Source organism: uncultured Actinomyces sp. (assembly GCA_900541895.1).
In the GTDB taxonomy this organism is placed as follows: Bacteria; Actinomycetota; Actinomycetes; order Actinomycetales; family Actinomycetaceae; genus Pauljensenia.
In genome coordinates, this window is sequence record UWSI01000010.1 from 1 (window position 1) to 57,671 (window position 57,671).

At 56.1% G+C, this 57,671-nt stretch carries 51 protein-coding genes and 1 tRNA gene (1 of these 52 running past the window's edge); 33 read left to right on the plus strand and 19 right to left on the minus strand.

Features of this window, described 5'->3' with window-relative positions; translation table 11 throughout:
• A partial coding sequence (locus tag QZR18_RS03970) for an RNA-binding S4 domain-containing protein (RefSeq protein ID WP_295910399.1) occupies nucleotides 1–196 on the minus strand: 196 nt, incomplete at its 3' end.
• 160 nt (nucleotides 197–356) lie between these two features.
• Between QZR18_RS03970 and QZR18_RS03975 the strand changes: the two genes are divergently transcribed.
• From QZR18_RS03975 to QZR18_RS04010, 8 genes are all read left to right on the plus strand, one after another.
• Nucleotides 357–965 carry a hypothetical protein gene (locus QZR18_RS03975; protein WP_178707098.1) on the plus strand — a complete coding sequence of 203 codons (609 nt, stop codon included), beginning with the start codon at nucleotides 357–359 and terminating at the stop codon, nucleotides 963–965.
• Complete coding sequence (locus tag QZR18_RS03980; protein ID WP_178707032.1) at nucleotides 965–1,729, plus strand: SseB family protein; 765 nt, start codon at nucleotides 965–967, stop codon at nucleotides 1,727–1,729. The genes QZR18_RS03975 and QZR18_RS03980 overlap by 1 nt, the downstream gene beginning before the upstream one ends.
• Nucleotides 1,730–1,970: 241 nt before the next feature.
• Nucleotides 1,971–2,645 (plus strand): translation initiation factor IF-3, encoded by a 675-nt coding sequence (infC, locus tag QZR18_RS03985; protein WP_009747982.1) that lies wholly within the window; start codon nucleotides 1,971–1,973, stop codon nucleotides 2,643–2,645.
• 43 nt (nucleotides 2,646–2,688) lie between these two features.
• Complete coding sequence (rpmI, locus tag QZR18_RS03990) at nucleotides 2,689–2,883, plus strand: 50S ribosomal protein L35 (RefSeq protein ID WP_009747983.1); 195 nt, start codon at nucleotides 2,689–2,691, stop codon at nucleotides 2,881–2,883.
• 29 nt (nucleotides 2,884–2,912) lie between these two features.
• Complete coding sequence (gene rplT / locus QZR18_RS03995; protein WP_009747984.1) at nucleotides 2,913–3,293, plus strand: 50S ribosomal protein L20; 381 nt, start codon at nucleotides 2,913–2,915, stop codon at nucleotides 3,291–3,293.
• 7 nt (nucleotides 3,294–3,300) lie between these two features.
• Nucleotides 3,301–4,155, plus strand: coding sequence for an RNA methyltransferase (locus QZR18_RS04000; RefSeq protein ID WP_178707030.1), 855 nt, complete (start codon nucleotides 3,301–3,303; stop codon nucleotides 4,153–4,155).
• 188 nt (nucleotides 4,156–4,343) lie between these two features.
• Nucleotides 4,344–5,399 carry a thiamine-phosphate kinase gene (thiL, locus tag QZR18_RS04005; protein ID WP_178707028.1) on the plus strand — a complete coding sequence of 352 codons (1,056 nt, stop codon included), beginning with the start codon at nucleotides 4,344–4,346 and terminating at the stop codon, nucleotides 5,397–5,399.
• Nucleotides 5,359–5,775 carry an RNA methyltransferase gene (locus QZR18_RS04010; protein ID WP_295910403.1) on the plus strand — a complete coding sequence of 139 codons (417 nt, stop codon included), beginning with the start codon at nucleotides 5,359–5,361 and terminating at the stop codon, nucleotides 5,773–5,775. The genes thiL and QZR18_RS04010 overlap by 41 nt, the downstream gene beginning before the upstream one ends.
• A gap of 91 nt (nucleotides 5,776–5,866) precedes the next feature.
• Here QZR18_RS04010 and QZR18_RS04015 read toward each other — a convergent pair whose 3' ends face one another.
• From QZR18_RS04015 to rpmB, 3 genes are all read right to left on the minus strand, one after another.
• Complete coding sequence (locus QZR18_RS04015) at nucleotides 5,867–7,168, minus strand: MFS transporter (protein ID WP_178707026.1); 1,302 nt, start codon at nucleotides 7,166–7,168, stop codon at nucleotides 5,867–5,869.
• Nucleotides 7,169–7,187: 19 nt separating this feature from the next.
• Entirely contained in the window at nucleotides 7,188–8,693 is a 1,506-nt protein-coding gene (gene gtfA / locus QZR18_RS04020; protein ID WP_178707024.1) for a sucrose phosphorylase, read from the minus strand.
• A 293-nt stretch (nucleotides 8,694–8,986) separates the two neighbouring features.
• The gene (rpmB, locus tag QZR18_RS04025) at nucleotides 8,987–9,178 is read right to left on the minus strand and encodes a 50S ribosomal protein L28 (RefSeq protein ID WP_019127135.1); all 192 of its coding nucleotides are present in this window, start codon (nucleotides 9,176–9,178) and stop codon (nucleotides 8,987–8,989) included.
• A gap of 240 nt (nucleotides 9,179–9,418) precedes the next feature.
• On the opposite strand from rpmB, the gene QZR18_RS04030 reads away from it, so the two are divergent.
• From QZR18_RS04030 to QZR18_RS04065, 8 genes are read left to right on the plus strand one after another with little or no spacing between them, the layout of a single operon-like run.
• Nucleotides 9,419–11,026, plus strand: a complete 1,608-nt coding sequence (locus QZR18_RS04030; RefSeq protein WP_178707022.1) for a hypothetical protein — start codon at nucleotides 9,419–9,421, stop codon at nucleotides 11,024–11,026.
• Nucleotides 11,023–13,179, plus strand: coding sequence for an ATP-dependent DNA helicase RecG (locus tag QZR18_RS04035; protein ID WP_178707020.1), 2,157 nt, complete (start codon nucleotides 11,023–11,025; stop codon nucleotides 13,177–13,179). The genes QZR18_RS04030 and QZR18_RS04035 overlap by 4 nt, the downstream gene beginning before the upstream one ends.
• A 14-nt stretch (nucleotides 13,180–13,193) precedes the next feature.
• Nucleotides 13,194–13,766 (plus strand): 16S rRNA (guanine(966)-N(2))-methyltransferase RsmD, encoded by a 573-nt coding sequence (gene rsmD, locus QZR18_RS04040; protein WP_178707017.1) that lies wholly within the window; start codon nucleotides 13,194–13,196, stop codon nucleotides 13,764–13,766.
• Entirely contained in the window at nucleotides 13,763–14,272 is a 510-nt protein-coding gene (gene coaD / locus QZR18_RS04045; protein ID WP_178707015.1) for a pantetheine-phosphate adenylyltransferase, read from the plus strand. Before rsmD ends, coaD begins: the two co-directional genes overlap by 4 nt.
• Nucleotides 14,265–14,981 (plus strand): hypothetical protein, encoded by a 717-nt coding sequence (locus QZR18_RS04050; protein WP_178707012.1) that lies wholly within the window; start codon nucleotides 14,265–14,267, stop codon nucleotides 14,979–14,981. The genes coaD and QZR18_RS04050 overlap by 8 nt, the downstream gene beginning before the upstream one ends.
• A complete protein-coding gene (locus QZR18_RS04055) occupies nucleotides 14,974–15,537 on the plus strand; it encodes a DUF177 domain-containing protein (protein WP_178707009.1) in 564 nt (187 codons plus the stop codon). The genes QZR18_RS04050 and QZR18_RS04055 overlap by 8 nt, the downstream gene beginning before the upstream one ends.
• Complete coding sequence (gene rnc, locus QZR18_RS04060) at nucleotides 15,537–16,289, plus strand: ribonuclease III (RefSeq protein ID WP_178707006.1); 753 nt, start codon at nucleotides 15,537–15,539, stop codon at nucleotides 16,287–16,289. Before QZR18_RS04055 ends, rnc begins: the two co-directional genes overlap by 1 nt.
• Before the next feature lie 34 nt (nucleotides 16,290–16,323).
• Nucleotides 16,324–16,938, plus strand: a complete 615-nt coding sequence (locus tag QZR18_RS04065) for a response regulator transcription factor (RefSeq protein WP_034234131.1) — start codon at nucleotides 16,324–16,326, stop codon at nucleotides 16,936–16,938.
• Nucleotide 16,939: 1 nt separating this feature from the next.
• Here QZR18_RS04065 and QZR18_RS04070 read toward each other — a convergent pair whose 3' ends face one another.
• The 5 genes from QZR18_RS04070 to QZR18_RS04090 all read right to left on the minus strand — a co-directional run bounded on the left by QZR18_RS04070 (nucleotide 16,940) and on the right by QZR18_RS04090 (nucleotide 24,850).
• Nucleotides 16,940–18,580, minus strand: coding sequence for a GAF domain-containing sensor histidine kinase (locus QZR18_RS04070; RefSeq protein WP_178707002.1), 1,641 nt, complete (start codon nucleotides 18,578–18,580; stop codon nucleotides 16,940–16,942).
• The gene (gene cydC / locus QZR18_RS04075; protein ID WP_178706999.1) at nucleotides 18,577–20,370 is read right to left on the minus strand and encodes a thiol reductant ABC exporter subunit CydC; all 1,794 of its coding nucleotides are present in this window, start codon (nucleotides 20,368–20,370) and stop codon (nucleotides 18,577–18,579) included. Before cydC ends, QZR18_RS04070 begins: the two co-directional genes overlap by 4 nt.
• On the minus strand, nucleotides 20,367–22,076 hold the full coding sequence (cydD, locus tag QZR18_RS04080; RefSeq protein WP_178706996.1) for a thiol reductant ABC exporter subunit CydD: 1,710 nt from the start codon (nucleotides 22,074–22,076) through the stop codon (nucleotides 20,367–20,369). The genes cydC and cydD overlap by 4 nt, the downstream gene beginning before the upstream one ends.
• 87 nt (nucleotides 22,077–22,163) lie before the next feature.
• Complete coding sequence (cydB, locus tag QZR18_RS04085; protein ID WP_178706994.1) at nucleotides 22,164–23,285, minus strand: cytochrome d ubiquinol oxidase subunit II; 1,122 nt, start codon at nucleotides 23,283–23,285, stop codon at nucleotides 22,164–22,166.
• 14 nt (nucleotides 23,286–23,299) lie between these two features.
• Nucleotides 23,300–24,850, minus strand: a complete 1,551-nt coding sequence (locus tag QZR18_RS04090; protein ID WP_178706991.1) for a cytochrome ubiquinol oxidase subunit I — start codon at nucleotides 24,848–24,850, stop codon at nucleotides 23,300–23,302.
• 417 nt (nucleotides 24,851–25,267) lie between these two features.
• On the opposite strand from QZR18_RS04090, the gene QZR18_RS04095 reads away from it, so the two are divergent.
• The 10 genes from QZR18_RS04095 (at nucleotide 25,268) to QZR18_RS04140 (ending at nucleotide 34,608) form a co-directional block, all read left to right on the plus strand.
• Nucleotides 25,268–27,715, plus strand: a complete 2,448-nt coding sequence (locus QZR18_RS04095; protein WP_295910409.1) for an Rne/Rng family ribonuclease — start codon at nucleotides 25,268–25,270, stop codon at nucleotides 27,713–27,715.
• 174 nt (nucleotides 27,716–27,889) lie between these two features.
• Nucleotides 27,890–28,210 (plus strand): 50S ribosomal protein L21, encoded by a 321-nt coding sequence (gene rplU, locus QZR18_RS04100; protein ID WP_034251010.1) that lies wholly within the window; start codon nucleotides 27,890–27,892, stop codon nucleotides 28,208–28,210.
• 29 nt (nucleotides 28,211–28,239) lie between these two features.
• Entirely contained in the window at nucleotides 28,240–28,500 is a 261-nt protein-coding gene (gene rpmA / locus QZR18_RS04105) for a 50S ribosomal protein L27 (protein ID WP_009748005.1), read from the plus strand.
• Between the two features lie 98 nt (nucleotides 28,501–28,598).
• Nucleotides 28,599–30,122, plus strand: a complete 1,524-nt coding sequence (gene obgE / locus QZR18_RS04110) for a GTPase ObgE (protein WP_178706985.1) — start codon at nucleotides 28,599–28,601, stop codon at nucleotides 30,120–30,122.
• Entirely contained in the window at nucleotides 30,123–31,232 is a 1,110-nt protein-coding gene (proB, locus tag QZR18_RS04115; protein ID WP_178706982.1) for a glutamate 5-kinase, read from the plus strand. It abuts the gene before it with no gap.
• Nucleotides 31,233–31,235: 3 nt separating this feature from the next.
• Nucleotides 31,236–32,516, plus strand: a complete 1,281-nt coding sequence (locus QZR18_RS04120; RefSeq protein ID WP_178706979.1) for a glutamate-5-semialdehyde dehydrogenase — start codon at nucleotides 31,236–31,238, stop codon at nucleotides 32,514–32,516.
• An 11-nt stretch (nucleotides 32,517–32,527) separates the two neighbouring features.
• Nucleotides 32,528–33,139, plus strand: coding sequence for a nicotinate-nucleotide adenylyltransferase (gene nadD, locus QZR18_RS04125; RefSeq protein WP_019127116.1), 612 nt, complete (start codon nucleotides 32,528–32,530; stop codon nucleotides 33,137–33,139).
• A 93-nt stretch (nucleotides 33,140–33,232) separates the two neighbouring features.
• The gene (rsfS, locus tag QZR18_RS04130; RefSeq protein WP_178706976.1) at nucleotides 33,233–33,658 is read left to right on the plus strand and encodes a ribosome silencing factor; all 426 of its coding nucleotides are present in this window, start codon (nucleotides 33,233–33,235) and stop codon (nucleotides 33,656–33,658) included.
• Nucleotides 33,655–34,434: a histidine phosphatase family protein gene (locus tag QZR18_RS04135; protein ID WP_178706973.1), complete on the plus strand. Its 780-nt coding sequence runs from the start codon at nucleotides 33,655–33,657 to the stop codon at nucleotides 34,432–34,434. Before rsfS ends, QZR18_RS04135 begins: the two co-directional genes overlap by 4 nt.
• A 101-nt stretch (nucleotides 34,435–34,535) precedes the next feature.
• Nucleotides 34,536–34,608: transfer RNA gene (locus tag QZR18_RS04140), tRNA-Ala, on the plus strand.
• A gap of 165 nt (nucleotides 34,609–34,773) precedes the next feature.
• Here QZR18_RS04140 and QZR18_RS04145 read toward each other — a convergent pair.
• Nucleotides 34,774–36,795 (minus strand): OPT family oligopeptide transporter, encoded by a 2,022-nt coding sequence (locus tag QZR18_RS04145; RefSeq protein WP_178706970.1) that lies wholly within the window; start codon nucleotides 36,793–36,795, stop codon nucleotides 34,774–34,776.
• Between the two features lie 173 nt (nucleotides 36,796–36,968).
• Between QZR18_RS04145 and QZR18_RS04150 the strand changes: the two genes are divergently transcribed.
• A complete protein-coding gene (locus tag QZR18_RS04150; RefSeq protein WP_295910414.1) occupies nucleotides 36,969–38,249 on the plus strand; it encodes an MFS transporter in 1,281 nt (426 codons plus the stop codon).
• 63 nt (nucleotides 38,250–38,312) lie between these two features.
• On the opposite strand, the gene pepN is transcribed toward QZR18_RS04150, so the two are convergent.
• Both pepN and QZR18_RS04160 read right to left on the minus strand, forming a co-directional pair.
• Complete coding sequence (gene pepN, locus QZR18_RS04155) at nucleotides 38,313–40,871, minus strand: aminopeptidase N (protein WP_178706964.1); 2,559 nt, start codon at nucleotides 40,869–40,871, stop codon at nucleotides 38,313–38,315.
• A gap of 144 nt (nucleotides 40,872–41,015) precedes the next feature.
• Entirely contained in the window at nucleotides 41,016–42,980 is a 1,965-nt protein-coding gene (locus QZR18_RS04160; RefSeq protein ID WP_178706961.1) for a M13 family metallopeptidase, read from the minus strand.
• Between the two features lie 200 nt (nucleotides 42,981–43,180).
• On the opposite strand from QZR18_RS04160, the gene glpA reads away from it, so the two are divergent.
• From glpA to QZR18_RS04180, 4 genes are all read left to right on the plus strand, one after another.
• Nucleotides 43,181–44,848, plus strand: coding sequence for an anaerobic glycerol-3-phosphate dehydrogenase subunit GlpA (glpA, locus tag QZR18_RS04165; RefSeq protein WP_178706958.1), 1,668 nt, complete (start codon nucleotides 43,181–43,183; stop codon nucleotides 44,846–44,848).
• Nucleotides 44,841–46,088 carry a glycerol-3-phosphate dehydrogenase subunit GlpB gene (glpB, locus tag QZR18_RS04170; RefSeq protein ID WP_178706955.1) on the plus strand — a complete coding sequence of 416 codons (1,248 nt, stop codon included), beginning with the start codon at nucleotides 44,841–44,843 and terminating at the stop codon, nucleotides 46,086–46,088. The genes glpA and glpB overlap by 8 nt, the downstream gene beginning before the upstream one ends.
• On the plus strand, nucleotides 46,085–47,359 hold the full coding sequence (locus QZR18_RS04175; protein WP_178706952.1) for an anaerobic glycerol-3-phosphate dehydrogenase subunit C: 1,275 nt from the start codon (nucleotides 46,085–46,087) through the stop codon (nucleotides 47,357–47,359). Before glpB ends, QZR18_RS04175 begins: the two co-directional genes overlap by 4 nt.
• 64 nt (nucleotides 47,360–47,423) lie before the next feature.
• Nucleotides 47,424–48,179 carry an SDR family NAD(P)-dependent oxidoreductase gene (locus QZR18_RS04180; RefSeq protein ID WP_178706949.1) on the plus strand — a complete coding sequence of 252 codons (756 nt, stop codon included), beginning with the start codon at nucleotides 47,424–47,426 and terminating at the stop codon, nucleotides 48,177–48,179.
• A 44-nt stretch (nucleotides 48,180–48,223) separates the two neighbouring features.
• On the opposite strand, the gene QZR18_RS04185 is transcribed toward QZR18_RS04180, so the two are convergent.
• From QZR18_RS04185 to QZR18_RS04205, 5 genes are all read right to left on the minus strand, one after another.
• The gene (locus QZR18_RS04185) at nucleotides 48,224–49,039 is read right to left on the minus strand and encodes a sulfite exporter TauE/SafE family protein (RefSeq protein ID WP_178706946.1); all 816 of its coding nucleotides are present in this window, start codon (nucleotides 49,037–49,039) and stop codon (nucleotides 48,224–48,226) included.
• On the minus strand, nucleotides 49,029–50,312 hold the full coding sequence (locus tag QZR18_RS04190) for an anaerobic sulfatase maturase (RefSeq protein WP_178706943.1): 1,284 nt from the start codon (nucleotides 50,310–50,312) through the stop codon (nucleotides 49,029–49,031). The genes QZR18_RS04185 and QZR18_RS04190 overlap by 11 nt, the downstream gene beginning before the upstream one ends.
• Nucleotides 50,309–51,466, minus strand: coding sequence for an ROK family transcriptional regulator (locus QZR18_RS04195; RefSeq protein WP_178706940.1), 1,158 nt, complete (start codon nucleotides 51,464–51,466; stop codon nucleotides 50,309–50,311). Before QZR18_RS04195 ends, QZR18_RS04190 begins: the two co-directional genes overlap by 4 nt.
• A 68-nt stretch (nucleotides 51,467–51,534) precedes the next feature.
• The gene (locus QZR18_RS04200; protein ID WP_009748030.1) at nucleotides 51,535–53,064 is read right to left on the minus strand and encodes a sulfatase-like hydrolase/transferase; all 1,530 of its coding nucleotides are present in this window, start codon (nucleotides 53,062–53,064) and stop codon (nucleotides 51,535–51,537) included.
• Between the two features lie 10 nt (nucleotides 53,065–53,074).
• Entirely contained in the window at nucleotides 53,075–54,535 is a 1,461-nt protein-coding gene (locus QZR18_RS04205; protein WP_178706937.1) for a sugar porter family MFS transporter, read from the minus strand.
• Between the two features lie 256 nt (nucleotides 54,536–54,791).
• On the opposite strand from QZR18_RS04205, the gene QZR18_RS04210 reads away from it, so the two are divergent.
• Nucleotides 54,792–55,412, plus strand: coding sequence for a hypothetical protein (locus QZR18_RS04210; RefSeq protein WP_178706934.1), 621 nt, complete (start codon nucleotides 54,792–54,794; stop codon nucleotides 55,410–55,412).
• 51 nt (nucleotides 55,413–55,463) lie between these two features.
• Here the strand turns inward: QZR18_RS04210 and QZR18_RS04215 are convergent, their stop codons facing one another.
• Together QZR18_RS04215 and QZR18_RS04220 are read right to left on the minus strand one after the other, a co-directional pair.
• On the minus strand, nucleotides 55,464–56,195 hold the full coding sequence (locus QZR18_RS04215; protein ID WP_178706931.1) for a TIGR03943 family putative permease subunit: 732 nt from the start codon (nucleotides 56,193–56,195) through the stop codon (nucleotides 55,464–55,466).
• Nucleotides 56,192–57,205, minus strand: a complete 1,014-nt coding sequence (locus tag QZR18_RS04220; RefSeq protein WP_178706928.1) for a permease — start codon at nucleotides 57,203–57,205, stop codon at nucleotides 56,192–56,194. Before QZR18_RS04220 ends, QZR18_RS04215 begins: the two co-directional genes overlap by 4 nt.
• A 331-nt stretch (nucleotides 57,206–57,536) precedes the next feature.
• Between QZR18_RS04220 and ileS the strand changes: the two genes are divergently transcribed.
• A protein-coding gene (gene ileS, locus QZR18_RS04225) for an isoleucine--tRNA ligase (RefSeq protein WP_295910424.1) crosses the window boundary here: on the plus strand, nucleotides 57,537–57,671 show its 5' end (the start). It continues 3,141 nt past the right edge of the window; the window shows 135 of its 3,276 coding nt (coding positions 1–135); the start codon lies at nucleotides 57,537–57,539; the stop codon falls past the right edge of the window.

Below are 57,671 nucleotides of genomic sequence, written 5' to 3' on the forward strand. Positions count from 1 at the left end.
GTGGCGTACGAAGCTCGACGAGCTCGCCATCTTCTAGGGCGTGCCCGCGGCGGGTTTCAACTTCGCCGTTGACACTCACGTCACCGCTTTGGATCAAGTCGCGTGCTTCTGCACCGTCCTCAACCAGACCAGCGCGCTTGAGGAATTGGCCTAGTCGGATTGAGCCGCGGACCTCGATAGTGGGGATGGAAGGCATGTGCGCTCCTGTGCTTGAGGGCGTGTTTTTCGCTTTGTATTATCACACGCCTCTATGTCGCGATACGATAAACGCTGTTACCCAACACGAAGTGGAGGCCCTTGTGTCTGAAGACAACAATCGGGATCTGGATGCGCAGTTTCGTGATCTAGTCGCAGACATGGAGTCCGATCTTGAGGGGGATCTGCCACAAGACGCGGGGGAGGATGCGTCGTCGACACGAGATGCGCTGGATACCCCCGTTGATGAGTCGCTTCACCTTGAGGGTGGCAAGCTTTCCGTTGCCCTAGTACTCGCTCCCATCCCTTCCGCCGAAGCCCTCCATTCTCTGCTCGCTCTTTCCGGTATTCACGAGGCCGTGGTGCGGTTGAAGCCTTGGACTGGGGTGTGGTTGCGAGTGCAGACCCAGACAACCCAAGAAGAAGAACTCAATGTGCTTCTGACAGGGCGTCGTCCAATGCCGCCGGAAGTTGATCGGATTGCCTCGGTGATTTCGCGACTGTCGAAGTATGGTGCCGTTGCGATTATGTCCTGGCTGGTTGAGGGCGATGGCGTGGAGCCCGGTGTGTCAGGTCAGATCACTGCGCAGCGCTACGTCAATGGAAGTAGCGAGGATGATATTCCTGCAGGGCTGCTGTTGGGGGCAATGCCTCAGGCGACCGAGGATCTATTGCTTGGCCGAACTCTTCCCTCCGACTATCCCGATTCCATTCAAGCGGATGGAAAGGGAGGCCGCCGCGGTCCCTTCTCGTGGTTGAGGAAGCGCTGATGGCTGAGGTAATTGGCGAAGAACAGAAGAACCGTTTGGCGCAGCGTCTTTCGATGGCTACGCACAACCGAGATGATCACGGACAGGTACTGAGTAAAACTCAGCATGCACTTGAGCGCCCTAAGGATAGTGCGCAACAACTCGAAGAGCTGGTCTATGCCCTTGAGGATGAGCGTGTAATTGTCCCAATCCGTGTTGAAGAGGATCCTCGAGTAACTGGAGTCCATGCGGGGGAGTTGGGGCACGATCCGGCTGGGTTTCTCGTGATTGAAACCTCCGCCGGTCCAGCAATTGCTGCGTTTAGCTCTTCTGCATCACTCTCGGTTTTTGATCCGAGCTCGCGTCCCATGGGGCTTCCTTTCAAGCGAGTTGCACTGGTTGCTTTGGTTGAAAGCGCAGGGCGCGTTGTCTTTGACCCCCACAGCGCAGATATTGTGGTCCCTCGAAGTGCAACCGTGGCTCTGGCCCAGGGAGATCATTGGCTTCCTGCGTGGAAAGATCGGGACCTCAAGAATCTGCTACTTGGGCAGGCAAGCCAGGAATTCTCGCCAGTGAGCGATCTCCACGTGGAATATGCCGGCCAGGAACTCTGTCGCATCATTCTTGAAATTGATGCGTCGAAGGTGCGTAGGAATGAGGGTGACCTTACGCGCTCTGAGCTGCGAGAAAAAGTCCAGGGCGTCATTGAAGGGCTCAGTGCTTTTCCTCGGCTGCGCGCCGTTACAGACCAGATTCAATGGGTTCCTCGATGGGTGGGGATGTGAGTCATTCCATCGCATTGCCATCAATCGAATATCGCCCTTGGCGCATGAATTTGCTAAGATATTAGCGACCAATCGGGGATTTCGCCCCGATCGTGCAAGCGGAGTTTCTCCCACCTTGATTCCCGCCCGAGTTTTCGGGTTGCCCACGTAGAGCCAGGGGATCGGGTTAAACGGTAGCAGCCGGACGGATGTTGTTGCCGGGATAAGCCTTCGTGCGCACAGTGGCACGAAGGCCTTTTTCGTGTCACGGATACGACTGTGGAAGGAGCCACTCATTAGCGAGCCTCGCATCAATGAGCGGATTCGAGTTCCCGAGGTACGTCTCGTGGGACCCGGAGGAGAACAGGTTGGTGTTGTCCGCGTGGAAGACGCACTGCGTCTTGCCGAAGAAGCGGGCCTCGACCTGGTTGAGGTTGCACCCGACGCTAAGCCGCCGGTTGCAAAACTCATGGACTACGGAAAATACAAGTATGAAGCGGCCCAGAAGGCTCGCGATGCTCGCCGTAATCAGGCGAACACGCAGCTCAAGGAGATTCGCTTCCGCCTGAAGATTGATGACCACGACTTCTCGGTGAAGAAGGGACACGTTGAACGTTTCCTTTCCGCCGGTGACAAAGTCAAGGTCATGATTATGTTCCGCGGTCGTGAACAGTCACGACCTGAAGCGGGCGTCCGACTCCTGCAGCGTCTTGCTGAGGAAGTTGGAGAACTCGCCACTGTCGAATCGATGCCTCGCCAAGATGGCCGCAATATGACCATGGTTCTTGCGCCCACGAAGCGCAAGTCCGATGCGGTCAACGAGCAGCGCAAGCGTCGCGAAGCTGAACGTGAAGAACGTCGCGGTAAGCGCGCAGAACGCGCCAGTAAGGACCAAGCTCGTGTGGCCTCGCAAGAGGCAGATGCACAGAAGAAGTGAAGGTTGGGGTTAAACCCCGTCCGGAAGAAGAAGGATCAAAATAATGCCGAAGAATAAGACGCATTCCGGTTCCAAGAAGCGTTTCCGCCTCACTGGAAAGGGCAAGATCATGCGCGAGCAGGCTGGTGCACGCCACCTCCTCGAGCACAAGTCCTCCCGCAAGACCCGTCGTCTGGCCTCGGATCAGGTTCTGGCCACCGCCGACGTCAAGCGCGTCCGTACCCTGCTGGGCAAGTGACCGGCACCTTCGACAAGGAGATTTAGAAAATGGCACGTGTTAAGCGTTCTGTTAACGCCAAGAAGAAGCGTCGCACCGTACTCGAGCAGGCATCCGGCTACCGTGGCCAGCGTTCGCGCATGTACCGCAAGGCCAAGGAACAGGTCACGCACTCATTCGTGTACTCCTACCGTGATCGCAAGGCGAAGAAGGGCGATTTCCGTCGCCTGTGGATCCAGCGCATCAACGCTGCTTCCCGCGCACAGGGCATGACTTACAACCGTTTCATCCAGGGCCTGAACCTGGCCGGTGTTGAGGTCGATCGCCGCATGCTCGCCGAGCTGGCCGTCAACGATATCGCCACCTTCAACGCTCTTGTTGAGGTTGCGAAGAAGGCTCTGCCCGCCGACGTGAACGCGCCCAAGGCCTGAGCATTCAGTGAGCAGCTTTTCCGAACGCCCGTCCATCCTCGATAATCCTCGCGCTGATCGCGTGAAGAAAGTCGCGGCATTGGCCGGGCGTTCGGCGCGCTCACGCGCCGCTCTGATCCTGGTTGAAGGGCCGCAGGCGGTGCGCGAGCTGGTTCGCCATCGCGCAGGTAGCGTGCGCGATGTGTACCTGACCGAGGCGGCTGCGCTCCTGCATCCGGATGTTGTTACCGATGCTCGGAAAGCAACGCGCTGGGTGCATACGGTGACGCCGGAGGTCGCCTCCGCAATGAGTGGAGATGCTCAGGGGATCCTCGCAGTTGCCGACGCCGAGGCGATCCACACCTCGTGGGATCCGCAGGCGGGGCAGTGGCCCGCGACCACGGTTATCCTCGCCCAGGGGCGTGACCCCGGGAACGTGGGGACGATCATCCGCACGGCCGATGCGATGGGTGCTCAGGCGGTTGTGGCCGTCGCGGGAACCGTTGACGTGACAAGTCCCAAAGTCATTCGTTCCTCCGCCGGCTCCCTTTTCCACATCCCTGTCCTCTCCGCCCCGTCGGTGCACGAGGCGATTGCCGCACTGCGCTGTGAGGGGCACGTTGCGCTGGGAACATCCGGCGGGTATGGTTCTGTGGATTTGAACGACCTTATGACACCTCGATCTGCCGCTCATACTGCGCTGCGGGGACCGCACTCCTGGGTTCTGGGCAATGAAGCTCAGGGACTGTCGCAGGAGGAGCTTGCTGCCTGCGACCTCCTGGTTCGTATCCCGATGAGCGGCCATGCCGAATCCCTCAATGTGGCGTCGGCTGCATCGATCTGTCTTTTTGCCTCTCAGTGGAGTCGCGACCAGCTGCTGTAGGCGTCGTGATCGCTGAGTTCAGTGCAGCTCGCGCCCCCTGCGCTGTATATGTGGGGTCTTCTGGTGGTTCTTGTCTAAAGAATCCATATTTGCCTGTCTTCTGTTCTCGCTGCTCAGAGTGAAGAAAGCTTCCCTCATTCTGGATAGTCATTATTTTTCTGTGGGGCTGGCTCAGATAGGATGGGGGTGTGCGAGTTGCAGACACCAATGAAAACCAGCTCATTACCACCTTCCGTGAACTCCTTCCGTCAGGGGAACGCACTCTTATCGGATCGGGAGATGACTGCGCGCAGATTGTGACACCGGAAGGGCACTTCATTGTGACCACGGACGTTCTCGTCGAGGGACGCCACTTCCGAGTCGACTGGTCGAGCGCCTATGAGATCGGTGCGCGCGCTGCCGCCCAAAATCTCGCGGATATTGCGGCCATGGGGGGACGTGCCTCCGCTCTGGTCGTCTCCCTGGTGTTGCCTGCAGATACCGAGGTGGACTGGCTGAACGACCTGGTGGAAGGCTGCGGCGATCGCGCACGAGAAGCCGGTGCCGGCGTCGTCGGCGGCGACCTATCTTCGGGAGATCAGCTGGTGATTGCTGTGACGGCAATGGGCTGGTGCCCCCACGGCGTCGTGGTACGCAGCGGTGCGCAACCCGGTGACGTACTGGCCGTTGCGGGAACCCTGGGACGTTCCGCGGCCGGTTTAGCCGCCCTCTCCTCGGGGAAGGTTCCCCCCTGCACCCCGAGCGCTGAGCTTCCCTCATCGATTCGCGAGGCGGTTTCCGTTTTCCGTGCCCCTGTCCCTCCGCTGGAGGCGGGGGTGCACGCAGCCTTGGCGGGGGTGCACGCCATGATGGACGTTTCCGATGGGCTGGCGGTGGACGCTCGACGAATGGCCAAAGCCTCGGGAATTGTCATTGAAGTGGATCCCGCACTTCTCAAGGAGGACGTGGACGCTCTACTTCCCGTAGTGCGCCTCGTGAATCCGGAGGACAGCGGCGCAGAGGAAGGCTATGCGCGTTCCTGGGTGGTCGGTGGGGGAGAAGACCACTCTCTGCTGGCTGCTTTCCCGCACGAGGCGCCTCTTCCGGAAGCTTTCCGTCCCATTGGGCGTGTCCGCGCCTGTCGGGGTGGGGAAAGTCCCGCCGCACTAATGAACGGCCAGAAATTGACCGGGGGCTGGGATCACTTTGCCTGCGATGCGATCGATGGGCGCGCGTGCAATCATCGCCGTGAAGGGGAGCGTTGACGCCTCGAACCCCAAGGTTATTCGCTCCTCCGCAGGCTCAGTTTTCCACCTTCCTATCGTTCCCCTTTCCTCCTTTGACGAGGCCTGTCAATGCCTTCACGATCAGCGTTGCGTAATCCTGGGGACTTCTGGTGCGCAAGGCGCCTACAGTTTGAGTCAGCTGATGTCTCAGGCAGCTCTTGAAGGGTGCGGTTGGCTTGTCCAATCACATGCGTGGGTCTTTGGAAATGAAGCTCAGGGAATGAGCGATGAAGAAATGGCCGCATGTGATGCTCTGGTAATGATTCCGATGAGCGGCCAGGCAGAGTCCCTCAACGTTGCAAGCGCCGCTGCTATGTGCCTCTTTGCCTCGCAGAACGCACGCGTGGGGGAATAGGAGCTCTTCAAGGTATAGCTGCCTCGATAAAAAGCCCGGCGCATCGGTTGCTTAATAGACAACTGATGCACCGGGCAATTGTGTTTGAGGCTTACTTAACCTTCTTGATTCGCATGATGAGCCATGCGGCGATCAAAACAACGATGATCGCGACGATGAAAACGACCGTGTATGCCGAGGTCGGCGTTGTCGATGTATGGGTCATGTTCTTGACAATCACAACGATCGCAGAGGTCATCAAAGAACCAACAACCATCGATAGTGTGTTCGCGAGGTTCAAGATTCCCAGGTCTTTGCCGGCCTCGTCGGGGTTGGGAAGGACCGAAACGTTGAGCGCCTGATCGATCGCGTTGTACACGCCGTACCCAAGGCCGGCGATTCCCGCAAAGAGGTACATACCCAGCGCAGAATGGAAGATCAGCGGCATTGCGGAGCCAATCGCAAACATGACGCTGGCCAGGGCAACCGGGAGCTTGCGGCGACCGATGAAATCGGTGATCGGCCCAGCGCCCAGTGCTGCGACCAGTGAGACAGCCAGAGTAATCACTGCCATCGAGGCGATGAGCTCCGCTGCTAGCGTGGTTGCATTGGCATTACCTGCGAAGATGTAGTCCTGAGCGATGTAGAGCAGGTAGGTGTTGATCATCCAGTAGCCGCCCATCATCAAAGTACGACCAACAAGTGCGTAGTAGAAATCAGGTGCATTCTTCGGAGGGCGGAAGGATTCAAGGATGCGCTTTGCTGAGAAGCTCTCATCAGATTCACCCCGATTGTCCCCTTCACGTGGCCAGATGATCACGGTGACAATACCGATGGCGGCAAAGACTGCCGCGCCTAGGAGCCAGCCGTGAGTCAGCCCATTGTCTGCCTTGAGAAGGCGGGCTCCAACCAGATTGCCGATGGTTTGACCTGCCGCGATTCCGGCCCCATAGAAGCCCGAAATCGTTCCGCGGACCTCGTCGGGAATGCGGTCAGACATTGTTGCCACAAAGGGCGCAAGCATAACGTTGTATCCCAGCTGGGCCGTGCACCACAGCAGGAGGATCATGGGGAATGAATGTTGGTTCAGTGCAAGCAGTGCCATCGCACCACCAGCAATCAGCCCACCGATGATGATCCATGGAGTGCGCTTACCGAAACGAGAACGTGTCAAGTCGGAGAAAGTTCCGAAAATAACGTTTGCAAGAAGCGCGACTACCGAACCAACCGCGTTGATAGTGCCCAGCATTGATTCTTTTCCGGCCGCGTTAATATCTTCGAGCACTGCCGGCAAAATGACGGAGGTCAAAGCGACCCAGGGGATTGCACAGGCGACCGCGCTGACGGTGAAACCGACACTGAGGCGGATGAGGTTGATCCGCTTTTCTCTTGGCGGTCTAGAAACCTTGTTCATCTTGGCTCCTTATGGCTAGTCAGATGTGGGCAACTGGTGGCTGGGCAAGCAGATCGTCAGTGCGGTGCTGGCCTTCGCAGTCGGTCCACGTCAGGGAAGCAATAGACCCGGTCTCAGAGGGGGTAGCGGGATTGAAAGTCAACTGTGCGCTGGCATCCTGAGCTTCCCAAGTGAGCGCGAGTACGTCGCCATCTCTCTGGTAAGAAAACTCGCCGTCAAAAGCCGGAAGAGTATTGCGGAATGCGCACAGTGCATTGAGGGCCTGAACAATGGGACGTCGAAGGTTATCTTCGACCTCTTGTGCCGTGTAGTAGTGACGGTTGATGTCACGACCAACGTTGGTGCGCTTAAGCAGTTCCATGTCATTTGCACCCGCGAGAGCGCCCACGTAGTAGACCTGGGGGATCCCGGGTAGGAAGAACTGAACTGCTCGCGTGGCGAGGTAGTGCTGGTCGTTGCATCCCAATGCGGAGTAGTACGTGGAGTTGACCTGGTAGAGATCCAGGTTCGAGGCCGCGGCACCGGTAGCTTCGCGCGATTCCCCGTGGGTGTTTGCGTGGATTGTTTCGACGAGGCGGTCGACGTCGGGATCTGGAACCAAACCCTTGAGTGAACGGTCCAGCTGGTCCGAACCGATGTCGATGACGCCGATTCCATCGTGGGTGTCCAGTACGGTCACAGCATTGTTGGGTCGTACGTTGATCCAGTGCTCAAGAGCATCGACGCTGCCTGAGAAAATTGAGTGGAGCAAGAGAGGAGGAAGTGCGAAGTCATAGACGCGGTCGACCTTACTGGCGATGTCGATCTGCTTCTTGTAGTAGGAGTGCACCTCGATTAGAGTTTCTAGACCACGCTTTGCGCCCTCTTCTTTAATGCGCTCAATCAAGCGGAAGGTCTTAGGGATCATGAAGCAGGACGTGCGTGCTTCCTTAGCACCATACCCGACGGCATCAAGGCGGATTGACGAAACATGGCTTGCTCCCAGCTGGTCAAGGATCGACATCAGGTAATCCCAACCCTGCTTCGAATCGGTGTCGATATCAACCTGCTGTGGGGTGAAGGTCGTCCAGACCAGACGCGTCTTATCGCCCCAAGAATAGTGGGTGAGCGGAAGGCCTGGGCGAGGACGATAGATGCCAGCGAGTTCTTCTTCGGTTACACCTTCGGGGAAGACACTGGACAAGGTCAGGAACATCGGGGCGAAGGGGCTGTCTTCACCATTCTTCATGACATCTTGGAACTGCTCAGATTCCCATGAAACGTGATTGACGATGGTGTCAACCATGATTTCGTGGGTCCTTGAGAGCTCGGCTACGTCATCCCAAGAACCAAGACGCGGATCAACCTTTGTGTGGTCAACTGGGTCAAAACCTGCATCTGCACCATCGAAGGGCGTGAAGAAGGGGAGGATGTGAACGCCTTCGTAGACTCCTGAAAAATGCTGGCGGAGCGTGGTGGTCAAGGCGGAAATAGTGCTGCCACCGAAACGATCGGCATAGGCGATGAGTTGAACCTTATTCTGCAATGGTCTCCCCAATCGAGGTGCGAGATTTCGCAAATTGGATATGAGCAAATTCAGGATAACGTGTGGAAAAATAAAATGTTCTGTCGGATGCAGATAATGAGTCAACCAAATAGGTGGGTAATTACTGAGAAAAGTCTGGATGAGGAGGATGCTAGGGGAGTAAGGGTCTTCCCACCTGTGGTTTTCTTAGTTTTGTTGCCTTGGTTGCTTCTATGTCGCATGGGACTAAAGGCGCTTAAGGGTAAAAGAAAAGGCCGAACTCGCAAAGCGAGCTCGGCCTATCTATGTCTGAATCAGGCAGCGCGAACGACTCGATCAGACTTCAGGCACTTGGTGCACACGTTCAGGCGCTTGGGCGTCCCATCGACCAGGGCGCGAACGCGCTGAATGTTCGGATTCCACCGGCGGTTGGTACGAACGTGCGAGTGCGACACGCTCTTGCCGAAGCCGGGTCCCTTACCGCACACGTCACAAACGGCAGCCACGATGTTCTCCTCGGTTTTTTCTTACACGATTGGTTGTCTTGATCATGACGATCAAGAGGCCATTGGTGACAGCTCACCGCAGGCAACTATGACACCTTAACTGATTTCGTCCCAAATAACCAAGTCCACAGAGGGAAATATGCGTGTCAGGTGGCACACATGTGCCTGAAGGCGGAACAATGTTGAAGGTATCCCACATCGCAGCACCGTCAGGTTAAGACATCGTTATAAGGACAACTTGTGGCACTAGATTCTGGAGTTTTGGCGCGTAGCTTCCAGATAGCGGCTGATGAAATGACAAAGCTCGCCCCTTTTATCGATGACCTCGACGGAGTAGGTGGGGGGGACTGTGATACCGGAACAAACGCGCGTGTCACCTTTCAAACTCTCGCTCACGGGTGTGCGCAGCTTTCCGACAGTGATCCGCTTTCTGTTGGCCTTGATTGTGCGATTCAGTCGGGAATCCGCGGAGCGCTGGGACACTGCGGCGTGCTTCTCGTGTCGATTTTTTCCTCTTGGCATTCAGCGCTTGATGATGCCTCCATCAGTCCGGTTGTCCTTCGCCGCATGCTCTTGGCGACCCCTTCCGCTCTGAAGGCTGCGCATGCCCAGGGGAGTGCCACGGATGCAATGCTGCGCGAGGCTTGTTCAGAACTTGAAGGACTTGGCGATACGCTCCCCGAGGTTCCCCAAGAACTCTCCGCATTCTGCGCTGCCGCGCAATTCGGCCTCGTCGAGGCCACGGGATCTTCCACTGCCGCCATCGACGCCGGTGCAGCGGTCGTTGCGCTTATGTTCAGCGCTCTCGATGCTGCCTGCCGCGATGATCTGGGGATGCTTGAATCTCTTGCTGCAATGCTCGCGGAATTAGCGGGGCATGGAAGCAATCGGGTCCGTCCACATGCGCCGACGCCTGATCGCGCATTCACAGTCGATGTCATTCTTCAAGGAACCCTTGATGATGTCGAAGCTCAGCGTCGCCAGCTTGACGCCCTGGGAGCGCGTTATTCTTGGGCCGGGCATGCCGATCTTTTTGGATTGGGCGAGTGGCGCTTCCACATCGATACTGCCGCTCCTTTATCTGTCCATCCCAAACGCGGCCGGACACTCCGCTTCCACGTCGCTGATGCACGCCCCGATGAAACAATCGGAATCGATACCCTTGCTGATGGAGTGACACACCGAGGTATCAGGCTCTTGGAACGCCAGCCCATTCGCAGGGTGGAACGTGCCGCAGTCGTTGTCTGCACGCGGGTTGCGGGAATGGTTGAAGATCTTGCCCTCAGCGGTGCCCAAGTTTTCCTTGATCCTCAGCTTGAAGATCTCGAGGCTCTTGTTTTTCCTGCGCGCTGTGCGTCGACTCGGGTGGAACTCATTGTTCCCAGTGATAGGGAGTGCCTTGCCCTTGCTAAAAGGATTAGTGCCTCTTATGTGCGAATGGGGGAGGAAGAGCTCGATATTTCCGTTGCGCCCTCAACGAATGAATTAGAAGCACTGGCAATCAGCCGGACCTGTGCGCCACTCTTTGTGCCTCAACCCGGGGGACGCACTGTTGCCACTAAACTCCGTGCGCTTATCAAAGAAAACGCCCACAGCTCGCTTCTTGCTCAACACACGACGGAGATTGATGCAGAGTGGCAGGTTGAGGACGTTTCTCGTGCCCTTCAAGATCTCGCATCCTACGCGCCGACACGCTGGGTGTTACTTGCTGGAAATGAAGATGCGGCAACCTTGATCGCGGTTCTGCGTCAGCTTCTCGACAGTCTCACCCCTGAATCAACCAGCGTGGATCTTGAAGTCATTGATGCCGCTCCTCAAACCAGTTCTCTTCTGCAGGCGCTCGCGTGAATCCACTTGATACCCCTCTGAGCCTTCGACTTCCTGCCAAACTGGCAAAGAAGCTCGAAAAAGCGGGCATCCTCACTATTGGCGACCTGCTCTATGATGCACCTCGTCGCTACTACCATTGGGGCGCCCTCACACCCATGCATGTCCTGCGTCCGGGAGAAGATGTCACTATTTTGGCCGAAGTAGTCAGTGCTCGGCTGATCCCTAATCGTTCGCGCGCAGGGGTTCGATTCGAAGTTCGCCTCACCGATGGCTCCTCGGAAATGACCGCGACTTTCTTTGCCAGTAGTCCCTATAAGCTCAGCGTGCACGAACGCCTTCTTCAACCGGGAGAGAGTTTTCTTTTTGCTGGAAAAGTCGGGGAATATCGAGGGAATTTGCAATTGGTGCATCCCGAGTTTGAAGGCGTTGATGATGAACAGGCAGCCCCCGATATTGAAAAACGCTCGAACCGCCCCATTCCCATTTATTCCACACGCGGTGGTGTCACCTCGTGGGTGATTGCACGTGCAATCGCCGTTGTGTTGGATTCTTTGGACCTGGACGCTCTTCCAGATCCTGTTCCTGAGCAGATCCGATCGCGTTTCGACATCGAAGCGCTGGGAAATGCCCTACGGCTTCTTCACCAGGGCAGTACGGATCAGGATGTTGCACGTGCAAGACGTAGCATGCGCTGGAGAGAAGCTTTTGTCTTGCAAGCGTTCTTGGCAAAACGTCGACTGGGAAATAATGCGTTGCGTGCGCAAAGCTGCCCAGAAAATCCTTTGGAACTTCAAGCCTTCCTTGATGCACTTCCCTTTACTCTGACGCAGTCGCAGCGCAGTGCCATCAGTGCCATCAGTGCTGATATTGCCTCGTCGCATCCCATGCAGCGCCTTCTCGAAGGGGATGTGGGATCAGGAAAAACTGTGGTTGCGTGCGCCGCCTTGATACAGGTGATTGCCGCTGGCCATCAAGGTGCGCTACTTGCTCCCACCGAAGTCTTGGCGCGGCAACATGCAGATTCAATTCGAGCGTTGCTTCAGCCCCTTGAATCTGCGGGTTTCCCAGTGGATCTGCGTCTGCTCACTTCCTCGACACCGGCCCCAGCTAGGCGTGAAATCGAGCGTCTATTGGCCTCGGGAATGCCGGTGATCGTGATCGGGACGCATGCCTTGCTCTACGCGCGCAATCTCTTTGCCGACCTCGCTTTGGTTGTGATCGACGAGCAGCATCGTTTTGGCGTCCAACAGCGAGACGCTCTTCGTGAAAGCCGCGATGACGGCTTGCTTGTCCATCAGTTGGTGATGACTGCTACTCCAATCCCTCGAAGCGTCGCAATGACGATTTTTGGAGATTTGGATGTCACGGTGATGAAAGGCTTGCCCTCGGGCAGAAAACCGGTGACAACTTTCGTTGTTGATGCGGGAAATGCCGTGTGGATGGAACGCATGTGGCAACGGGCACGCGAAGAAATTGACGGCGGCGGGCGCGTTTATGTCGTCTGTCCGCGGATCGATGAAGACGATCATCCCGATGTGTTGCTTGAAGATAGCGCCGCCCCTCTTGCATCGGTGACAGCAACAATCGAGATGCTCGCTGGGGTTCCTTCGCTATCGGGCGTGAGAGCAGTGAGCGTGACCGGCAGAGATAGCAGTGAAGAAAAAAGCGCCACGATGAAGGCTTTCTCCAGCGGGCAGGCTCCAATTCTTGTTGCGACAACTGTCATTGAAGTTGGCGTCGATGTCCCCGAGGCGACCATGATGATCATCTTGGATGCACAGCAATTTGGGCTTTCGCAGCTCCATCAGCTGCGTGGTCGCGTGGGACGCTCCTCGAGGCAAAGCATCTGCATGGCCGTTCATCCTTCGTTCATCAGCGATACTTCGGCGCAACGTTTGGAAGCCTTCGCTTCATCAACCGATGGTTTTGTTCTTGCCGAGGCCGATCTTGCCTTGCGTCGAGAAGGTGACGTATTAGGGTCGGCCCAGTCAGGAAAAACTTCGAGACTGTGCTTCCTGAGCGTCGTCCGTGATGGTGCGATCATTGAAGAGGCTCGAGAAAGCGCGGGCGAACTCATCGCGGCAGATCCTTCTTTGGCCTCGTATCCGGAATTAGCGGCAAGTCTCAATGACGCTTCCAGCGAAGAGCTGGTGTGGATGGAACGCAGCTAACGTAGTCTTAAAGCATGACACGAATTATTGCCGGCACTTTGAAAGGTCGGACCCTACATGTGCCGCCTTCGGGGACACGCCCAACGTCTGAGCGCGTCCGTGAGGCAATGTTTTCGCGCCTTGAACACCTGGACGTTATCGAAGGAGCTCGCGTTCTTGATCTGTATGCGGGAAGTGGAGCTCTGGGTTTTGAGGCGCTTTCGCGCGGCGCAGATCAATTAACCCTGGTTGATTCCTCGCAGGGTGCGCTGCGAACTCTGAAAAAGAATGCCGCCTTAGTTGCTCCGGGCAGCATAGTTATTGGTGCGGATGCGCTCGCGGCAGTTTCTGGACGGCTGAGCGGCCAATACGACCTAGTTTTTATTGATCCTCCCTATGAGTGTGAGAGCGCAACTATCACCGAGATCCTTACAGCGTTGCGCGCACATTTAAGTCCGGATGCCTCGGTTGTCGTTGAGCGATCGACTCGCTCGACAGCTATCGAGCTCCCTGAAGGACTTATCTGTGAGGACCAGCGAGATTGGGGGGAGACTCGCGTTCTTTTTCTTGCGCCCCCACTTCCACAAACCGATGAGGAGAGCGAATGAAAGCCGTCATTCCGGGAAGCTTTGATCCACTCACCGTCGGGCATCTGGACTTTATTACTCGGGCGTCACGTCTTGTCGACCACCTGATCGTTGCAGTTGGAGTGAACTCAGCCAAGGCCTCGGCCAGCGATATCCAATGCCGTGTGGAAAGCACCCGCGCGGGGCTTGCTCACCTGGCGAAGGTAGAAGTCCTGCCCATGAACACGCTTTTGGTTGATTTTTGTCGCACACATGATGTGGATCTTGTGATCAAAGGGGTGCGCGGAAACGGTGACGTGGAGTCAGAGATGGCTCAGGCCGTGACAAATCGAGAGATCGGGGGAGTGGAAACACTGTGGATCCCCACCGATCCCGCACTGGGACATGTGTCCTCATCCCTTGTTCGCGAACTTTTTGCGTGGGGAATGGATGTCTCTCGGTATGTTCCGGCCCCAGTTTTGGCCGTGTGGGGAGAAAATAGAGAAGCAGTGTACGCGCAGAACCCAATTGGAGGAGACAATGGCTGAAAACCATGATGAGCACGCGGAATCCTCGCAGCAGTGGGAGGATCAGACCGTGTACGGTCCCTCGACTGTGATTGCGGCTTTGGACCGAATTGAAGACCTTCTTGAGGCTGCGCGCGCAGTTCCGCTCTCTGCTTCGGTAATGGTGAACCGAGCGGAGGTTCTCGATCTTCTCGATCAGGCTCGTGAAGCTCTTCCCGATGACCTCAAGGCTGCAGATGCGGTTGTTGCCGACGCGGACGCAGTGCTTGTGCGCGCCGACTCGGCTGCAGAGACGACTATTGCTGAGGCTAATGCTCGCGCTCGTTCGACCATCGACGAAGCCCGTGAAAAGGCCGATCAGTTGGTCGCCGAGGCCGAGGAACACGCCCAGAAGACCCGTGAAAAGGCCGAAGAAGATGCGAAGCGTGTGCGTGAACAGGCTGAGGCGGATGCGGAGAACACCCTTGCCGACGCCAATGCACAGGCAGAGCGCCTTGTATCCGGAGAAAACATCAAGCAGATGGCTGAGGAGCGTGCACGCGAGATTGTTGGGCAAGCTCGTGCAGCTGAAAAGCAGATGCGTACCGGTGCCGATGAATACGCTGCCTCCTCACTTGCAGAACTATCTGCACTTCTTCAAGAACTTCAACGCCGTACCGATGCCGGTCGGCGTGCCATTGCTGAACGCAATGGCCGCGATATTACGAACGTGACTTTAGAAAATGAGTGAACCTTTAGAGATTTCTCTTCGTGATCTTTCGCGCTCGCCTGGTTCAACGCGCGACTATCACCTGACTTGGCAGGTTCCTGACGACCTGGGAACCTCGGTTATGCGAGTGGTTCCAGGAACCGAATTACCTATCGATGTGACTATTACTTCGGTTGATGACGGAGTTCTGGTTCGTGCGCATACCGATGTTGATATCGATGGAGAATGCGTGCGTTGTCTTGATGAACTGACGCGTCACTATTCGGTCGATGTTGATGAACTTTTCTTCGAGCCGAAGGCTGCGCAGCGTTTGCGTAACGAGCAGGATGAGGAAGCAGAGGATTTCCCGACGATCTCGGCGCGCGACACGATCGATCTTGAAGGAATTGTGCGTGACGGCATCGTGACGCTGATGGAAGACCGTCCTCTGTGTAAGCCTGATTGTCAGGGGCTTTGCCCAGGATGCGGCGAAAAATGGGAAGACCTTCCCGAAGATCATGAGCATGTGGTGATCGATCCGCGTCTTGCGGGTCTGTCGGGTCTTCTTGATCAGCTCACCGCGCGGGATGAGAACTAATGGCTCGTCGTTCAAAGCTTCCTGTACCCCCGCGTCCCAATACTGATACCTTGCTTGAAGCATGGGGAACTCCTGTGCGCCAGGATCTATTGGAACTTGCGCTCATTCACCGTTCGTATGCAAATGAAGCCGGTGGAATTGCCCATAATGAACGCCTTGAGTTCCTGGGTGACTCTGTCCTTTCGATTGTCGTTGCCGATGAGCTGTATCACCGTCATGGCGACGTCCCCGAATCGGAATTGTCGCGGATGCGGGCAGCAACTGTTTCTCAAGAGCCCTTAGCGCAGGCAGCTCGGCACGTTGACCTAGGGGAGTACATCTACTTGGGGCGTGGGGAAAGTACTCACGGTGGCCGAGACAAAGACTCCATCTTGTCCGATACTTTCGAAGCCCTGGTCGGCGCAACCTATCTGAGCGTGGGCATTGAAGGCGCGCGTGCAACTATTTTGCGTCATCTCGGTTTCTTGCTGATTCACGCAGTCGAACGTGCGGCCGAACAGGACTGGAAGACAACGCTGACGGAGTTTGCCTTCACCCACGATATGGGGGCAGTGACTTACGAGGTTGTGGGCGAAGGGCCAGACCACCAGAGGGTCTTTACCGCTCGCGCCTATGTTGCCTCAAGGGACACCCAAGTTGGCCAAGGTGTTGGTACTTCAAAGAAACACGCAGAAAATGCGGCAGCAGCAGATGCAGTTGCCCGCCTCAGCGGTGAGAAGCGCGTCGATGAACAAGGAGAAAAACGTGACTGAAAACGATACCCCTTTGCAGACCCCGATCCGAGTCATGATCGTTGATGATCATGAGATTGTTCGTCGCGGGATTGCAGAGATTGTCGATCGTGCAGATGACCTTGAAGTGGTTGCAGAGGCCGGGACAGTTCAAGATGCTTTGCGCCGTGCCCAATTGGTCAGCCCCGATGTGATTTTGGTGGACCTCCAGCTTCCCGATGGAACAGGCATCGACATCATGGAATCTTTGGGGCAGACAAATCCCGAGATTCGCCCGATCGTCCTGACTTCTTTTGATGATGACGAGGCCTTGGCAGAGTCCCTTGCAAAGGGTGCACGTGCCTACGTGCTCAAGACCGTTCGCGGTGCAGAAATTACCGATGTCATTAAGGCAGTCGCACAGGGACGTATCCTTCTTGACGAACGAACGCTGACTCGCAGGCGTGCAGATCATGATGATCCGACCGCAGACCTAACTCCTTCAGAGCGCAAGGTCTTGGAGTTGATCGGCGATGGCCTGTCGAACCGTGAAATTGGCGCAAAACTGGGCGTTGCAGAAAAGACGGTGAAGAATCACATCACGTCCCTACTGTCGAAGATGGGGCTTCAACGACGCACTCAGGTTGCTGCATGGGTAGCCGGACAACGCGCTGCCGCTTGGCGTAACTGAGCTAGGCCAGGGGAACGCTCCAGGTAATCTTTGTTCCTTTTCCTTCGAGGCCTCTGCCAATGGTGAAGGTTCCGCCGTTAAGGCGTGCACGTTCTGCCATATTTGCAAGGCCTGAATTGCGTGTGTGCGAAGGATCGATCCCGACTCCGTCATCGGAAACGGAAACCGTGAGCCTACCTGTTTTCCCGCTTCCCTGAAGTTCAACATTGACAGCACCTGCGGTCGCGTGTGCGTGACGGGCAATATTGGACAGGCCCTCTCGCACGATTGCAACCGCATCATCGCTTCGTGAATCATCAACGCGAGAATTGAGCAGTTCAACGCGGTGATCTTCGCATTCTTTCTGTTCGTTAACCGATTGGCCGTCGACAGAAATGAGGAGCGAGGGTGCAAAGCCTAAAAATGAACGCGAGAGGGAGGACTCTCGGCGGATACGCTCGACCAAGCCAACGTCAGAATCGGGTTCGCGCAGATTATGGACGATTGCGCGGATTTGACGCACGGCCTCGTCAATGGAGGCGAGAGACAGGTCAAGAGCGTGGATGACCTCATCGACGCCCACCTGCTCTTCGCTGATCTTTTGCTTGGTCGAATCCAATTGCATACCCGCCGCAAAGAGCTGCTGGATCGCAAAATCATGCAAATCGCGGCCAATTCGATCACGTTCGTCGAGTAGGGAAGCGACGTCTTCAGCGTGACGAGCCGAGGCGAGCTCCAGTGCAAGAGCAGCTTGCGCGGCCAGAGATTCCGCTAAAGCAAGCTCGGAATAGTCAAATTCTGGTTTTCCGGGAAGACGGAGCAGGATGAGGACTCCGGCGGGCTTTCCTCTTCCACGAAGAGGCGCATAGAGCGCCGGACCGAATTCGGAAAATTCGGGGATACGCATGGTCTGGGCGCGCGCGAGGGAATCAACGATCATACCGGTTCCTTCGTTGAGTACCGACATCGCACGGCCTTCGTGGGGGAAGACAACTCCTAACAAGCGATCAGCGTGATGGCCGTCGGTGATTTCCGCAGCCCAGGTATCTTTCACTGAGGGCAAGACGATAATCGCCGTATCCGCCTGCGAGACATCGCGAACGGTTTGAGCGATCAGGGTCAAGCCTTCTTCCTCATCTGCTCCTTCGAGCATCGACGTGGTCAGCTGCTGCGATGCTCGAATCCAGCGCGCGCGCCTTCGAGCATCTGCATAGAGGTGAGCATTTTCAACGGCAATACCGGCTGCTGCTGCCAAAGTCTGCACAATGCGAAGTGCGCTGAGTCCAAAGCCTCCCAAGCGGTTGACCAGGTAGAGGCGTGCATAGATTTGCCCCTTGAAAGTGACAGAAACTCCCAGGAAGTTTTCAATCCCTTCAACATTGTCAAGAGAGGCAGGATCATTGAGAATCGCGTATCCCTCATCGGTAATGCGTTGGACCAACTCCTCGGGAAGATTCGAGGCCTCACCGGCTGGAGCATCACCGTATTCGACGAACATCGTCGTATCGCCCCAGGTATCAAGAACCGATAGTCCTGCATAGCGTGCACCGGTTAATGCGCATGCACGCTCGACGAAATTCTCGAGGACTCGTTGAAGATCTAGGCTTGAGGTGACATCAAGAGCGGCTTCAAGAAGTCGTGAATCGGTCCTTTCGGGGCTCATTCTTCCTCCTGCTTGAGTGCCCAACGGAAAGCTTCGCTCCTTGCAATGAGCTCGTCACGTCTTCCTCGTTCAGTGATGCGTGCGGGACGCAGGCGAGGATCATCGTGAGGATACCCCATCAGGATAATCTCATCTGCAATATCAAGAGCGCTTAGGCGGTGCGTGACAATTACCAAGCCCTTATTGACTGCGTGTGCTCGGATGGTTCTCATCAGAGTATCTGCGCTGTGCGGATCGAGGTGTTCACTGGCTTCATCCAAAAGCAAGATGGGTGCGTGTGACGCAAGCGCTCGGGCGGCAAGAAGTCGGCGACGTTCACCACCGGATACCCCAGTTGCCCCAGCCCCAATTACGGTGTCGATTCCCTGAGGAAGCGAAGCACACCACTCCTTCAGGCCAACGGTGTTCAGAAGATCTCGAGCTTCTTCCTTCGATAGATCAGCGCGTGCGACGCGAAGATTTTCGTAGATGCTGGTTGCAAAGATATGGGCATCTTCAGCGGTTACCTGAATGACGCTTGCACGTTCTTCATGGGGAATGTCCCGAAGAGGAACTCCGTTGAGAGTGAGTTGCCCACCACGTGCGGGGATCAATCCAGCTAGAGAATTTAGGAGTGTTGTTTTCCCAATTCCTGAAGGGCCAACGATTGCGATGCAGCGACCGGGGACAACATCAAGATTGAGGTTTTCAACTAAGAGTGGGCCATCGGGCCACCCGATCGCTAGATCACTCGCTTGAAGGTCGGGGTGGTGCCTCGCATCTTCGGGAAGCGGAGTCTGCTCGATATTCGAGGCCGTGGTGGTCGCTGCGTCCGAACCGATAAGTTCGCGAATCCGTAGTGCCGCCTGAGCACTACGGATGAGTTGTGCCATCGCAGAGTTCATCTGAGCCGAGGCCTCGAAAGAAGACAGGGGAGTGAGGGTAATGACCGCAAGAGCGACGGCGCTGAGGATCTGAGCCTGAACGGATGGAACTCCAACGAGGAGCGCTCCAACGACTGCAAGCCCCATAGATGCGCGATCGATGAATTGCGCCCAAGCGGAGGCGCGGGCGGCCCCTCGTCGAGATGACTCAACCTGGTCCTCGCTGCGTTCGAATTCGCTGCGCGCGCGGTCAATGAGTCCGTTAATTGCCAGCTCATCGTAGCCATCGATCAAGGTCACCAATGAGCTGCTCAGGGTGGCACGTGCCTGGATCCCCTCGACTTGAGCTGCGCGTTGTGCTCGAGCGGTGATAACGGGGGCAACGATCCCAGAAAGGATTAAGCAAAGCGCCAAAATCGCTGCGGCGCCGGGAGAAAGAAGTGCCAGAGCGCCGACGGTTGTGCACCCTACAATCGCTGCAACACCTGCAGGAAGGACAGATTTCACAATAAAATCGCCGACCTCGTCGACATCGGATCCCATACGTGCCAGCAGATCACCGCGGCGAAGCGAGATCACTCTGCCCAGATCTGAAGATGCTAAGGCGTCGTAAAGGCTCAGTCGCAGATGGTCCATGCCCTCGAGAGCCACGCGGTGGGAAATCAGGCGTTGAACATAACGCAAAAGGGCACGCGAGACACCAAAAAGACGTACCGATGTTGCAGCGACAGAAAGTACTAAGACAGGAGGCATTTGTGATGCTCGTGCGATGAGCCAAGCAGATGTTGCACCCAGAGCAATCGATGAACCAATTCCTAGGCTTGCCAGAAGGAGTGCACCGATAAAACGCCCCTTATCGACTCGGAGCAGGGACAACGCCCATCGCAAGGAGGACGCTTCCTCAGAAGTGAGAATCCGCATTTTCATTGCTCTCCTCCAACTTCTGTCAATTCGGCCTGATCCTTAACCCGCGAATGAACGCTGATCACTTGGTCTGCTGCATCGATGAGAGCCTCGCGATGCGCGATCGCAATGACCGTTCGACCTTTCTGACGCAGAGCCTCCATTGCCTTCAAAACGATCTCTTCACTCACAGCATCCAAGTGGGCCGTCGGTTCATCCAAGATGACAATGGGAGTGTGTGCGAGCAAAGCACGGGTAAGGGCAAAACGCTGCCGTTGTCCAACGGAAAGACCGGCCCCATCTTGGCCAATGAGCGTATCCCAACGCTGGGGAAGGGTGTCCAGAACTTCGGTGAATCCGCAAAGTGCTGCGGCAGCTTCGAGTTCTTCATCTGTTGAAGGTGGAAGCTGCTCGCGTAAGCTTCCGGGAAGCAAAGAGGGGTGCTGCGGTACCCAGGTTATTGCTTTCCACAGTTTTTCTGTGGGAATGTTCTGAAGGGGAATTTCTTCTCCTTCAAAGGTCCGGACCGTTAGGTGTCCACTTTGAATCGGAAGCAGCCGCATCAGCGCGTAAATCGTACTGGTTTTTCCTGAACCTGAGGGGCCTGCAAGGACGCTCAGCGTTCCGGGTAGGATATCCGCGTTCAACCCTGCAGGTGCCCAAGTTCCGCGTGCCTCAATCGAAAGATCGCGCAATGAGAAGGCAGCTGAAGACCAATCGATACCGTGATCATCCTGAACAGAGTCTTCCTCTTCCGACTCTCCAGCCATTGAAGGAATGGGAGTTTCTAAAATCTCGAAGGCTCGTTCGGCCGCGGCGATACCATTTGCGGAGGCGTGAAATTGAGCTCCGACCTGACGTAGAGGCTCAAAAACTTCCGGTGCAAGCATGATGACGGCGAGGCCGGTGAATAAAGATACATGACCAAAAACCATTCGGAAGCCGACTTCGACGGCAACCAAAGCGACGCAGAGCGTGGAGAGGAACTCCAATACAGCGCCAGAAAGAAAAGCAATGCGCAGCGTCGACATTGTTGCGCGCGTATTGGATCGCGAGAGAGATTCTAAATGCGCACGAGGAGCGCTTTCCCGACCCAAGGCGCGAAGGGTCGGTAGTCCTGCAATCAAATCCAGCATTTGCGCGCCCAAGATCTGCATTGTTTCCAGTTTTTCTGCGGAGGCGCTCTGAGTGAAACGGCCAATTAAAGCCATGAAAATTGGGATCAGCGGAACAACGATTGCGGCAATGAAGGCCGACCAAAAATCGAGGAAAAGGATTGTTGCCAGGGCTAGGGGAGTCACAGTTGCTGTGAGGACCAACTGGGGAAGATAGTCGACGAAGTAAGGGGAAAGGTCCGTCAGGCCTCGGGAGAGGAGTGTCGAGGCCTCGGAACCGTGAGTGGCGCGCCAGCGTGGCCCCAGGTTTGAGATGTGCGTCAGGACGCGTCCACGCAACTCTCGGATTGTCCGGTCTGCTGCTCGGTGACCCAAGGCCTCGCGAACTCCGATAACTGCCGCGCGAGCAATAACGATAGCGACCAAGAGAAGAAGCGGCGTGCGTACCTGGGTAAGTGAGGCACCAGACGTGACTGCGGGGGAGAGAGCAGCAGAAAGAGCAAGGGTCTGTGCAATTACCAAGACTGCCGTCACAATCCCCAAGATTGAGATGAGGAGGATATGACGACGTGCGCTCGAAGCGTACTTGAGAAGACGGGGGTCCAGTGGGCGCATTCTTCTATTTTCTGTCCTTGGAGAAGGTCGTGCTCGGTGAAAAAACTGGTGGCCCCGGTTTCCCGAGGCCACCAGCAGTGCGGACGATCAGCCCGCGAGGAAATTCTGATCCAGTCGGATCTTGTTCAAGATCAAACCGGTATTCGTTGAAACATCCGAGGAAGAAACGCGAGAGCGGAACTTCCAGTAGGACCACGTAGTGTAGACAAGAACCACGGGGACCAAGCAGAGGGCAACGATCGACATGACGGTGAGCGTTCCCGTAGTCGACGAGGCCTGTGCGATGGTTAGCGAATAAGCGGGATCGATGCTCGACTTCATGACGTTGGGCGCCATAGCTGCGAAGATCCATGCAACTGCTCCGGCCATTGCGAGGCAAGAGAAGAGGAAGGACAGACCTTCCTTACGCAAGACAGCCTGCGAGAAGACAGTCGAGGCGATGAGGCACAGCGCTGCAATGAGCAACGGGATCCATGCCAAGACGTTCGTTGAGTACGCGAACTGTCCCCAGATGACCCACACTGCAGCCAGAGCAGTGGCAACCACTGTCGCGGGAGCTGCGAAACCATTCGCGCGTTCCTTCAGGTCGCCTTCGGTCTTGAGGGCCAAGAACTGAGCGCCGTGAGCGAGGCACAGGGCAACCAGGACAAGACCACCCAAGAGAGTGTAGGGGGTGAGCAGTGAGAAGAAACCACCGGTCAGCTGGTGAACAGCTGTATTGAGAGAGGAGGGGACGTCCGCAGGTGCAACGACCGCGTTCGTTCCGTGGGTGACGACCTCAATCTTCATTCCCTGAACCAGGTTGGCGAATGCCACACCGAGGAGAAGGGGAACAAGCAGCGCGGAGACGGCGTGAACGCGATCCCAGACACTGCGCCATTGCTCAGAGTTGAGCTTCGAGCGCCATTCAATCGCGCAGACGCGAACGATGAGCGCCAGCAGAATGAGGAAGAGTGCCAGGTACATTCCCGAGAACATGGTTGCGTACCATTCGGGGAATGCTGCGAAGGTCGCGCCACCGGCGGTCAGCAGCCAGACCTCGTTACCGTCCCAGTGAGGGCCGATTGTGTGTAGCGCTTGGGTGCGCTCGCGATCATCGCGTGCGAGGAAGCCCTGGAGCATTCCCACTCCGTAGTCGAAGCCCTCGAGGACCAGGTACATGGTCCACAAGACAGCGATGAGGATGAACCACAAAATACTCAAAGTCATGGTTTTTCCTTTCCTCAGTAGCCGAATGAGAGTGCGCCAGAGACTGCTTCCTTATCGGTAGCGTCCTTGGGGCGGGGGTGGAGTCCCTCGACGGCGTAGCGCTTCATGAGGATGAACCACACGACACCGAGGATTGCGTAGAGGATGGAGAAGACGCTCATCGACACCAGGACCTGCCAGGCGGGAACAGCGCTGGAGATACCGGCAGATGTCATCATCATGACCGATCCGACGGGATCGCCGCTTTCAAGGCCTGCGATGTTGGGAACAACGACCCAGGGTTGACGGCCCATTTCGGTGAAGATCCAACCGAAAGAAGCGCCGAGGAAGGGCATGGGGATTGAAACAAGCGCGAAGATCCCCAGGGCCTTCGACGCGGAAGTCTGTCCCTTACGTGTTGCCCACAGTCCCCACAGCGCAAGTGCCGCGGAGAATGCTGCAGTACCGATCATCAGGCGGAATGTCCAGAAGGTCACCATCTGCGGGGGACGGAAATCGTATTGCTTCGCGTCGCCGTAGGTCTTGACAAAATCCTCATTGGAGTTGAGGAGCTCAACCATGCGCTGCTGCTCATCTGCAACACCCTTAACCTCTGCGGAGAAGGAGTTGTGAGACATGAAAGCAGCGACGCCGGGAACCTGGATGAACTTGGTCGGCTGCTTACCGTCATCGCCCAAGGGGCAGTCGCCGAACTGTGCAACGGTGAATGCTGCGCCTTGGGTATCGACACAGACACCTTCTGCAGCTGCCATCTTCATGGGCTGAATCTTCACCAGTTCTTGGCCCTGGAAGTGGCCGCTTGCTGCGGTTCCGAGCCCACCGATGAGGATAACCAACAGGCCGAAGCGAGCGATAGGACGCCACATAGACGAGGCTTCCTTTGCTCCCTCTTCGCCACCGAGGCGCTTGGCGCGGGTCATCCACCAGAATGCGATGCCTGCAACGAAGGTGCCGGCGACAAGCCAAGCAGAGGTGATGACGTGGGAGTACTCCCACACGAGAACGGGGTTTGCGACGACCTTGAGGAAGCCGGCTACTCCGTCGAGCTCTGCACGGCCCGTTTCGGGATTGAAGCGTGCACCAACGGGGTGCTGCATCCAAGAGTTCGCGCCCAAGATCCACAGCGCCGAGAACATCGTGCCAAAGGAAACGAGCCAGATGCAGGCAAGGTGCCATCCCTTGGAAAGGCGGCCCCATCCAAAGATCCACAGACCCAGGAAGGTTGATTCAAGGAAGAAGGCCAGAAGGGCCTCGACTGCGAGCGGAGCGCCGAAGATATCGCCGACGTAACGCGAGTACTCCGACCAGTTCATGCCGAATTGGAATTCCTGCACGATACCGGTGGCAACGCCAAGCGCGAAGTTGATCAAGAGCAACTTGCCAAAGAATCGAGTTGCCTGGAGCCATTCCTCTTTACCGGTCTTGTGCCACACGGTCTGCATAATTGCGACCAGGAGTGACAGACCAATGGTGAGAGGAACCAAGACGAAGTGGTAGACGGTCAGGATGCCGAATTGCCATCGTCCCAGTGTCAGCGCATCAAGTGCTGCTGGAGCAAAGGTCATGGTCATAGTCCTGTCTCAGGGAAATTGTGTTCAGGGTGTGTCATAAGTTCGTCACAGCTGTGGCAAAACTTTGACGACGTTGTGTCAACAAATATAGTTCCCCACCGTGTTTAATGCTGTTTTTCTGAATAAAACCGCAGCTGTGTCGTTTTATTTAAAGCGATTCTATGGTGACGTGGTGAACATTGGAAGAACCGCCGCGAAAGTGCCCGGGCATGCCCGCAATCCCTATGAGAGAATGGGGAATACGAAATGAGTGGAGCGCACTCTCTACTCATCACAGGGCGGCCTGCTAGCAACAGATGAACGCCTGTGGTTGCCAGTTGCAACTTCGATAAGACTTCCGCTTCATTGCGTGTAATACAGACCCAGCAGTGCGAGCTCGGTCAACATACTGACATTGTGAAAGAAGAGGCCATGCCTGAAACCCCAGCAGCAACTCTGCTTTTCCAGGCTCCGACATTCCAGGAACCGACTTTTTCTGCCCCCGCCAATACTTTGCAGAGTGAGACTGAAGAAAAGCCCCGTCGTCGCTCGCGTACCCGCGAAGTGAAGGCGGAGGAAACAACCGAAGAATTAACGACGAAGAAGCGTGCGCGTTCGCGAAAGAAGGCTGCAGAGGACGATGCCTCCTCAGAGGTCGCTCAGCCAAAGCGTCGGCGCTCTCGGCGTAAAGATCAGGATGAAGAAGCTTCCGAGGTTGCCGAGAAGGAGCAGCCAGCACCTGCTAGTGAGGCTGCTGACGGCGCGGATAACTCTGAAAGTGGTGAAGAGACGACGCGCCGTCGTCGCCGTCGTCGCGTTCGCGCCTCTGAAGCTCAAGAAGGAACTGACGAAGTTCAAGCACTCAAGGGTTCAACCCGCCTCGAGGCTAAGAAGCAGCGCCGCAAGGAAGGGCGCCGTGAGGGACGTCGTCACCACCGCATTACCGAATCTGAGTTCCTGGCTCGACGCGAGTCTGTGAATCGCAAGATGGTGATTCGTGGCCAGGATGGTCTGGATCAGATCGCAATTATCGAAGACGATCTTCTGGTCGAGCACTATGTTGCGCGCCGTACTCAAAAGACAGCGGTCGGCAATATCTATATGGGGCGCGTTCAAAACGTTCTGCCCTCGATGGAAGCTGCCTTCGTTGACATCGGTAAGGGGCGCAATGCTGTCCTTTATGCCGGTGAAGTGAATTGGGACGCTGTTGGTCTTGAAGGAAAGCCTCGCCGCATCGAATCTGCCTTGAAATCCGGTGACCCGGTCCTCGTTCAGGTCACAAAGGATCCGATCGGTCACAAGGGTGCGCGCCTGACCAGTCAGATTACTTTGGCTGGACGCTACCTTGTCTTGATTCCCGGTGGCTCCATGATGGGCATTTCGCGAAAGCTTCCTGAGCGTGAGCGCATCCGTTTGAAGAAGATCCTTAAGCAGGTTGTCCCTGATTCTGCCGGCGTCATTGTGCGTACTGCAGCTGAAGGGGCAACGGAAGAGCAAATTCGCGATGATGTTCGCCGTTTGACTAAGCAGTGGGACGATATTGAATCCAAGCTTTCTTCGACGAAGAATGCCCCGGTTTTGCTGCGCGGTGAGCCTGAACTTGCGGTTCGTGTTGTCCGCGACATCTTCAATGAAGACTTTGCGGAGCTCATCATTGAAGGTAGCGAGACCTATGAAACGGTCAAGGCTTACGTTGACGAGCTTTCTCCAGAGCTTTCTGATCGCGTGACCAAGTGGGTTGGAACAGAAGATGTTTTCCATGCCTACCGCGTGGATGAGCAGCTTGCCAAGGGAATGGACCGCAAGGTCTGGTTGCCCAGTGGTGGCACGCTCATCATCGATCGCACCGAAGCCATGACCGTCATCGATGTGAACACCGGTAAGTTCATCGGTGCGGGCGGAACTTTGGAAGAGACGGTCACCCGAAATAATCTCGAGGCCGCCGAAGAGATTGTCCGCCAGCTTCGTCTGCGCGATATCGGTGGAATTGTCATTATCGACTTCGTTGACATGGTTTTGGAGTCGAACCGTGATCTTGTTCTTCGTCGTCTGGTTGAGTGCTTGGGCCGAGATCGCACACGTCATCAAGTCACTGAAATTACGTCACTGGGTCTGGTCCAGATGACCCGTAAGCGTGTGGGTGAGGGGCTGGTTGAGGCCTTCTCTACCACCTGTGAGGCTTGCGAGGGCCGCGGATTCATTGTTCATCACCACCCGGTAGAGATTCAAGGTGCGGCTGAGGAAGCCCCGAAGCGCTCGAAGAAGTCTCAAAATCGTGCGCGCGTTGAAGATAGCCCTGAGCACGAGCGAGCTCGTGAGGCGATGACTGCAATCGCAGCTGCGAGCAGCCGTGAGGAGTCAGCTCAGTCTGCTCACCAAGACGATGAAGCGCAAGTTTCGGACGAGAAGTCCGAATCTGCACAGCAGGATGCGTCGCAGCAGCGAGAGGCTGTGCGCGAGGCCTCGACAGAGGTAAAACGCCAGCGTCGTTCACGCAGGGTCACGCGTCCCCAGGAAGATGGTCCTGCTACCCGTGGGGGAGAAGCTGCTCCCGAGTCTCAGGATGTCCCCACAGCTGCGCCCGAACAAACCCAGCTGCAATCTGCAGCGGTTCGTGAGGAAGCTTCGACCCCCGAGAAGGCTACTCAGCCGCCTCGTCCTGCGCGTTCACGTCGACGTCGCGCGGTGAGTGAGGCGAGTGAACCCACTCGGGTCCATATTGATCTTCCGGAGCCAGCTGCACCCGTTGCTGCAACCCATACGACGCAAGAGATTGTGATCAGCGTTCCCCCGCGGAGTGAAGAAACAGCTCCTGTAAAGCGCTCTCGCCGGCGCCGGGTTGCCGTGAGTGAACCCGCAGCACCCCCGGTTGAAGGGTGACAGTGCCCAAGCACACACCCAAAAAACGAAGAAAATCCCTCTAGCGGTTTGCTTCAGTCGGGGTTTTCAGCTAAATTTGATCGTCGGCGCAACGAGCGCCAACGGGCTTAGTGTTTCTTGATGAGGAACGTTGTTCGAACGTGGAAGCCTAGCCCGTCCAAGTTTCGAGAAGAGATGAGCTTCAACGTGGTCTACGCGATCGTCAAGGCCGGCGGCCGGCAGGAAAAGGTGTCCGTCGGTGACGTCGTCGTCGTCGACAAGCTGGCAGAAGAAATTGGTGCCAGCATCGAACTCCAGCCTTTGATGCTGGTCGATGGCGATGCAATCACCGTCGAGCCCAGCGCACTGGAGAAGGTCACGGTCAAGGCAGAGGTTGTTGACTCTGCTAAGGGCCCGAAGATCTCCATTATTAAGTACAAGAACAAGACCGGTTACCGTAAGCGTCAGGGCCATCGCCAGAAGCTCTCGGTTGTCAAGATCACTGAGATCGCCTGAACCGTTCGATATAGAAAGTAGACGTCGAGATGGCACATAAGAAGGGCCTTGGCTCCTCCCGCAACGGCCGCGACTCGAACGCCCAGCGACTGGGCGTCAAGCGCTACGGCGGCCAGCTGGTAAACGCCGGCGAAATTATCGTTCGTCAGCGCGGCACCCACTTCCACCCCGGTGAGGGCGTTGGTCGTGGCAAGGACGACACCCTCTTCGCGCTGCGCGCGGGTGCGGTTGAGTTCGCAACCCGTCGTGACCGTAGGGTTGTCAACATCGTTGAGCCGGTCTCTGCCTGAGACCGACCGCTGATTGGGGGCGTCCGGCACAAGGCCGGATGCCCCTTTTCACTATCCTGATTCGCGCTGGCGCGCACTGGCCAAGACTGGAGACCACAGTGGCAAGCTTTGTCGATCGAGTAACGATTTTCGCCCAGGGAGGCAATGGCGGCCATGGTGTTGCCTCGGTGAAACGCGAAAAGTTTAAGCCGCTGGGAGGACCTGACGGTGGAAACGGTGGCAATGGCGGCTCTGTCATCCTTCAAGTCGACCCCCAGGTCACGACTCTGCTGACCTACCACCGGAACCCGCATCAGCGCGCGGAAAATGGAACCCAGGGCATGGGTGACTTCCGTCAGGGAAAAAATGGTGCGGACACAATTCTTCCGGTCCCGGATGGCACCGTTGTGAAGTCGACTCGCGGTGAGCTCCTTGCTGACCTTACGGGGGTTGGAGCTCAATTTGTCGTAGCCGAAGGTGGCCGCGGTGGTTTGGGGAATGCTGCCCTCGCCTCGAAGAAGCGTAAGGCTCCCGGTTTTGCTCTTCTGGGCGAACCCGGTGAAGAACACAATGTTGTTCTGGAGTTGAAGTCTGTTGCAGATGTTGCCCTTGTTGGATATCCCTCGGCTGGAAAGTCATCGTTAATCGCTGCGATGTCTGCAGCGCGTCCAAAGATTGCCGACTACCCCTTCACGACCCTCGTTCCCAACTTGGGCGTTGTCCAAGCTGGAGAAGCGCGCTTCACCGTTGCCGATGTTCCCGGACTTATTCCCGGTGCTTCTGCAGGTAAGGGACTTGGTCTAGACTTTCTGCGCCATATCGAGCGTTGCGCAGTTATTGTGCACGTCTTGGATACTGCGACTTTTGAGGTCGATCGAGATCCGGTTTCCGACCTGCGGACGATTGAAGCAGAACTCGCTGCATACGAGGGCGATCTGGGAGAGATTGAGGGCTATGTTCCCCTGATGCAGCGTCCTCGTGTGATCGCGCTGAACAAGATCGATATTCCTGACGGCAAGGACTTGGCGGAGATTACCAAGCCTGAGCTTGAGGTCTTTGGTTGGGCAATTTTTGAGGTCTCAGCAGTAAGCCACGAAGGCCTGAAGGAATTTTCATTTGCGCTTGCTCGCCTTGTCGATGAACATCGAGCACAACTGCCCGCGCTCGAAGCGGCACGTACGGTTCTTCGGCCTCGACCGGTGGGAAGCAAGGATGAGATTACTGTCCGCGTTGTCGAACACGCGGGGGAGACCGTTTACCAGGTGCGTGGGCGCAAACCCGAGCGTTGGGTGCTCCAGACCGACTTCTCCAACGACGAGGCCGTGGGTTACCTTGCCGATCGCCTTGCCGGTGCCGGTGTAGAAGAAGAACTGATGAAGGCGGGAGCTCACGCTGGCGATACCGTCGTTATTGGAACTCTTCACGACGGCGTTATTTTTGATTGGGAGCCTACCTTGACGACCGGTCCTGAGCTGCTTGGACAGCGAGGAACTGACCTGCGTCTGGACCGAAACGAGCGGCGTACAACAAGTGAACGTCGCGAACGCTATCGCGACATGATGGACGCGAAGTCAGCTGCTCGTGAAGAACTGTGGACCGAAAGGTCCAGTGGTGTCTGGACCGATCCGGAGGATGAACGCTAAATGTCCCCAAGGGGTAGTGCGGTGCAACAGGCGCGTCGTATCGTTGTGAAAATCGGTTCCTCATCGCTTACGCGTGAGGATGGCGGGCTTGATCTGAATCGCATTGATTCCGTTGCAAGGCTGGTTTCGGCGAAGGCAAGGCGAGGATGCGAGATTCTTATTGTTTCTTCGGGAGCTGTCGCTGCCGGTTTGGAGCCTCTTGGCCTGAGCGCGCGCCCGAAGGACCTTGCAAGTGTGCAGGCTGCTGCGGCGATGGGACAGGGATACCTGATGGCTCGCTGGTCCTCAGCTTTCCAGGCTCATCATCTACACGTTGCGCAGGTGCTGCTGACCGCTGCGGATGTGATGCAGCGTGAACACTACACGAACGCGATGTCTGCGCTGGATAAACTTCTTGCCTACGGTGTTGTGCCGATCATTAATGAAAATGATGCAGTCACGACCCGTGAGGTACGTTTCGGTGATAATGACCGGCTGGCCTCGTATGTCGCGCAAATGGTGGGTGCGGATATCTTGATTCTGCTCACCGACGTCGATGGGCTCTATACAGCTCCTCCTTCGCAGCCCGATGCTCGTTTAATTTCTGAAGTTCACGCGACCGATGAACTCAGCAACGTTGACGTCAGGGGAGCGGGCTCGTCGGTGGGCACTGGAGGCATGGCAACGAAGCTACATGCTGCTAGCATGGCGCAACATGCCGGCATCGGGGTTGTTCTTACCAGTGCTGATCGCTTGAGCGAAGCCCTCAGTGGTGAAGCAGTTGGTACGTGGTTTGAACCCACGCGTCATCGCCCAGCTTCTCGCACGCTTTGGATTGCCCATGTTGCCACCTCTAATGGTCAATTACTCATTGATGCCGGTGCGCGCAGGGCAATCACCCACGGTAAGAAATCCCTTCTTCCCGCGGGTATTAAAGAGGTCTTGGGTGTTTTTTCAGCGGGCGATGTTGTCGACATTGCAGATGATAATGGACTGATTGCGCGCGGAATTTCGCGCTACGACTCAGATACACTCGCGCGCATCATTGACTCGCACGAGGACTCGGAAACGAATAAGCACATGCGCCCAGCGGTTCACCGCGATGATCTAGCCCTTCTGGTTCGGGAGTAGAACATGAGTAATGATCTGGATATTTTCGAGTTAACTGACCGTGCGAAGCGGGCGCAGCGAGCGCTGGCAACGTCGACTACCGCGCAGCGCAACGGCATTCTCCTGGCGATTTCTCGCGCACTCGTCGACCACTGTGAGCAGATCCTTCATGCAAATGCGCAGGACTGCCAGCGTGCCGAAGAACGCGGTATGGCTGCTGGTCTTATTGACCGTCTCCGGCTTGATGAATCCCGTATTCGCGCAATTTCCAGCGCGGTACTTGACGTTATTGCTCTTGAAGACCCTGTTGGTACCGTGATTCGCGGTGGCCGTACAGACGATGGTCTTCGTGTTACTCAGCTTCGAGTTCCCATGGGTGTTGTTGGGATGATTTATGAGGCTCGTCCGAATGTCACTGTCGATGCCTCGATCCTGTGCTTGAAAGCCGGAAATGCAGTGATCCTTCGCGGTGGAAGTGCAGCGCAGAATACCAACGAGACTCTTGTTGAGGTTATTCGTGCGGCCATTGATTCCCTTGGTTTTTCAGCTGATCTTGTTCAAACAGTTGATCCCTGGGGGAGGGACGGGGCACGTGCCATGATGCGCGCACGCGGAGGCATCGATGTTTTGATTCCGCGCGGTGGCGAAGGCCTGATCCGTGCTGTGGTGGAAGAATCGACCGTTCCTGTTATCGAGACGGGAACGGGAAACTGCCATGTCTATGTTGATTCGGGAGCAGATGTTGACGCGGCGCTGCGAATCATTATCAACGCGAAAACTCAAAGGGTTGGGGTCTGTAACGCTGCTGAAACCCTTCTTGTCCACCGCGATATGGTCCGTAGCTTCCTCCCTCAAGTTTTGGCGGAGCTTACTCGTCTTGGAGTGCGCATTCATGCCGATGCTGCAGCGCGTGAATGTGCCGCGCATGTGAGTAGCGTTGATCAGAATTTGATCAGCGAGGCGACAGAGGACGACTGGCGTACCGAATATTTGTCAATGGACCTGGCAGTGAAGGTCGTTGACTCTATTGAGGAAGCGGTTGAACATATTCGTCGCTATTCCTCAGGACACACCGAAGCGATTTGCACGGCATCAATCAGTGCTGCGAACTATTTCCGCTCAAATATTGATAGCGCAGCTATTGCCGTTAACGCTTCGACGCGCTTCACTGATGGTGGACAACTTGGATTGGGTGCGGAAATCGGTATTTCCACGCAGAAATTGCATGCCCGCGGCCCCATGGGGTTGGCTGAGTTGACAACCAGCCAGTGGGTTATTGAAGGTGACGGAGCAGTTCGAAAGTAGGGAGGGCAAGCATGCCAACTTTGGACTCGGCCTCGGGAAAACTACGTCGCTCGATTGGAATTATGGGTGGAACCTTCGATCCAATCCACCACGGTCACTTGGTGGCGGCCTCTGAAGTCATGGACGTCTTCCAGCTCGACCAAGTGATTTTCGTTCCTACGGCTATGCAGCCCTTCAAAGCGGGTCGCAAGGTGACTCCTGCGGAACATCGCTATTTGATGACGGTGATCGCGACGGCCTCAAACCCTCGATTTTCAGTTTCGCGAGTCGATATTGACCGAGGCGGGACAACCTACACGATCGATACCCTTCATGATCTGCGAAAAATCTACCCGGATGCGGACTTCTACTTCATCACCGGTGCGGATGCGCTAACACAGATCGTTCAATGGAAAGACGCTGATCTTCTCTTCGAAATTGCGCACTTTATTGGGGTGACGCGTCCAGGACACGTGCTTGATGCGAAGAAACTTCCCGCTTCGTCGGTGTCCCTACTGGAGGTGCCCGCAATGGCAATTTCTTCAACGGACTGCCGCAAGCGCGTCGAACGTGGAAAGCCTGTGTGGTATTTGGTGCCCGATGGGGTTGTCCAATACATCAACAAATACAGGCTGTATCAGTAGCCTTCACGCAGTGGTCCAGTTGCTGGACCGCCGTGTCCTTCGGTAGCCGCGTGGCCCAGAAAATGGCAGACTGAAAACGGCGAAAGGAAAAATGTGGACGTTCAAAGCAAAGACCTGATTAGCAGTGCCCTGCGCGGCGCGGCCAATAAACTCGCGCAAGATCCAGTGTTGATTGACGTTTCGCAGCGTTTGGGGATCGCGGAGTCTTTCCTTCTGGTCTCTGCCCCTTCCTCGCGTCAGGTGCGCGCAATCGCTGAGGAAATCATGGACGAGATCGGGCGAGATTACCACATCATTCCTCAGCGCATCGAGGGCCGCAGCGAAGGCACCTGGGTGTTGGCCGACTACGGCGATGTTGTTATTCACGTGATGAGCCAGGAAGACCGCGAGTTTTACGCTCTTGAGCGTTTGTGGTCGGATCAGACAATTACTCGCCTTGAACTTCCTGATGTGGCGCCCGCTGCAGCTGTGCGTCGCGTTATGACTCCTTCGCAGGTTATTGAGGAGATGGGCGAATGAGCATCGATACTTCTTCCGTTTCTGCCGAGGCTGTGGCTGGGTACTCCCAGATTGCTGGCGCACGGCGGATTGTTTTTCTTCGCCATGGACAGACCGACTACAACGTCCAGCATCGTTTCCAGGGGATTATTGATATTCCTTTGAACTCGGTTGGCCGTGAGCAGGCCGTCGAAGGCGGTAAGGTTCTGGCTCGCCGGCTTGCCGGCGGAGGTCGAATTGGTGGCCTGAACGCCGATTATGTTTCAGCAACGGCTGTTCGTCTTGTCTCCTCACCTTTGGAACGTGCGTTTAATACCGCTCAGGCATTGGCTGAGGAGCTGAAGACCTTAGGCGTCGAAGTGGGGCAGATCGCGGTCGATAAGCGCCTTCTCGAGCGTTCCTACGGCGTTTTCGAAGGTTTGGATTTCGATCAGATTGCCGAGCAATACCCCGAGTGGCTGCTCGAGTGGCGTCAAACGGGTGAAAGTGCGGGAGCAGGTGTTGAGCCCGGAGGCACAGTGGGCGATCGCGTTCGCGAGGCTGTGCTTGAACATGCAGCAGAGGTTCCCGAAGGTGGTACTTTGGTTGCCGTTTCGCATGGCGCAGCTATTGCGCGCGGTGTGATGTCCACGATTGGCTTGGATCCGCGTCATTTTGATTGCATCCGCGGCGTTGACAATGTTCACTGGTCAGAACTTGTTCTTGCCGGTGGCGGCGGTTCTGGTGCCTCGGGTGCCGCCCGTTGGCGTTTGGCTTCACATAATGTTGGGGCCCGCCCGGAGGTTTTTGGGGCCTAAGAGAGCATAGGTGTGTTTCCTCGCACAGCTCCTTAATTTTGCCTTGGCGGGTATCGTCCGCTATTCTTAACAGGTCCGAGCGAGAAATCGCCGGAACCTACGGGGCTATGGCGCAGTTGGTAGCGCGCTTCCATGGCATGGAAGAGGTCAGGGGTTCGAATCCCCTTAGCTCCACAAAAAGACCGCTGGATGTGTGAACATCCAGCGGATTTTTGTATAGGAAAAGAAGTTAAATACGCGCGGCTACTGATAAGAAGTGATCTCAGGGAGTGCTTCGAATAGAGCGGGAGGGGAGTCGGATCAAATCCGGCTCCCCTCCAACTTTAGGCTAAGCGACGCTTAGTGCACGTCGATTGCTTCCTCAGCTCCCGCCTCGGGAAGGGTAGGCTCACTATCCGTGCGCGCAACCACTCCACGAATCCAGCGGTAGAGGAGGGCAATGCTTCCGATGAAGAAGATCGCGCCGATGAAGGTTGCCGGCGTTGCGAAGGAATCGCCCACGACGGCAAGGGGTTCTTCATTTCCTGTCGCGCCAACAATACCCGCGTAGATCACGCCAAAGAGGCTCTCGCCGACGATCAAGCCGGTTGCTAGGAGTGTACCCATACGGCGAGCGCGCTCGGGATCCTTGCGAGTGAGCGACCAACGATCGTAGAAGAAGCCGATGATGCCGCCGACGGGAATCAGAATCGTCAGCGAGGCGGGAAGATACATACCCATGCCCACTGCCAAAGGCGGCAGAGCAAAACGACGCTTCGTGGTGAGGTTCAAAACCTCGTCAATGATGACGATAACAATGCCGATGATGGCTCCCAGACCCAGAAGGCTCCAATTCTGAGTTCCACCGATGACGCCCTTTGCGAGGGCGGAAATCAACGAAGCCTGAGGAGCGGCAAGCGCGTCAGCGCCGGCGTTGGGAGCTCCCTGGAAACCGAAGGCATTCTGCATAAGGTTCAAAACCGGAGGAATGACAAGCGCCCCAAAAACAACGCCGATGACCAAAGCCACCTGCTGCTTCCACGGGGTTGCGTTTACCAGCTGACCGGTCTTGAGGTCCTGTAGGTTATCATTCGAGATCGTCGCAATACAGAAGACAATCGCTGCGGTAAAGAGCGTGTAGGCAATCAGGGCTGTTGTCTCTGCAGCAGAGGAGCCGTGACCGTGAACCGCGACAATCGCCAGCGCAGTGAGGACGACAACCAAAATACCCACGCCTGATACGGGGCTATTGGATGAACCGATGAGGCCGGCCATGTAACCACAGACCGCTGCGACCAGAAGGCCTGCAAGAAGGGTGAAGATCACCGAAACAGCGATGAGCATTGCTGTGTTGTGTGCGATTTCCGTGCCGTTTGTAAACAGCCAGAGCAGGCCGCCCACGGGGATCATTGACAGCACAATCACCAGTGCGACAACCGTGATCGGGATGTCACGTTCGGTCTGAGGAACCTCGCCACCATCGTGACGGGTGTGTGAGGAACGCATTGCATCGCGGATTCCCTTGACGATCGGAGAAATGATCTTGATAAGGGTCCAGATTGCGGCAACAGCCATGACACCTGCACCGATATAACGTACTTGGGTGGAAAAGACTGTATCGACGACGTCAGATACTGCCGATCCATCAAGCTGGCCGGCGCTGAAGTAGGGAATCAGGATGAAGTAGGAAACGAACATGCCGATGAGCATCGCGATGCCAACAGTCAATCCAACAAGGTGCCCAACGCCGATCAAGGCAAGCGACAGGGAAGTGCCGATCGAGGTTGCTCCAGCTCCGAGCTTAAACGTTGCGGAAATCGATGAGGATGCAACCTTCATGTAGGACAGCAAAGACATCGCTGCTGAGCAAATCGAACCCCAGATAATTGCGTGGAGGCCAAGAGTGTTATCGTCTGACTTCTCGTGTGCATCGCCGACTTTGAGGATTTCGGCTCCTGCGACACCTTCGGGGTAGGGCAGATCACATCCGGTCACCAGCGCGCGACGCAGCGGGATCGAGTACATAACGCCTAGAAGGCCACCGACTGCGCAAACGGCCATTGTCGTCCAGTAGGGGAAACCACTCCACCAGCCGACAATGACCAAGCCGGGGAGGATGAAGATTACTGCGGAAAGAGTTCCTGCAGCAGATGCAATCGTTTGGACGATGTTGTTTTCTTGGATGGTGTGATCGGCAAAAAACCGTAGAATTGCCATCGAGATGACGGCTGCAGGGATCGAGGTTGCGAAGGTTAATCCGACTTTCAATCCGAGGTAAACGTTTGCCGCGGTAAACAACAGGGTGATAATTCCACCAATAATGATGCCGCGGAAGGTTAATTCCTTCAGTGACGAGCGAGTGCTCGTTGTAGGCGTAGACACGTGAATCCTTTCCGTGTGCTGACGGTGGGTGTGGTCGCTAATGCGGCCATCTCTCGGTCAGACTAGTGATTACAAGTCTAATCTCCCTATGAAAATTAAGTTCAATGCATGGTCACAATTTGGGAAAATTTTGTAAATACTGGGGATAATGAAATGAAGAACACACAGCGATGATGACTGAACAGCGAAAATCGTATTCCAGAGCCGCAGTCTCGACGTCTCTTGCCTTCCTTGGCATCGTCGCCATGAGTATGACCATGCGTTCCGGGGCAACATCAATTGGACCGTTGCTTGGGCATATTTCGCAGGCCTATCACGCGGGCGCGGGTGCACTGGGAGTTCTTTCTGCTCTTCCCTGTTTGGTTTTTGCAGGTGTTGGTCTGATGGCTGTCCCCATGTCGAAGCGCTGGGGAATGAGTATGCTCCTCACGCTTGGGACATTCATCAGTGGGCTTGGTTTGCTTCTTCGTCCCTGGGCTGGGAACTTTACTTTCTTCTGTGTCCTCAGTGTTGTTGCTCTCGTTGGGCCCGCGCTGGCTAATGTCTTGGTTCCCGCGTGGATTAAGTACCACGAGGCCGGGAGGGGGACCCTGCTTGTAACTGCCTATGGGACGCTCCTTTTAATCGGCGGCGCCTTTGGCTCAGCTCTTGCTGTTCCTCTTGCTGGCAGGGATGGCCGTTATTGGCAGTATTCTCTGGCAGCTTGGGTTGTCTTTGCCTTCTTGGCAGGTCTGGTGTGGATTAGGGTTACAGTGCGTGCAGGTAAGGATCGCCCTGATGGCGCAGCGGCGCGGGTAGTGCATGAATCGCCCTTGGACGATAAACCTCAAAATCAGGAAGATTCTCTGCGAGTTTCGACCTCAAGATTGCCAATCTACCGCTCGCGAACAGCTATTTCTCTGGTTCTTGGATTTGGGCTGCAATCACTCAACGCTTATGTGCAATTTGCCTTCCTTCCTCAAATTCTTATGAATTCCGGGTACTCTGCATCCTTTGCTTCTCTCATGGCGGCGCTGGTCAATTTGTGGGCGGTTGTGGGCGGTCTGGTCATTCCCTTCATGATTGATACCGTTGGAACGCATATTCCATGGCTCGCTGCATTCTTGGGTCTTCTTACCTTCTGCGGTTGGATTGGACTTGCAGCGTTCCCCGGGAGCTACGCACTGATCTGGGTATCACTCTTAGCAATTGGTGGTTTCACCTTCCCGCTGATTTTGGCGCTCATTCCCGCACGCTCTCGCGATGCCGCAGTGACTGCGGATCTGTCGGCCTTGGTTCAGCCTATTGGCTATATCATCGCTGCAGTTGGACCGATTGGTTTTGGCCTTTTGCTTCAGTCGCTGGGGAATCAAACCATTCCATTGATTGCCATGTCCGTAACCGGTTTACTCATGGGCGTAGCGACCTTTGTTGGTGCCGGAACGGGAATGATCGATGATGAGCTTGAAGTCTAAATTCGTATAAGACAAAGTGGGGGTTGGTTCACGTAGAACCAACCCCCACTTATATCGCTTATATCAGTTCAGGTCTGCAGCCTGAGCGTTCAGCATGCGCTCAGTGGTCGAAATCTGCTCGCGGAGCAGGCGAAGCAATGCAGCTGATGCCGTCCGGTGGTTGAAGATCCACTCGTTTCCCTTGGCGATCGGATCGATACCCTGGGTGTATCCCGCAATGGCCTTGGGGAACATCAAGGTCACAATATCTTCAGCGATGTGGAAGGTGTGATCCCTCCAGATCTGCTCAAGAGAATCGAAGTAGTCGGCAACCACTGGGACATACATGTCGGGGTTCGTTCGCGCCTGGGCCCAGAAGCCCGAAACCATCGCCCAACGGGTGTCATTGGGAATGGACAGATCGCGAAGAACAGCATCCCATGTCTGCTGCTTGACACCCTGATCGGGCACTGCGGCTCGCGCAGCGGCGGCCTTCTGGTGACCCGTCATCGTGTCGTCTTCGCTCTCGAGGGCTGCGATCTCGGCCTCAACGGCAACGCCTCCGCGTACCAGAGCAATGAGGAGAGCCCAGCGCAGGTCAACGTCCAGATCCAGGCCCATCAGGGTCTGGGTTCCATCGTAGAGTCCCTGAATGGCTTCGAAGTGCTCGGGGAGAACAGCGCAGTGCGCAAGCTCGCGCACAAAAAGCTGTTGTTCGTCGGAGTGAGCCGCCGCGGTACGCGCAAGGATGAGCAAAGCTGAAGCAACGCGCTCTTGCAGAGCAGCACGCTTCGAGGGTGCGACGTAGGTTTCCAGTGCCTGGTCGAGGTGACGCAGGTAAAGACGCAGCATGGTCGCATTGCGCTCAACAGGCAGAGCGGTGAGCAACAGCGTGAGGTAGTTGTGTGCGGGCATCTCACCATCGCGGGTCATGTCCCAAGCCGAGGCCATGATCACGCCGCGAGTCAAGGAATCCTCGAATCGCGAGATATTGCGGATTGCGAAGTCAAGAGACTGCGGATCCAAGCGAACCTTTGCGTAGGCCAGATCTTGGTCGTTAATGAGGATGAGATCAGGGCGTGCGATTCCCTGAGCTTCCTCGACGATGGTCGAGGCGCCATCAACATCAAGTTCCTGGCTGAAGACGCGAGAGATTGCTCCCTCTTCGTTTGCACTGTAACCGGAAACAATCAAGCGGTGAGGACGCAGAGACGACCCCTCAGAGAAAGACTCCTGAAGCACAGCAAGCTTGGTGATTGTCCCATTATCGTCGACCTCAATTTCGGGGCGAAGCAGAGTGATGCCTGCTTCTTCCAGCCAGACTCGCGACCACTGCTTGAGATCGCGGCCCGAGGCCTTTTCAAGCTCGTCAAGAAGATCTGCCAAGGTGGCGTTCTGGTAGGAGTGCTTCGTCAGGTACTCATGCAGGCCTGCGAAGAAGTGCTCGCGGCCGACATAGCTGACCAGCTGTCGGAGAACTGAGGCTCCCTTTGCATAGGTAATGCCGTCGAAGTTCACCTCAACATCGGCAAGATCACGGATCTCAGCGGTAATGGGGTGAGTGGTAGGAAGCTGATCCTGGTTCATACCCCAGTCCTTACGGAGCATGAAGCCAGTCCAACCTTCTGTGTATTCGGTTGCCTCAGCCAGTGCCAAGTGGCTCATAAATTCAGCGAAAGACTCATTGAGCCACAGATCGTTCCACCACTTCATGGTGACCAGATCGCCAAACCACATGTGTGCCAGCTCGTGGAGGATCGTATTGGCACGAGCTTCCAAGTCAGCAGTCGTGGGGCGGGTACGGAAAATGTACTGGTCACGGAAAGTGACACAGCCGGCGTTCTCCATCGCACCCGCGTTGTATTCGGGGACGAAGATCTGGTCGTAGGTCTTGAAGGGGTAAGGAATTCCGTAAGCGGCCTCGAAGAAGGAGAATCCCTGGCGGGTGATTTCGAGGATGCGATCAGAATCCAAGGAGTCGATAAGGGATGCACGGCACCACACGCCGAGCGGAATCGTGCGGCCATCGCTGGAAACTAGGGAATCGGTAACGCCCTGGTAGGGGCCAGCGATAATCGCAGTGATATAGGTTGAGATGCGCTCGGTTTCTTCGAAGCGATACGTCCAGCGATCCTCGTGAACTTCAGGCTCGGGGGTAGCCGAGTTCGAGAAGACCTTCCAGCCTGCAGGAACGGTGACCGTGAAAGTAAAGGTCGCCTTGAGGTCGGGCTGCTCGAAAGTTGTAAAAACACGGCGGGCATCGGGAACCTCGAACTGCGAGTAGCAGTAGGCCTGTGAATCCGCGGGGTCCACGAAGCGGTGAAGGCCTTCACCGGTGTGCATGTACTGGCAGTCAGCCTCGACAGTCAAGGTGTTGTGTGCCGCAAGCGGAGGAAGGGTAATACGATTGTCCTGGTGAATCACCGGGTCCAAAGTTTCACCGTTGAAAACGATCGAATGAACGTTATTCGAGACTAGATCAGCGAAGGTCGCTTCGCCCTCAGTAGCACTGAAGGTAACGGTGGTGCGAGAAAGGAAGTCCCTGTCTCCGCGAGTGAGGTCGAGTTCGACGTCGTAGTGATCAACTGAGATCACTGCTGCGCGCTGCTGTGCTTCTTCGCGCGTCAGGTTCAGGCCAGGCATTACGTACCTTCCAATTGTGTTGACGATTCACACGCGCATGCTGCGCGTAAACGTGTTTATTTTTGCATGTTTACGCCGATGGTGCGAACCTTGCCGCGCCATCTGTTGCATTGTTGTGACGAAATGAAAAGTCAGTTGTCCTGGCTACCAAATATGAACGCGTTCGTTGGGGGCAATCCACAGAGCATCATCGGGTGCCAGATCATAGGCCTCGGCAAAGGAATCCATGTTTGCGACAACTTGATTGCAACGGAATTCTGCGGGGGAGTGCGGGTCAATACTCAGGAGCTGTTTGGCAAATTCGCGTCGGATAGCGGTCCTCCACCCGCGTGCCCAAGAAGCGAAGAAGCGCTGCGCCGCGGTTAATCCGTCGATCACAGGGGCAGTTTCTGGTGTTATTCCCTTTTTGTTCAAACGAGAGACGTAGGCCTGCCAGGCAATAGAAAGACCGGCGAGATCTCCAATATTTTCGCCCAGAGTTAATGCTCCATTAACGTGGAGCGCAGGCTCCTCGCCCTCAAGATCACGTGGGGTCAGAGCATCGTATTGTTCGATCAGGCGCTTTGTGCGTTCTTCGAAACGAGCACGGTCCTCCTCAGTCCACCAGTTCTCCAGATTTCCCTCTGCATCGAAACGCGAACCTTGGTCATCGAATCCATGTCCAATCTCATGACCGATAATCGCACCGATTGCACCGAAATTCGATGCATCGTCAGCCTTTGGATCAAAGAAGGGCGCTTGAAGAATGGCCGCGGGGAAAACAATTTCGTTCATCGTTGGGTCGTAGTAGGCATTGACCGTTTGAGGCGTCATGTGCCATTCAGTGCGATCGACAGGGCCACCCAACTTATCCCAGCGGCGTTGAACGTGGAACCTCGTCGCGGCCTCGACAGTATCAACGAGGGAAAGGGACTCCACGCTCAGTGGAGAATAGTCGATCCAACGGTCGGGGTAGCCAATCTTCGGGGTGAAAGTTGAAAGTTTCTTGAGAGCTGCTGCTCGCGTTTCTTCACCCATCCAATCGCATGTGGACAGGGCCTGGTGGTAAGCCTTAAGAAGAGAATGGACGAGCTCGTCCATAGTGGCCTTGTTTTCAGGAGGGAAGTGGCGCGACACCCAAATTTCACCCATGGCCTCGCCCAGGAGAGAAGATACCAGGGAAAGTCCACGCTTCCAGCGGGGGCGAAGTTCCTCGGTTCCTGAAAGAGCTCGACCGTGGAAGTTGAAAGATGCCTCAATAAACTCACTCGACAACAGCATCGCGTATTCATCGATGAGCGAATGTTCCATCCACAGCTTCAGTGTTTCAAGATCCGTTTGAGACCAGAGCGTGGTTGCATGTTCAAGGAATTCTGGCTGGGAGACGTTGAGAGTATCGACCTTATCGATGGGAAGATGCGCGGATACGGCCCACTCTTCCCAGGGGAATGAGGGATAAGAGCTGCACAGTTCCTTCCATGTCATGGGGTGATCAGCCAAGAGTGGGTCGCGGTTCGAGACTGCATCGCGATGGAAGGACGCAATCTGCGTTTCCAGTTCTTTCACGGCGCGTGCATGTTCAGCTGCCTGCTCCTGATCAATTCCGACAAGGGTGAAGAGGGTGGCAACGTAGGCCTCCCAGGCCTCGAGGATTGGGCGATGCTGCTCCTCGCGGTAGTAGGCCTCGTCGGGAAGTGAAATGCCGCTCTGGTAAATATCCAATTGGTGTTGGCTGGAGTTGTGGGCATCGGTGCCGACATAGCTCCCGAAGAGGCCTCCAATGCCTTCGTAGCGGAAAGTCCCCATTAAGCGTGCGAGTTCGAGGTGTGTACTCACGGAGCGCAGACGCTCAAGCTTTCCTGCAATAGGGGAGTAGCCTGCGGTCTCGACAGCTTCTTCATCCATGAAGGTGCCGTAGAGATGGGCGATTAATTCTGCATTGTGTCCTGGGATTTTGCCTAAGCTCGCATCCTCGGCAATCTCCTTTTCCCATAGCTCAGATTGATCGTGGAGCTGGTTGAAGATGCCGTCCATCGGGCGATCTGCAGGAATCTTGTGGGTGGCAAGCCATTGGCCGTTGATGAAGCGGTAGAAATCGTCTTGAGGGCGGTAGCTCTGGGTCTCAGTCATAGGGACACTGTACGTTGCTCGGACGTGCGATTGCACCCCTAATGTTTAGGGATACCTAAGTTTCCTGCGAATGATTACATGGTAAATACCCCCGTCTGCACATATGTGCAAAACGGTGTGGGCGGATGTGCAGAGGCGTTAAAAGAGTAATGATTTAAGTGGTACATAAGCTCAAACAGAATTAAGGAACAGCGAACGCTATGAGGACGATGGAGACCGATGTCGTAGTCATTGGCGGCGGCTCAACCGGCGCCGGCGTTGTCCGCGATGTGGCAATGCGCGGATTCCGCGCAATACTTCTTGACCGAGCCGATATGGCTCAAGGAACCTCAGGTCGCTACCACGGCCTGCTCCACTCCGGTGGACGCTATATCGCATCCGACCCGGAATCTGCGACTGAATGCGCTGAAGAGAACGCAATTGTCTCGCGTATTAATGCCGATGCCGTTGAAAGGACAGGCGGCCTTTTCGTCACGACATCTGCAGATGATGAGGAATACGCCGACCACTTCCTCGAGCGCGCTAGGGCGGCTCGCGTTCCCGCCGAAGAGATTTCCCCCGCCGAGGCCCTGCGCCGTGAACCTCGACTGGACCCCCACCTCAAGAGGGCCTTCGCGGTTGAAGATGGAACCGTTGACGGTTGGCGTATGACGTGGGGCGCAGCTCGCTCCGCTATTGCCTACGGTGCTGAGATCCTTACCTACACGCGGGCAACCGGAATTCAGCGATCGGAGGATCGCATTGAAGCGGTTTTTGCGCGCGATGAACGAAGCGGTGAAGACATCCGTATCGATTGCTCCTTCGTTTTGAACTGCGGCGGTCCCTGGGCGGGACAGATCGCTGCTCTTGCTGACTGTCATGGCGTTGAGGTTGTCCCCGGCGCAGGCATCATGATTGCAATGAATCACCGCCTCTCTCAAACGGTTATTAACCGCTGTATCTGGCCTGCAGATGGCGACATCTTGGTTCCGGTTCACCCGGTGTGCATCATCGGTACGACGGACCTTAAGGCTGAGGATCCGGATAAACTTCCGATTCTTGCCGACCAAGTTCAGCAAATGCTTGATGCCGGTGAAGCATTGATTCCTGGCTTCCGCCAATCGCGTGCTCTTCACGCATGGGCAGGTGCGCGGCCGCTGATTAAGGACAGTCGTGTCTCCGAAACGGATACCCGCCACATGGCACGTGGAATGCATGTTGTCGACCACCTCAACCGCGACGGCGTCGATGGCATCTTGACGATTGCCGGCGGTAAGCTCACGACCTACCGCCTCATGGCAGAACGCATTGTTGACATCATGTGTCAGCAGATGGGCGAGGAACGTCCCTGTCGTACAGCGGAAGAAGCTGTTCCCGAGGCAGAAGGAAAGTCGAACTACTACATCGGCCACCGCCTCGACGAAGTCGAACACCACGGAAAGTCACCTTCCAGTGAAGAGATCATCTGTGAGTGTGAATTGGTCACCCGCGAAATGCTTGAACGCACCATGGATGCACTTCCCGGCGGCCAGCTTGATGACGTCCGTCGTCAGATTCGCCTGGGAATGGGACCCTGCCAAGGTGGCTTCTGCTCGCAGCGCAGCGCAGGAATTGCGCATGAACGCGGCGATATTGATGCTCCTCGTGCGAACGAGTTGCTTCGTTTGTTCCTGAAGAATCGTTGGATTGGTTTGTGGCCGATCCTCTTCGGAAAGCAGGCGCGCCAGGCGGCCTTGGACAACTGGATCCACGAAGGAACCCTCGACGTCGAGCATTTGCCGACCGTCCCCAACGCGGTTCCGCGTGAATGTGAATACTGGGATGCCCTTGAAGGCGAGGAAGAAAACCCCGCAGCTGGGGAAGAGAAGGAAGGTCATACTCATGCGTGACGCAGTCGTTATCGGAGCGGGCCTTGCCGGTCTTGCTGCCAGCATCCGACTGGCACAACGCGGAGCAAAGGTCACTCTTGTCACCAAGGGAATCGGTGGACTTCAACTGGGACAGGGAACAATCGACGCCCTTGGATACGCCCCAGAGTTCGTTCAGCATCCCCTCGAGGCCATTGAGAATCTGGCCAATGAACGTCCGGAGCACCCCTACGCTCGACTTGGTGTGGATTCGGTCGCTCAATCCTTCGAATGGATCCGTGAGCTTCTTGGCCCTGAACGCCTTGTCGGATCGCTTGACCATAACGTTCGCATCCCAACTGCACTGGGCGCTCTGCGTCCCACTGCGTTGTATCAGCCTTCGATGGAGGCTGGAATTCCAGTTGGCCAGGAATTCCTGATCGTTGGTTTCAACCGACTCAAGGACTTCTACCCGGCACTGGCAGCAGAGAATCTGCGCTTGCAAAAGGACGTAAACGGTAATCCGATCTCGGCGCGATCTGCATACGTCGATTTGGACGTCCGCGGTGAAGAACGCGATACGACGGGAACTAACTTTGCCCGTGCGCTCGATCTGAAAGAAAACCGTGTTCGCTTGGTTGAACTGCTCAAGCAGGTCGTTCGCCCCGGTGAAACGGTTGGTCTTCCTGCCGTGCTCGGGCTCAATGATCCGACTGCTTGGAAAGACATCCAGGAAATGCTTGGTCATCCCGTCTTTGAAATCATTCTGCAGCCGCCGTCGGTTCCCGGAATGCGCCTCAATCAGGAGCTCACCGAGATTGCGAAGGCAAACTGCCGCGTCATGCTGGGATCGTCGTTAGTTTCTTACGAGGCCGATGGCGACCGACTGCGCAGCGTGACCGTTTCAACCGCGGGACACCCACGCACCATTGAAACAAAGACTCTGATCCTTGCAGCCGGTGGTTTTGAGTCCGGTGCTCTGGAGATTGATTCTTACGGTAACGTCAGCGATACCGTGATGCGACTTCCGCTGACCGGAGTCGATACCACCTTGCTGAATGGTGATTTTTGGGGAAGCGAACAGCCTCTTTTCAAGGTTGGCTTTGATGTTGATGAGCATATGCGTGTGTGCACTCCGGGCGCAGGCCCCGTCTACACCAATGTGTATGCTGCCGGCGGAAACCTGAGCGGTGCAACCCGTTGGAAGGAAAAGTCCGGTGACGGAATTGCACTGGCAAGCGCGCTGCGCGCAGCGGATTCGATTGTGGAGGAACTTCAATGAGCCTGGAAATGGCACCCAGCGTCGAAGAAAGTGACGTTCTGGGGATTAACGGAGGCGAATTTGGCCTTCGATCAACCCTGGATGCCTGTGTGAAGTGCACGATCTGCGAAACGCAATGCCCGGTCATGCGCGTGACAGATCTTTTCGCTGGCCCCAAGTACTCTGGACCGCAGTCTGAGCGCTATCGCAAAGATGGCCACATTGTCGACCACTCGATTGACTACTGCTCCTCATGCGGTACCTGCTCGCTGGTATGCCCGCAGGGAGTGAAGGTCACTGAGATGATCCACCATGCGCGTACCGACATGAAGAGGAAGCAGGGAATCCCGCTTCGTGACCAGCTGATTGGTCGTACCGGCCTGATCGGCTCTGTCATGACTCCTTTTGCCCCCATTGCAAACTGGGCACTGGACGTGAAGCCGATTCGTGTCGCGATGGAAAAGGTCATCGGTGTTGACCGCAACGCTCCCATGCCCCGCGCATATGGACGTACTTTTGAAAGCTGGTTCAAGAAGCACACCCCGCTTCCTGAGTCAGGAACAAAGGGACAGGTCATCTTCTTCCACGGATGCGCCGGCCAATACTTTGAGGTCGAAACCTCTATCCACTCCGTCTTGGTTTTGGAGCACCTGGGCTACGAAGTTCTGGTCCCGCACCACGGCTGCTGTGGTTTGGCTCTTCAGTCCAACGGCCTCTACGACGAGTCGCGAAAGTATGTCTCTCGCCTGACGAACGATTTGCGCAAGGCTAACCGCGATGCGCCGATCATTTCCTCCTCAGGTTCGTGTGGTGGCATGCTCCGTCACGAAGCTCACGATATTTTGGGAATGGACACCCCTGAGCTCCGCGATGTTTCCTCGCGTACCTGGGATATCTGCGAGTTCCTTATTGATCTTTATGATCGCGGGGAGCTTGACATGGATATGCAGCGAATCGATGTCACCATTCCGTACCACGCACCCTGCCAGCTCAAGTCTCAAGGACTGGGTATGCCCGCCGTTGAGCTGATGAGCCTGATCCCCGGTGTGACGGTGAAGGAATCCCAACAGCCCTGCTGTGGCATTGCGGGAACCTACGGAATGAAGAAAGAAAAGTACGCGATCGCTCAGGCGGTTGGAAAGCCCGTCTTTGACTTCGTCAAGCAGGTCAATGTCGAGCTTGCAGCGTGCGACACCGAAACCTGTCGTTGGCAGATCCGTACTGCAACGGGTGCGAATGTTGTTCACCCGATTTGGCTGCTTCACAAGGCCTACGGTCTTCCCGAGGGCTGAGATGTAAAGAGTATCCCCGGGCGGCGCGCAGACGATGCGCCCCCGGGGATATTACTGTTACCCCATGAGTACCTCTCGCCGCGTCGTTGTTACAGGAGCTTCCAGTGGAATCGGGGAAGCAACCGCCCGTCTTCTGGCTGAACATGGATGGCAGGTCGTTGCCGTAGCCCGACGCCGCGAGCGCCTAGAGGCCCTTGCTGATCAGATTGGTTGTGAGTATTGGGCAGCCGATCTGAGCGACCGCGCGCAGGTGGAAGAGATGGCTGCGCGCGTCTTGGAAGGCGGCCCCGTTGATGCGCTGGTGAATAACGCCGGCGGAGCTATCGGAGCTGATCGGGTCGCCGAGGCAGATCCTGCAAGGTGGAGCGCAATGTTTGAGCGCAATGTCCTCACCGCTTTGCATTGCACGCAAGCATTTCTCCCCTCGATGCGCGAGCGGGGAGGGGACCTCGTCTTCCTGACGTCAACAGCCGCCCACGACACGTATCCGGGAGGCGGCGGTTACGTTGCAGCTAAGCACGCTGAACGCATTATTGCCAATACCCTGCGCCAAGAACTGGTGGGTGAACCCGTTCGCGTGATCGAAATTGCCCCAGGTATGGTGCGGACTGAAGAATTTTCTCTCAATCGCCTGGGCTCTCAGGAAGCTGCCGACCGCGTCTACGAGGGGGTGGCACAGCCGCTTATCGCTGAGGACATCGCCGAGGCGATCGTGTGGACCCTCGAGCGACCACGTCACGTCAATATCGATTCGATGATCGTGCGCCCGGTTGCTCAGGCGACGAATACTCTTGTGGCCAGAACTGCGCCCGAGGCCTAGGACAGACGCTGCAGGTCGCGATCCTTCTGCCTCACTTTGCTCAGTTATGCGCGTAGCGTGGCATAAGCGCTCACGCTTGCCACTCCGATCAAGAGAACAATGAATGCCCAAGCTAGTGCGGTCGAGCTTACCTTTCGAGTAAGTCGTGCTCCGACAACGCCTCCGCACATCGAGGCCACAGCGAAGCACGCAACCATGACCCCGGCCTCGGCACTGATATCCAAGGTTCCACCCAGTGCACGTGAAGCCAAGCCAAACACTGCTGTAATGAGCATGATCAACAGGGATGTTGCTGATGCTTTTTTCATTGGGTAGCGCAGAACAAGATGAAGTGCAGGAACGATAGCGAAACCCCCACCGACACCAAAGAAACCGGTGAGAAAACCGGTCACGCTAGCGAGAAGAACAACTAAGGCTGCGTTCTTTAGGGTCGACGCAAGCGAGCGTGGGGAATCCTCAAGTGCGGCCTCGTCAATCGACGAAGGGAAGGCATCAGCGCGGGCACGCAACTGTTTGTGCACCATGAATACCGCGACGAACGCCAGAAGAATACAAAACTCCAGCATGAGCGTGCGTGCTGAGACCAAAGGATTAAGGGCAGAACCTCCCCAGGTGCCAACAATCCCCGCGAAGGCAAAAAGGCTTCCGTGCTTCCAATCAACGTGGCCGCTGGGCGCGCGGGTCACCAATGAAACGCATGCGGTCGCACCGACGATGATGAGCGACAATGTCGCAGCTTGATGCGGATTTTGCCCCAAGAGATACACCAAGACGGGAACAGAAAGAATTCCGCCACCAGCACCCAGCGCTCCAACAACAATGCCAATGCCAATGCCGACGATTGCCGCCTCAATGAGCACCGTGATCCTCCTTGATCGGGGGCGTGAGTCCCAGTGAATGAGCAATGGTTGGATCCATGATTTGATCAGCGCTTGTACCGCGCGAGATCAGGAAGGCCATCGCTTTGAAGTAGGGGAGAGCGTGGGAATAGAAATGCCTGTATCCCTGGCAGAGGTAATTGTGTGAAGGACCAGAATCGGTCGCGATGAAACGGTCCTTTGGGCATCCGCCCCAGCACAAGCGCAGGAAAGGACAGCTCCAGCACTCATCGTCCAGATCTTGCTTCTTCGTATCAAAAGCACGCATCTTTTCCGAAGTTGCAAGGGCTGGGAAATCGCTGTGCGCAATGTTGCCAACAAGCCACTCGGGTTCAACCCAGTGATCGCAGGCATAGACATCTCCGTTAAACTCCATCGCCATATTCGCCCCACATGATGGCGCGTGGACACATACGCTTGCTGAACCAAAGAGCGCAGAGATCGAGGAATCGAAGTCTTGTACGAAGACGGAGCCCACGTCAGAGCAGACCCACTCATCAAAAATTGAGGAGAGGAACTTTCCGTACCCTTTTGGTGAAGTGGAACGTGAAGTCACGCAGTCTCCGTCTTGGCGGTAGAGGAGTGCCGAGCTTCCACTTCTCCACCCGAGTTCGGCTTGGCGCAGGTGCTCTTTGGGAACGCGCTCGACGATGGGGATAAATTGCATGTACTGCGCCCCGAGTTCATCACGGAAATAGCGATAGACCTCAAGGCCGTGGTCTTCGTTAGCAGCGTGGACCGTGCACAAGATATTGGTGTCGACATCGGCGTGACGCAGGTGTTCCCACCCGCGAATCACCATCGAGTGAGTTCCATGCCCGCCGCGGTTCAGACGATAGGCATCGTGGAGTTCTTTCGGGCCATCGATGGAGATGCCGACAAGAAAATTGTTTTCCTTGAAAAAACTGGCCCATGACGGCGTAACGAGTGTCCCATTGGTTTGGATGGCATGGCGAACCTCTTGGGTGGGACGACGATACTTTTCGCACAGCTCAATGAGGCGTTCGAAAAAAGGGAGGCCGCGCAGAGTCGGCTCGCCTCCCTGCCAGAGCATGGTGACTTCTCCGTCGAGGCTGGCTGATAGAAAATTCTTGACGTAAGTTTCAAGAGTTTCTTCACTCATCGTCTGGCGTTTTTGGTCGTACAGCAGTTCTTTCGAAAGGAAGAAGCAGTACTGGCAGTCAAGATTGCAAGCGGCTCCCGTTGGTTTGGCAACAACTGAGAAGGGGAGCGTAAGGGTGGGGGAATGCGTCATCGTGTCCCTTCGCTTTCCTTCTTGATCGACGAGGCCGTGGTTTGGGATGCGTAGGCCGCGGCCTGGGCCCCAGCAAGTGGGCCAAGTTCTGCGCGGACGACATCGATGTGCCACTTCATTGCGGGAATTAATTCGCTCTCGAGGCCGTGGGCAATCATATCGGAGACCTGGGGGATCGCCTCGGGGAGTTCCCCAGCCACGATGATTGCGCGAGGGTTGATGAGAAGAGCAGCGTTTGCACAGCAAGCCCCAACGGCATCCATCGCGTGTTCGAGGATCGATAGCGTTCGGGACTCCCGATTGTTCACTTTGGTCGCCAATTCGCTCAAAGACGAGACATCACACTGGGCGCAGAGCGAGGGAATAGAGGCGAGGGTTTCTAGACACCCCTCTTTCCCGCATGTACATGGGGTGTGCACGTTCGGAATGCGCATATGCCCCAGTTCTCCAGTGAAGCCAAAGTCTCCACCCGATAGGCGATAGGAAATCACCAGGCTGGCGCCAATGCCGTTGGATAGTCGAACGTAAAGGATTGATGGGTATCCCTGACCCGCTCCCCATAGTGCCTCGCTCAGGGCAGACAGGCGGGCAGTTGTATCAATGAGGATATTCCCTTTCCAGCGGCGCGAAATGATATCGATAACGCTTTCACGGCTGGGGTAAGGGGAATGGGGCGAGTGGGAAATATTTGAACCCATGGGGACGGGCAGACCAATCCCGATGGTACTGACGTAGTCAGTGATGATACCGCGCGCCTGTGCGCGCTCGAGGAGCATCGCTCCCATGGCGTCGAGTGCTTCAAGATAGTTGATGGGACGTGAGGCGGGTACTGATTGTGCAATCAGGACATCACCGCCTCGATTGAGTAAAACCCCGGCGAAAGAGGCTCGGCTAATCACGATGCCGACCGAGTATGCGCACAAACGTGCCGATGTAAACAGAGTTGACGGACGGCCCGCCCCGCTTCGTTCATCCCCCTTGAGAGAGATGACGGCGTGAGCATCGATGAGTTTTTTGATCGCGCGCCCGAGTGTTGTTCTGGAAACCTCAAGAGCTTCGCACAGCTGTGAGCGCGAGGAAGGGGGATTTTCACCAAGATAGCTGGTGATCTGATCTTCCAAAGAGGGCACGGCGGCGTGAAGATCGTAGTCCATGTCCTCTCCTTCGATGTTGTATGGTGTGGGCCTCCCGCACGCCCCGGAAGGCCCACACCGATGGTGTGTTACTTACCCATGACCTCGTCGAGATCGCTTCGAGCGGTGTTGACCAGCGGAATATCAAAATCCGTCATGGCTGCCATCCACTTCGCGAAGGAGTGGTCTCCGCGCTCGCGGAGCTGGAGGTATAGGTTCGTTGCGAGTTCACGGCGAATGTCGTCGTAGACGGGCACCGTGTATACATTGTTCATCTCTGCGGGATCAACTCTCAAATCGTAGAGTTCATTGATCGACTCCGGTGAGATGACGAGCTTGAATTCCTTGGTGCGCAGCATTCGCTGTTGCAGCGGGAAGTGGTGTCCGTGGAATTCGCAGACGATGTCTTCACGCCAACCTGGCACATCCTCGCCTCGCGTCAGGTCGACGATCGAACGTCCGTCTTCAACCAATGCCGGGTCAAGTCCAGCGATATCGAGGACGGTTGCAGGAAGATCGATCAAAGACACGAAGGCATCGGATTGGCCCACCGCGGAAACACCGGGGATATGTGCGATGAAGGGGACGTTGTAGATGTCGTCGTACATCATCGGTCCCTTGTCATTGAGGCGGTGGGAGCCGGTGAATTCTCCGTGGTCTGCGCAGAAGAAGACTGCGGTGTCATCCAGGATGCCCAGCTCGCGTGCCACATCCATGATTCGGCCGATTTCGAAGTCGATCATGGCGACGTATCCCCAGTAGACAGCAATGAGCTTCTTCCACTGATCGTTATCGAAGGACGATGTTGACCAGTAGGTCGCGTAGTTCTGCTGGATCTGCGGCTTACCGATGAGCGAGTCACCGAAGTTTTCGGGCAAGGTGACATCGTTCGGATCGATCAGGTCGAACCACTCGTCGGGGAGGAAGTAGGGGAGGTGCGGGCCAAAGAAGTGGACGTCCAAGCTGAAAGGCTGTCCGTTTTCCTTCCAATCGGCCGCATATTCGCGAAGCTTCTCAATGGCGCGATCTGCCAAGAAACGCTCGAAGGTTGCTTCTTCTGGTTGCTCGAGGCGTGCTGCAATGATGTGTCCGTCGCGGCCGCCGGGGAGCTTTCCTCGCCAGAAGTCATGTGCGCGAACTGGCGGAAGCCCGTGTTCGTTGAGCCACGCGACGTACTTTTCATTGGCGACGGGGTTTTCTGCACCCCAGTAGGTATCGTCGTCGGCACCGAACTTGTCGGGGAGGTTCGCCCCGCAGTGATACTTTCCGACGATGCCTACGTTGTAGCCCGCGTCCCGAAGTGCCTGAGTGTAGGTCCAGGTCCCAAGGGGAATCATCGTCTGGTAGGCGATGTTCCATTCGGGGTTGGCCAGCACCAGGTGCTTTCCGGGTCGCTTTCCTGTCAGAAGTGAGGCGCGTGCAGGTGTGCAGATCGCAGTGGGAGTAAAGCAATTGGTGAAGGCGAAACCGTTGCGTCCCATCTCGTCAATGACGGGGGTTTGGGCGTGAGGGTTGCCCAGGCAGCCGATCGTATCCGTGCGATGCTGGTCCGTCATGATCACCAGGACATTGCGGACATTATCCGGGATGTCACTGGAGCGTTCGTATGTGTCAGACATGATGGTCCTTTCACTTCTCGGAAGCAGCGAGTTTGTCCATGTCTTCGAGTTCGGTACCAGTGGTTTCCTTCAGGTACTTCGCGGTGAAGATGACTGCCAGGACACCGAATGCACAGTAGATCCAGTAGGTGCCTGCCGGCGACCACGAGATCAGGAATGGGAATAGCAAAACGACAAGGAAGTTGACGAAGAAGTCTGCTCCCGAGGCCATGGACATTGCGCCACCGCGAATCGAGTTGGGGAACATTTCGCCCATGACGATCGAGAAGATCGGTCCCCACGAGGAAGTGAAGCCCAGCAGGAAGGTGCACAGCGCTGCGACGGCAAGGAATGCCAAGGCCGGGTTGTCTGCAACGTCGGGCTTTCCGTCGACAACGGGTGCCAGGGTGAAGACGGTTGCAACGACGCCCAGGGAAACAAAGATCAGGGTGCCTCCGTAGATGAGCATCCGCTTACGTCCCACATGGTCGACAAGAAGAATGCCGGACACGACGCCGACGATCTTGAAGCCCGTGATGAGCAGGGTCTGCTGCAGTGCCATTGATTCGTTGAATCCCACTGCTGCGAAGAGAGAGTTCGAGTAGAAGAAGACACCGTTGATGCCCGTGAGCTGCTGGAACGCGGCGATCATCATGCCAACCAAGACCAGTCCGCGCCACTTCGAGGAGAAGATTTCGCCAATGCTGAGCTTGCGTCCGCCAGTTTCTTCCATCGAAACGGCGATTGCCTTGACGCGCGCTGCGGGATCGTCTTCACCGCTGACCTTTGCAAGGACAGCCTCAGCTTCTGCGGTCTTTCCGACCGACACCAGGTAACGAGGCGACTCGGGGATTTGGGCCGTGAAGATCACGAAGAGAAGAGCGGGGATGATGAGGCATGCGAAAAGCACCTGCCAGGTCTGCAGTCCCCAGAAGGCGGGCTTCGCAGCGCCACCGGTCAGGCGTACGACACCCATATTGATGAGGCCGGCGAAGAAAAGGCCGAGGATGATGGCCAGCTGACGGAAGCCAATTAGACGGCCTCGGATATCAGCCGGTGCAATTTCCGCAACGTAACCGGGGGCAACGGTGGTTGCTGCACCAAAACCAATGCCGCCGACAATGCGGGTGAGGAGAAGGAAGGGGTATCCGAAGGCGCCCAGAAGCGGTGAGAGCGGCCCAAGGAGTGCTTCGAAGAGAAGGAAGGGACCAACCCACATCAGGGTTGTCTTGCGGCCGATCTTGTCGGAAATGCGTCCCGCTCCTAGTGCGCCGATGAGGCCGCCGATCACACCGGCCGCGCCGGCAACGCCCTGGAGGAATGGGCCGAGGTGGAAGGTGGTGCCGACCGCTTTAATTGCGGCGTTGAGGACCATTCCTTCGAATCCGTAGAAGAAGGGGCCCAAGGTTGCAATGAGTGCAAGGAAAGTGGCGTATTTCCGCGCCCGACGCTGGGCTTCGGTCAGCGGAACTGCCGTACGTGAGGTTGACATGAGGTCCGTCCTAAAAGGGGAGAGGAATGAACTCATCGGATTGATCCGTGATGCCTCATCTTTGAGGTACCTACACGCTATCGCCGAGTGAATTTTGGCCGTTGGCGTGGACAAAAATAATTTCTGTGAGCTGTGTCATAGAAAAGGTTTCTCTTCTCACAGGAAAACCTTAGGTGCGACATAAAACAGACATAGAGGTGATCCATACCTTAAGACCAAGACGACAGGGCAGATGCCCATTCGAAAGGAAGAAACAATGACTGCAGAAGAAATGAACAAGGATCACCTGGACGAGACTCGAGTCATCGATACACAGGCCCAGGATGCGCAGGCACACGAAGCTCATGCCGACAAGACAACCTATGTGAACGTCGCCTACCAGAAGGAAGACGGAACCTATGAAGGCGCGTGGATTACCGCTGATGAGCTTGTCTCTCACGAGGCCTCAGCAAAGCCCTCCTGGAAGAAGAAGGCGGTCACTGCCGGTGCGGCAGGAGCTTTCTTGGTTGCAGGTTTTGGTGCAGGTTGGGCAACGAGCTCGGTGGCCTCTCCCGCTCCGACGCAGCAATCGCAGGCAGTACCCGGACAGCCGGGTCAGGGTGGTCCGAGAGGACACCAAGACCAAGGTGGCCCCGGCGGACAAGGCATGCCTGGTGGGCAGCAGGGTCAGGGGATCCCTGGCGGGCAGGGTATGCCCGGTGGTCAACAAGGCCAAGGTGGCCCCGGTGGACAAGGCATGTCTGGTGGTCAGGGCGGCCCGGGATCTCAGAACGGATCCTCCAAGAAGGGGTCTGAGGACTCAACTGCAAAGAAGAAGGCTGCAGAGAACTCTTCTCAAAGCTCTGACTCCCAAAATTCTGATTCCTCGTCTAAGTAATGAGGAACTCCCGGTAGGGGTGCTCGACGCCGTCATGGCGTCTGGGCGCCCCTACTTCTTTTCATAGACAAAGGGGGTATCGGGTGGGTTGGCCGGCGTAATACTTGTTGCCTTCAGATAGAGAGCTTTTGAGTTGCGGACTTCTAAGGTTCCTTGGATGCGAACCCATTGATCAGCCTGTGGCGTGAATGAGGTTTTGTTATCCACGGCAAAACCTAAGGCGTAAGCATCAGCTGCGCAGCACCACATGGTCATCCGGGATAAGCCGAAGCTGTCATCCGGACCGAATGGCGGCATCCCTGCCTCGGAGGAAGCCTTGTCTTTGGGTAAAACGAAGCCAGTTACCTCAATTGTTTTGCCGTCCCAGTGATCGGGGTGAGTCACCATGTCGATAACGCTCTCGTAGTAATTGTTTGTGTCGATGACATGGTCGGCTTTGAAGTTCGCTGAGGAAGAAGGAACTGTAGGTGAAGGGATGGGCGTCGGTGAAATAGCACTCGCGGAGCTCGTTGACCCAAGGAAACTCGAGGGGGCCAGAGAAAAAGGCAAGGACCATGCAATGACTGGGATGAGAAGATATACCGCATTCGCGCGTGTTCGGTGAGTATGTTTTTCCTGCCGACGTGCAAAAAGGTCGACAACGGCCCACACAGTGAAGACGACACACAAGAAAATGATGAGCGGAAGGAAACGAGGCGGGAAGAAATAAACCCATCGCCTCGAAAGGAATAGGAAGCCTAAGCTCACTGCAGCCAGGACAAAGATCAAAGCGCGTGTTCTCACAATGCACCTCCCAAGCCCCACCAGGTCAAGACAAGACCGGCCAACGCAACAACTGCGGTGATGGTTGCGCAGATACGAAGAGTAAAGCGCGTCGAGAAAACGGCTGACAACATGAAGACGTTCTTCACATCAAGCATGGGGCCCATGAGCATGAAGGTCATGAGCGCACCGGGGGGAAGCAAACTTGTCATGCTCCGCGCCACGATCGCATCGGATGATGAACACTGAGAGAGAACAAAAGCCATCAACATCGCGACGGCAATGGAGACATATGAGGAAGTATGTCCCGTGATAAACCCAGCAGGGAGAAGCCCTTGGATGAGGCTGGAGAGCGCGGCTCCGATCAACATATAGGGCACGACGCGCAGGAAGGCCGAGGCCGACGCGGAAGAAAATGAAGAAAAGCGCCCTCGCGTAGCGTGCGCCGCGTGGGCTCCGCAACCATGTGAACACTCACAGGAGTCATCCGACTCGCTCTGACGCAAAACCGCCGTCAGAGACGGCATGCGGATGCTGAGTAAAAGAGCAATTGTCATGGTGCAGATGACGGCTGCCGTCACGCGGAGCGATACCGCTTTCAGTGACGGGCCAAAGGCGTACCACGTTGAAAACAAGACAAGCGGGTTGATGGATGGCGCCGCAAAAAGAATGATGAAAACAGTGCGCGGAGGAACGCCTCTGCGCAGCAGGGTACGTACAAGAGGAACGGTTGAACAATCGCAGACGGGAAGAAGTGCGGAATAGGCGAAAGCAACGACGCAACCGGCAATGCGGCCTCGTGGGAAGAAACGTGCAAGCTGGCGAGGGGAAAGAAACACCTCAATCGCAGCGGCAATGAGGGAACTGATCGCCAAGAAAGGTAAAGACTGAAGGGTGATCCCCGAAAAGATTGCAATCATGCGGGAAATCGGGATACCCGCAGCAGTCAATGCCTCTTGAAAGCGGTAGGCGCAGACCAAAGCAAGGCACACAACCGCTGTAACGGCCGTCGAAGGTCGGGAAATCTCCATGTGCCTTCTTCCTTGTTGCGTGGCTGTGCATACATCGTTAACTCTATCGCGATGCTGATCTCATTTTTGTGCCGACAGCGAGATGAACATGCCATGTGTGCACGACTTGCGTAGACTGGAACAGGTGTTGATCCGGCTACATCTGTAGGAATCACCGGGGAGCATTCGGAAGAACGGGCGCGGTAATTCACAGCGCCCCAGTAGAACCGAACGGGTAAGCCCGTCACAGCTGTTAATGAGCGGCTACGCAGCGCGTAGCAAGCGGGGTGGTACCGCGGGAATCGGCAACGCTGATCCTCGTCCCTGTGGACCTGCGACACAAGGACGAAACATGACGAAGCACGGCTTCTACCCGCGCCATCGCGATGAGCAAGTGGATCCAAGCCCGTCCTTCCCTCAGATGGAAGGACAGACCCTGGCTTTCTGGGCCGCTGATGACACCTTCCGTAAATCCATTACTCGCCGT

Bases quoted from the DNA above. Each gene is read 5' to 3' on its own strand.
- QZR18_RS03975 (WP_178707098.1), top strand. From the start codon at position 357: ATGGAGTCCGATCTTGAGGGGGATCTGCCACAAGACGCGGGGGAGGAT.
- QZR18_RS03980 (WP_178707032.1), top strand. From the start codon at position 965: ATGGCTGAGGTAATTGGCGAAGAACAGAAGAACCGTTTGGCGCAGCGT.
- rpmI (WP_009747983.1), top strand. From the start codon at position 2,689: ATGCCGAAGAATAAGACGCATTCCGGTTCCAAGAAGCGTTTCCGCCTC.
- rplT (WP_009747984.1), top strand. From the start codon at position 2,913: ATGGCACGTGTTAAGCGTTCTGTTAACGCCAAGAAGAAGCGTCGCACC.
- QZR18_RS04010 (WP_295910403.1), top strand. From the start codon at position 5,359: ATGGGCGCGCGTGCAATCATCGCCGTGAAGGGGAGCGTTGACGCCTCG.
- QZR18_RS04015 (WP_178707026.1), bottom strand. From the start codon at position 7,168: ATGAACAAGGTTTCTAGACCGCCAAGAGAAAAGCGGATCAACCTCATC.
- rsmD (WP_178707017.1), top strand. From the start codon at position 13,194: ATGACACGAATTATTGCCGGCACTTTGAAAGGTCGGACCCTACATGTG.
- coaD (WP_178707015.1), top strand. From the start codon at position 13,763: ATGAAAGCCGTCATTCCGGGAAGCTTTGATCCACTCACCGTCGGGCAT.
- QZR18_RS04050 (WP_178707012.1), top strand. From the start codon at position 14,265: ATGGCTGAAAACCATGATGAGCACGCGGAATCCTCGCAGCAGTGGGAG.
- QZR18_RS04055 (WP_178707009.1), top strand. From the start codon at position 14,974: ATGAGTGAACCTTTAGAGATTTCTCTTCGTGATCTTTCGCGCTCGCCT.
- rnc (WP_178707006.1), top strand. From the start codon at position 15,537: ATGGCTCGTCGTTCAAAGCTTCCTGTACCCCCGCGTCCCAATACTGAT.
- QZR18_RS04065 (WP_034234131.1), top strand. From the start codon at position 16,324: ATGATCGTTGATGATCATGAGATTGTTCGTCGCGGGATTGCAGAGATT.
- QZR18_RS04070 (WP_178707002.1), bottom strand. From the start codon at position 18,580: ATGAGCCCCGAAAGGACCGATTCACGACTTCTTGAAGCCGCTCTTGAT.
- cydC (WP_178706999.1), bottom strand. From the start codon at position 20,370: ATGAAAATGCGGATTCTCACTTCTGAGGAAGCGTCCTCCTTGCGATGG.
- cydD (WP_178706996.1), bottom strand. From the start codon at position 22,076: ATGCGCCCACTGGACCCCCGTCTTCTCAAGTACGCTTCGAGCGCACGT.
- cydB (WP_178706994.1), bottom strand. From the start codon at position 23,285: ATGACTTTGAGTATTTTGTGGTTCATCCTCATCGCTGTCTTGTGGACC.
- QZR18_RS04090 (WP_178706991.1), bottom strand. From the start codon at position 24,850: ATGACCTTTGCTCCAGCAGCACTTGATGCGCTGACACTGGGACGATGG.
- QZR18_RS04095 (WP_295910409.1), top strand. From the start codon at position 25,268: ATGCCTGAAACCCCAGCAGCAACTCTGCTTTTCCAGGCTCCGACATTC.
- rplU (WP_034251010.1), top strand. From the start codon at position 27,890: ATGAGCTTCAACGTGGTCTACGCGATCGTCAAGGCCGGCGGCCGGCAG.
- rpmA (WP_009748005.1), top strand. From the start codon at position 28,240: ATGGCACATAAGAAGGGCCTTGGCTCCTCCCGCAACGGCCGCGACTCG.
- proB (WP_178706982.1), top strand. From the start codon at position 30,123: ATGTCCCCAAGGGGTAGTGCGGTGCAACAGGCGCGTCGTATCGTTGTG.
- QZR18_RS04120 (WP_178706979.1), top strand. From the start codon at position 31,236: ATGAGTAATGATCTGGATATTTTCGAGTTAACTGACCGTGCGAAGCGG.
- nadD (WP_019127116.1), top strand. From the start codon at position 32,528: ATGCCAACTTTGGACTCGGCCTCGGGAAAACTACGTCGCTCGATTGGA.
- QZR18_RS04135 (WP_178706973.1), top strand. From the start codon at position 33,655: ATGAGCATCGATACTTCTTCCGTTTCTGCCGAGGCTGTGGCTGGGTAC.
- QZR18_RS04150 (WP_295910414.1), top strand. From the start codon at position 36,969: ATGACTGAACAGCGAAAATCGTATTCCAGAGCCGCAGTCTCGACGTCT.
- pepN (WP_178706964.1), bottom strand. From the start codon at position 40,871: ATGCCTGGCCTGAACCTGACGCGCGAAGAAGCACAGCAGCGCGCAGCA.
- QZR18_RS04160 (WP_178706961.1), bottom strand. From the start codon at position 42,980: ATGACTGAGACCCAGAGCTACCGCCCTCAAGACGATTTCTACCGCTTC.
- glpA (WP_178706958.1), top strand. From the start codon at position 43,181: ATGAGGACGATGGAGACCGATGTCGTAGTCATTGGCGGCGGCTCAACC.
- glpB (WP_178706955.1), top strand. From the start codon at position 44,841: ATGCGTGACGCAGTCGTTATCGGAGCGGGCCTTGCCGGTCTTGCTGCC.
- QZR18_RS04175 (WP_178706952.1), top strand. From the start codon at position 46,085: ATGAGCCTGGAAATGGCACCCAGCGTCGAAGAAAGTGACGTTCTGGGG.
- QZR18_RS04180 (WP_178706949.1), top strand. From the start codon at position 47,424: ATGAGTACCTCTCGCCGCGTCGTTGTTACAGGAGCTTCCAGTGGAATC.
- QZR18_RS04190 (WP_178706943.1), bottom strand. From the start codon at position 50,312: ATGACGCATTCCCCCACCCTTACGCTCCCCTTCTCAGTTGTTGCCAAA.
- QZR18_RS04195 (WP_178706940.1), bottom strand. From the start codon at position 51,466: ATGGACTACGATCTTCACGCCGCCGTGCCCTCTTTGGAAGATCAGATC.
- QZR18_RS04200 (WP_009748030.1), bottom strand. From the start codon at position 53,064: ATGTCTGACACATACGAACGCTCCAGTGACATCCCGGATAATGTCCGC.
- QZR18_RS04205 (WP_178706937.1), bottom strand. From the start codon at position 54,535: ATGTCAACCTCACGTACGGCAGTTCCGCTGACCGAAGCCCAGCGTCGG.
- QZR18_RS04210 (WP_178706934.1), top strand. From the start codon at position 54,792: ATGACTGCAGAAGAAATGAACAAGGATCACCTGGACGAGACTCGAGTC.
- QZR18_RS04220 (WP_178706928.1), bottom strand. From the start codon at position 57,205: ATGGAGATTTCCCGACCTTCGACGGCCGTTACAGCGGTTGTGTGCCTT.